The 56,780-nt window shown below is 73.5% G+C and carries 49 protein-coding genes, 1 pseudogene and 2 riboswitches (2 of these 52 running past the window's edge); of the genes and pseudogenes, 33 read left to right on the plus strand and 17 right to left on the minus strand.

Going from position 1 to position 56,780, the window contains the following annotated elements; all coding sequences use genetic code 11:
• Positions 1-116 carry the 3' end of a mannose-1-phosphate guanyltransferase gene (locus QSK21_RS03470; protein ID WP_285693686.1) on the plus strand. It extends 2,383 nt beyond the left edge of the window, so 116 of the gene's 2,499 nt are visible here — the last part of the coding sequence; its start codon lies beyond the left edge, outside the window; the stop codon is at positions 114-116.
• Between the two features lie 2 nt (positions 117-118).
• Here the strand turns inward: QSK21_RS03470 and QSK21_RS03475 are convergent, their stop codons facing one another.
• Positions 119-1,471, minus strand: a complete 1,353-nt coding sequence (locus QSK21_RS03475) for an aminotransferase-like domain-containing protein (protein WP_285693687.1) — start codon at positions 1,469-1,471, stop codon at positions 119-121.
• An 89-nt stretch (positions 1,472-1,560) separates the two neighbouring features.
• Between QSK21_RS03475 and QSK21_RS03480 the strand changes: the two genes are divergently transcribed.
• The 5 genes from QSK21_RS03480 to QSK21_RS03500 all read left to right on the plus strand — a co-directional run bounded on the left by QSK21_RS03480 (position 1,561) and on the right by QSK21_RS03500 (position 5,691).
• On the plus strand, positions 1,561-2,214 hold the full coding sequence (locus tag QSK21_RS03480) for a LysE family translocator (RefSeq protein WP_285693688.1): 654 nt from the start codon (positions 1,561-1,563) through the stop codon (positions 2,212-2,214).
• A 319-nt stretch (positions 2,215-2,533) separates the two neighbouring features.
• Positions 2,534-3,067, plus strand: coding sequence for an FHA domain-containing protein (locus QSK21_RS03485; protein WP_285693689.1), 534 nt, complete (start codon positions 2,534-2,536; stop codon positions 3,065-3,067).
• A 360-nt stretch (positions 3,068-3,427) separates the two neighbouring features.
• Positions 3,428-4,171 carry a transcriptional regulator FtsR gene (gene ftsR, locus QSK21_RS03490; protein WP_285693690.1) on the plus strand — a complete coding sequence of 248 codons (744 nt, stop codon included), beginning with the start codon at positions 3,428-3,430 and terminating at the stop codon, positions 4,169-4,171.
• Between the two features lie 154 nt (positions 4,172-4,325).
• Positions 4,326-4,796, plus strand: a complete 471-nt coding sequence (locus QSK21_RS03495) for a bifunctional nuclease family protein (protein ID WP_285693692.1) — start codon at positions 4,326-4,328, stop codon at positions 4,794-4,796.
• A gap of 289 nt (positions 4,797-5,085) precedes the next feature.
• Positions 5,086-5,691: a MerR family transcriptional regulator gene (locus QSK21_RS03500; protein WP_285693693.1), complete on the plus strand. Its 606-nt coding sequence runs from the start codon at positions 5,086-5,088 to the stop codon at positions 5,689-5,691.
• A 912-nt stretch (positions 5,692-6,603) separates the two neighbouring features.
• On the opposite strand, the gene QSK21_RS03505 is transcribed toward QSK21_RS03500, so the two are convergent.
• On the minus strand, positions 6,604-9,120 hold the full coding sequence (locus QSK21_RS03505) for a flippase-like domain-containing protein (protein WP_352231244.1): 2,517 nt from the start codon (positions 9,118-9,120) through the stop codon (positions 6,604-6,606).
• 345 nt (positions 9,121-9,465) lie between these two features.
• A riboswitch (glycine riboswitch) is annotated at positions 9,466-9,560 on the plus strand.
• Positions 9,561-9,699, plus strand: a riboswitch (glycine riboswitch).
• Positions 9,700-9,797: 98 nt separating this feature from the next.
• Between QSK21_RS03505 and gcvP the strand changes: the two genes are divergently transcribed.
• Together gcvP and QSK21_RS03515 are read left to right on the plus strand one after the other, a co-directional pair.
• Positions 9,798-12,701 (plus strand): aminomethyl-transferring glycine dehydrogenase, encoded by a 2,904-nt coding sequence (gcvP, locus tag QSK21_RS03510; protein WP_285693898.1) that lies wholly within the window; start codon positions 9,798-9,800, stop codon positions 12,699-12,701.
• Between the two features lie 163 nt (positions 12,702-12,864).
• Positions 12,865-13,986 carry a tetratricopeptide repeat protein gene (locus QSK21_RS03515; protein ID WP_285693694.1) on the plus strand — a complete coding sequence of 374 codons (1,122 nt, stop codon included), beginning with the start codon at positions 12,865-12,867 and terminating at the stop codon, positions 13,984-13,986.
• 3 nt (positions 13,987-13,989) lie between these two features.
• Here the strand turns inward: QSK21_RS03515 and QSK21_RS03520 are convergent, their stop codons facing one another.
• On the minus strand, positions 13,990-14,415 hold the full coding sequence (locus tag QSK21_RS03520) for a PPOX class F420-dependent oxidoreductase (protein ID WP_285693695.1): 426 nt from the start codon (positions 14,413-14,415) through the stop codon (positions 13,990-13,992).
• Positions 14,416-14,487: 72 nt separating this feature from the next.
• On the opposite strand from QSK21_RS03520, the gene QSK21_RS03525 reads away from it, so the two are divergent.
• Entirely contained in the window at positions 14,488-15,183 is a 696-nt protein-coding gene (locus tag QSK21_RS03525) for an alpha/beta hydrolase family protein (RefSeq protein WP_285693696.1), read from the plus strand.
• Between the two features lie 67 nt (positions 15,184-15,250).
• Here QSK21_RS03525 and QSK21_RS03530 read toward each other — a convergent pair whose 3' ends face one another.
• A complete protein-coding gene (locus tag QSK21_RS03530) occupies positions 15,251-15,454 on the minus strand; it encodes a DUF5999 family protein (protein WP_285693697.1) in 204 nt (67 codons plus the stop codon).
• A gap of 363 nt (positions 15,455-15,817) precedes the next feature.
• Here QSK21_RS03530 and QSK21_RS03535 point away from each other — a divergent pair, with 363 nt between their 5' ends.
• The 3 genes from QSK21_RS03535 (at position 15,818) to QSK21_RS03545 (ending at position 18,698) form a co-directional block, all read left to right on the plus strand.
• Positions 15,818-16,546 (plus strand): (Fe-S)-binding protein, encoded by a 729-nt coding sequence (locus QSK21_RS03535; RefSeq protein ID WP_285693698.1) that lies wholly within the window; start codon positions 15,818-15,820, stop codon positions 16,544-16,546.
• 98 nt (positions 16,547-16,644) lie between these two features.
• The gene (locus QSK21_RS03540; RefSeq protein ID WP_285693899.1) at positions 16,645-18,060 is read left to right on the plus strand and encodes a lactate utilization protein B; all 1,416 of its coding nucleotides are present in this window, start codon (positions 16,645-16,647) and stop codon (positions 18,058-18,060) included.
• Positions 18,057-18,698, plus strand: a complete 642-nt coding sequence (locus tag QSK21_RS03545; protein ID WP_285693699.1) for a LutC/YkgG family protein — start codon at positions 18,057-18,059, stop codon at positions 18,696-18,698. The genes QSK21_RS03540 and QSK21_RS03545 overlap by 4 nt, the downstream gene beginning before the upstream one ends.
• On the opposite strand, the gene QSK21_RS03550 is transcribed toward QSK21_RS03545, so the two are convergent.
• Positions 18,699-19,295, minus strand: coding sequence for a TetR/AcrR family transcriptional regulator (locus QSK21_RS03550; protein WP_285693700.1), 597 nt, complete (start codon positions 19,293-19,295; stop codon positions 18,699-18,701).
• A gap of 143 nt (positions 19,296-19,438) precedes the next feature.
• Here QSK21_RS03550 and QSK21_RS03555 point away from each other — a divergent pair, with 143 nt between their 5' ends.
• Both QSK21_RS03555 and QSK21_RS03560 read left to right on the plus strand, forming a co-directional pair.
• A complete protein-coding gene (locus QSK21_RS03555; RefSeq protein WP_285693701.1) occupies positions 19,439-19,861 on the plus strand; it encodes a plectin in 423 nt (140 codons plus the stop codon).
• Positions 19,862-20,056: 195 nt separating this feature from the next.
• Positions 20,057-20,737 (plus strand): maleylpyruvate isomerase N-terminal domain-containing protein, encoded by a 681-nt coding sequence (locus QSK21_RS03560; protein ID WP_285693702.1) that lies wholly within the window; start codon positions 20,057-20,059, stop codon positions 20,735-20,737.
• Between the two features lie 37 nt (positions 20,738-20,774).
• On the opposite strand, the gene QSK21_RS03565 is transcribed toward QSK21_RS03560, so the two are convergent.
• From QSK21_RS03565 to QSK21_RS03575, 3 genes are all read right to left on the minus strand, one after another.
• A complete protein-coding gene (locus tag QSK21_RS03565; protein WP_285693703.1) occupies positions 20,775-22,157 on the minus strand; it encodes a nitrate/nitrite transporter in 1,383 nt (460 codons plus the stop codon).
• A gap of 182 nt (positions 22,158-22,339) precedes the next feature.
• A complete protein-coding gene (locus tag QSK21_RS03570) occupies positions 22,340-22,582 on the minus strand; it encodes a metallothionein (RefSeq protein ID WP_285693704.1) in 243 nt (80 codons plus the stop codon).
• A gap of 101 nt (positions 22,583-22,683) precedes the next feature.
• Positions 22,684-23,178: an NUDIX domain-containing protein gene (locus tag QSK21_RS03575; protein WP_285693705.1), complete on the minus strand. Its 495-nt coding sequence runs from the start codon at positions 23,176-23,178 to the stop codon at positions 22,684-22,686.
• 326 nt (positions 23,179-23,504) lie between these two features.
• Between QSK21_RS03575 and QSK21_RS03580 the strand changes: the two genes are divergently transcribed.
• The 8 genes from QSK21_RS03580 to QSK21_RS03615 all read left to right on the plus strand — a co-directional run bounded on the left by QSK21_RS03580 (position 23,505) and on the right by QSK21_RS03615 (position 34,223).
• Positions 23,505-25,616, plus strand: a complete 2,112-nt coding sequence (locus tag QSK21_RS03580) for a molybdopterin oxidoreductase family protein (RefSeq protein WP_285693706.1) — start codon at positions 23,505-23,507, stop codon at positions 25,614-25,616.
• Positions 25,613-27,118, plus strand: a complete 1,506-nt coding sequence (locus tag QSK21_RS03585) for an FAD-dependent oxidoreductase (RefSeq protein ID WP_285693707.1) — start codon at positions 25,613-25,615, stop codon at positions 27,116-27,118. Before QSK21_RS03580 ends, QSK21_RS03585 begins: the two co-directional genes overlap by 4 nt.
• 250 nt (positions 27,119-27,368) lie before the next feature.
• Positions 27,369-29,921 carry a nitrite reductase large subunit NirB gene (gene nirB / locus QSK21_RS03590; RefSeq protein WP_285693708.1) on the plus strand — a complete coding sequence of 851 codons (2,553 nt, stop codon included), beginning with the start codon at positions 27,369-27,371 and terminating at the stop codon, positions 29,919-29,921.
• Entirely contained in the window at positions 29,918-30,334 is a 417-nt protein-coding gene (gene nirD / locus QSK21_RS03595) for a nitrite reductase small subunit NirD (protein WP_285693709.1), read from the plus strand. The genes nirB and nirD overlap by 4 nt, the downstream gene beginning before the upstream one ends.
• A complete protein-coding gene (locus tag QSK21_RS03600; RefSeq protein ID WP_285693710.1) occupies positions 30,318-31,508 on the plus strand; it encodes a uroporphyrinogen-III synthase in 1,191 nt (396 codons plus the stop codon). Before nirD ends, QSK21_RS03600 begins: the two co-directional genes overlap by 17 nt.
• A gap of 4 nt (positions 31,509-31,512) precedes the next feature.
• Positions 31,513-32,226: a sirohydrochlorin chelatase gene (locus QSK21_RS03605; RefSeq protein ID WP_285693711.1), complete on the plus strand. Its 714-nt coding sequence runs from the start codon at positions 31,513-31,515 to the stop codon at positions 32,224-32,226.
• 93 nt (positions 32,227-32,319) lie between these two features.
• On the plus strand, positions 32,320-33,303 hold the full coding sequence (locus QSK21_RS03610; protein ID WP_285693713.1) for an ATP-binding cassette domain-containing protein: 984 nt from the start codon (positions 32,320-32,322) through the stop codon (positions 33,301-33,303).
• Positions 33,300-34,223: an ABC transporter permease gene (locus QSK21_RS03615; RefSeq protein WP_285693714.1), complete on the plus strand. Its 924-nt coding sequence runs from the start codon at positions 33,300-33,302 to the stop codon at positions 34,221-34,223. Before QSK21_RS03610 ends, QSK21_RS03615 begins: the two co-directional genes overlap by 4 nt.
• A gap of 35 nt (positions 34,224-34,258) precedes the next feature.
• On the opposite strand, the gene QSK21_RS03620 is transcribed toward QSK21_RS03615, so the two are convergent.
• The 3 genes from QSK21_RS03620 to QSK21_RS03630 form a co-directional block, all read right to left on the minus strand.
• A complete protein-coding gene (locus QSK21_RS03620; protein WP_285693716.1) occupies positions 34,259-35,620 on the minus strand; it encodes an RNA polymerase sigma factor in 1,362 nt (453 codons plus the stop codon).
• A 208-nt stretch (positions 35,621-35,828) separates the two neighbouring features.
• Positions 35,829-36,845, minus strand: a complete 1,017-nt coding sequence (locus QSK21_RS03625; RefSeq protein ID WP_285693718.1) for a cation diffusion facilitator family transporter — start codon at positions 36,843-36,845, stop codon at positions 35,829-35,831.
• Between the two features lie 83 nt (positions 36,846-36,928).
• Positions 36,929-38,104 carry a class I adenylate-forming enzyme family protein gene (locus QSK21_RS03630; protein ID WP_285693719.1) on the minus strand — a complete coding sequence of 392 codons (1,176 nt, stop codon included), beginning with the start codon at positions 38,102-38,104 and terminating at the stop codon, positions 36,929-36,931.
• A gap of 93 nt (positions 38,105-38,197) precedes the next feature.
• Here QSK21_RS03630 and QSK21_RS03635 point away from each other — a divergent pair, with 93 nt between their 5' ends.
• From QSK21_RS03635 to menD, 3 genes are read left to right on the plus strand one after another with little or no spacing between them, the layout of a single operon-like run.
• Positions 38,198-39,097 (plus strand): 1,4-dihydroxy-2-naphthoyl-CoA synthase, encoded by a 900-nt coding sequence (locus QSK21_RS03635; protein WP_285693721.1) that lies wholly within the window; start codon positions 38,198-38,200, stop codon positions 39,095-39,097.
• A gap of 39 nt (positions 39,098-39,136) precedes the next feature.
• Positions 39,137-40,111: an o-succinylbenzoate synthase gene (locus QSK21_RS03640; protein ID WP_285693722.1), complete on the plus strand. Its 975-nt coding sequence runs from the start codon at positions 39,137-39,139 to the stop codon at positions 40,109-40,111.
• A complete protein-coding gene (menD, locus tag QSK21_RS03645; RefSeq protein WP_285693723.1) occupies positions 40,108-41,778 on the plus strand; it encodes a 2-succinyl-5-enolpyruvyl-6-hydroxy-3-cyclohexene-1-carboxylic-acid synthase in 1,671 nt (556 codons plus the stop codon). The genes QSK21_RS03640 and menD overlap by 4 nt, the downstream gene beginning before the upstream one ends.
• 120 nt (positions 41,779-41,898) lie before the next feature.
• On the opposite strand, the gene QSK21_RS03650 is transcribed toward menD, so the two are convergent.
• On the minus strand, positions 41,899-42,720 hold the full coding sequence (locus QSK21_RS03650; RefSeq protein WP_285693724.1) for a tyrosine-protein phosphatase: 822 nt from the start codon (positions 42,718-42,720) through the stop codon (positions 41,899-41,901).
• Between the two features lie 216 nt (positions 42,721-42,936).
• Between QSK21_RS03650 and QSK21_RS03655 the strand changes: the two genes are divergently transcribed.
• Together QSK21_RS03655 and QSK21_RS03660 are read left to right on the plus strand one after the other, a co-directional pair.
• Positions 42,937-43,908, plus strand: coding sequence for a fatty acid desaturase family protein (locus QSK21_RS03655; RefSeq protein ID WP_352231245.1), 972 nt, complete (start codon positions 42,937-42,939; stop codon positions 43,906-43,908).
• 29 nt (positions 43,909-43,937) lie between these two features.
• Positions 43,938-44,762, plus strand: coding sequence for an Fpg/Nei family DNA glycosylase (locus QSK21_RS03660; RefSeq protein WP_285693726.1), 825 nt, complete (start codon positions 43,938-43,940; stop codon positions 44,760-44,762).
• Between the two features lie 36 nt (positions 44,763-44,798).
• Here QSK21_RS03660 and QSK21_RS03665 read toward each other — a convergent pair whose 3' ends face one another.
• The 4 genes from QSK21_RS03665 to QSK21_RS03680 form a co-directional block, all read right to left on the minus strand.
• Positions 44,799-46,163, minus strand: coding sequence for a cation:proton antiporter (locus QSK21_RS03665; RefSeq protein ID WP_285693727.1), 1,365 nt, complete (start codon positions 46,161-46,163; stop codon positions 44,799-44,801).
• 93 nt (positions 46,164-46,256) lie between these two features.
• On the minus strand, positions 46,257-46,739 hold the full coding sequence (locus QSK21_RS03670) for a cation:proton antiporter regulatory subunit (protein WP_285693728.1): 483 nt from the start codon (positions 46,737-46,739) through the stop codon (positions 46,257-46,259).
• A 128-nt stretch (positions 46,740-46,867) separates the two neighbouring features.
• Positions 46,868-48,103 carry an isochorismate synthase gene (locus tag QSK21_RS03675; protein ID WP_285693729.1) on the minus strand — a complete coding sequence of 412 codons (1,236 nt, stop codon included), beginning with the start codon at positions 48,101-48,103 and terminating at the stop codon, positions 46,868-46,870.
• Between the two features lie 114 nt (positions 48,104-48,217).
• Entirely contained in the window at positions 48,218-48,925 is a 708-nt protein-coding gene (locus QSK21_RS03680) for a spermidine synthase family protein (RefSeq protein WP_285693731.1), read from the minus strand.
• A 138-nt stretch (positions 48,926-49,063) separates the two neighbouring features.
• Here QSK21_RS03680 and QSK21_RS03685 point away from each other — a divergent pair, with 138 nt between their 5' ends.
• The 5 genes and pseudogenes from QSK21_RS03685 to QSK21_RS36340 all read left to right on the plus strand — a co-directional run.
• A complete protein-coding gene (locus QSK21_RS03685; protein WP_285693732.1) occupies positions 49,064-50,029 on the plus strand; it encodes a S1C family serine protease in 966 nt (321 codons plus the stop codon).
• A 224-nt stretch (positions 50,030-50,253) separates the two neighbouring features.
• The gene (locus QSK21_RS03690; RefSeq protein WP_285693733.1) at positions 50,254-50,787 is read left to right on the plus strand and encodes a hypothetical protein; all 534 of its coding nucleotides are present in this window, start codon (positions 50,254-50,256) and stop codon (positions 50,785-50,787) included.
• Between the two features lie 265 nt (positions 50,788-51,052).
• Positions 51,053-51,712: a carbonic anhydrase gene (locus QSK21_RS03695; protein ID WP_285693734.1), complete on the plus strand. Its 660-nt coding sequence runs from the start codon at positions 51,053-51,055 to the stop codon at positions 51,710-51,712.
• A 17-nt stretch (positions 51,713-51,729) separates the two neighbouring features.
• Positions 51,730-53,229 carry a SulP family inorganic anion transporter gene (locus tag QSK21_RS03700; protein WP_285693736.1) on the plus strand — a complete coding sequence of 500 codons (1,500 nt, stop codon included), beginning with the start codon at positions 51,730-51,732 and terminating at the stop codon, positions 53,227-53,229.
• Positions 53,230-53,368: 139 nt separating this feature from the next.
• Positions 53,369-53,580: pseudogene (locus QSK21_RS36340) on the plus strand (IS256 family transposase); the annotation flags it as partial.
• A 188-nt stretch (positions 53,581-53,768) separates the two neighbouring features.
• On the opposite strand, the gene QSK21_RS03710 reads toward QSK21_RS36340, so the two are convergent.
• A complete protein-coding gene (locus QSK21_RS03710; RefSeq protein WP_285693738.1) occupies positions 53,769-55,679 on the minus strand; it encodes an intein-containing Rv2578c family radical SAM protein in 1,911 nt (636 codons plus the stop codon).
• 196 nt (positions 55,680-55,875) lie between these two features.
• On the opposite strand from QSK21_RS03710, the gene QSK21_RS03715 reads away from it, so the two are divergent.
• Positions 55,876-56,780, plus strand: the 5' portion of a protein-coding gene (locus QSK21_RS03715; protein WP_285693739.1) for a glycoside hydrolase family 10-like protein. It continues 685 nt past the right edge of the window; only the first 905 of its 1,590 coding nucleotides appear in the window; the start codon lies at positions 55,876-55,878; the stop codon falls past the right edge of the window.

Here is a 56,780-nt window from a genome sequence, read left to right on the forward strand (position 1 = left end):
TCCTGCCCGACCCGTCGGAGGCCGTCACCCACCTGTGGGCCGAGGGACCGGACGACGACGCCGCGCAGGAGGTCCTGGAGGAGTGGGCCGCGGTCGTCGAGCGCGCCGGCTCCTAGACTCAGCCGTCCCAGGTGTCCTCGGGCGAAGAACGGGCGAGGCGGGCGAGCGTGCCCAGCGCGTCGGCGAGCACGCCGGGCGGGGGCGAGGCCAGGCCGATGCGCACCGCGCCGGGCGTCCGGCCGTCGCCCGCCGGGCCGGGTCCGACCACGAACGCGGCGCCCGGCGTGACCGCGATCCCGTGCCGGGCCGCGGCCGCGACGAACGTCTCGGCGCGCCACGGAGCCGGCAGCTCCCACCAGCAGTAATACGAGCACGGCGCGGCACGGACGGCGTCCTGCGGCAGCCGCGCGGCGGCGATCCGCCGCCTGGCCAGCGCGTCCTCACGCTTGGCCTGCACGATCGCATCGGCGCTGCCGTCGGTGAGCCAGCCGGTGGCCGCCTCCAGGGCGTACCCGGTGGGCGTCCATGCTCCCGAGCGCAGCGCCGTGGCGACCCGGTCGGCCAGGTGCGGGGGCGGGACGGCGAAGCCGATGGTCAGGCCGGGCGACAGGCGCTTGGAGAGGCTGTCGATGAAGATCGTCCGGCCGGGGGCGGTGGCGGCGAGGGGCGGTGGCGCGTCCGCGTGCAGGAACGCCCAGGTCGCATCCTCGATCGCGATGAGGCCGAGGTCGTCCAGGACGGCGGCGAGCGCGGCACGGCGTCCCTGCGGCATCGTCGTCCCGTACGGGTTGTGCAGGGTCGGCTGGACGTACACCGCCTGGAACGGGGCACGACGGTGGGCCTCGGCGAGCGCTTCGGGCCGGAGCCCGTCCCGGTCGGTGGCCACGGGGACGAGCGTGACCCCCAGGCGGGCCGCGATCGCCTTCACGACCGGATAGGTGACCTCCTCCACGGCGAGGCGGCCCCCCGTGGGCACGAGCGCGGACACCGCCCCAGCGATGGCCTGGCGGCCGTTCCCGGAGAACAGGACGCGTTCGGGGTCGACACGTCCCGGCAGGAAACCCGCTGCGGCGGAGCGGGCGGCGGGAGTGCCCGGCGGGCCGACTGGACGCAGCGCCGCCTCCAGAACGTCCGGCCGCAGCAACCGGGCCAACCCTGCGGCGAGTCGCTCCGCCTGCCCGGCCACCACCGGGTAGTTGAGTTCCAGATCCACCCTGGCCGTGGACGGCTCGACCAGAGCGGGACCTGAGGGCGCGGGGGCGGCGGCGCGGACGAACGTCCCCCGCCCCACCTCGCCGACCACCAGACCACGCCTGGCCAGCTCCCCGTAGACCCTGGTCGCGGTCGAGTTGGCGATGCCGTGGCGGCGCGCGAAGACCCGTTGCGGAGGCAGCCGCTGCCCGGGACGCAGCCGTCCCGCCGCGATGTCGGCCGCGACCGCGTCGGCCACCCGCCGAAAGTCGAATTGCACCGAGAACAATCTACCCCATTGCACCGAGAAGTCACACCGCCTAACGTGGACGCCGGAAGGGGCGGGAAACATCGACCACGGGGGGTCCATTGGTCTCCACGACCGCGCTGGCCGGGATCGCCCTCGTCGGGCTGGGGCTCGTCCTCACACCGGGACCCAACATGATCTATCTGGTGTCCCGGTCGGTGACCCAGGGCCGCACGGCGGGCCTGATCTCCCTCGGCGGGGTGGCGGCCGGCTTCCTGGTGTACGTGGCCGCCGCGGCCGCCGGACTGACCGCGATCTTCGCGCTGGTGCCCGCCGTCTACACGGTGATCAAGCTGGCCGGGGCCGGCTACCTGCTCTGGCTGGCCTGGCAGGCGTTGCGCCCCGGCGGGAGCTCGGGGTTCGCGCCCCGCGACCTGCCCGCCGACCCGCCGCGCCGGCTGTTCACGATGGGACTGGTCACCAACCTGCTCAACCCCAAGATCGCCGTGTTGTACGTCTCGCTGCTGCCCCAGTTCACCGACCCCGACCGCGGCAGCGTCGCCGTCCAGAGCCTGCTGCTCGGCCTCACCCAGATCAGCGTGGCGATCACGGTCAACGGCCTCATCGTCCTCGGCGCGGGCTCGATCGCGGCGTTCCTGGCCCGGCGGCCGATGTGGCAGCGTGTCCAGCGATACCTGATGGGATCGGTCCTGGCGGGGATGGCGCTGCATCTGGGGCTCGACCGTTCGCGCGCCGCGGCCACGGCGGGTCCGTGATCCGAGTAGGCTGCTTCCTTTACGGGGTTACGCGCGGCGCCGCCGGGCGGGGATGGGACCCGCGTGCGCGCGGCGTCGTAGACCTGCGATCATTGACGGCGGTAGCTTGGGGGCAGCCGGGCGCGTCGTTTCAGTTGACCCCTCGGGCCCGACCCGCGTAAGTTGCGGCAACCGTCGTGTTGGCAGGCGGCGGGTCGGACCGTGGTCGGGGGACGGTCCCCGGCGTGGGTTGGTTACAGGATGCGCGTGGCGCAGGACGGGCTCCGCGGCAGCGGGGAACGTCCGGTGGCACGCCGATGGTAGGAGGCCGAGCCGATCGATGCCGAGCGTCTACTGCACGCAGTGCGGTCACGCCAACCCGGATGATGCCCGCTTCTGCTCCAACTGCGGCACCCCGCTGACGCGGGGCGCCCCCGCGCCCACCCCCTACCGGGAGTCGCCCGGCGAGTCCACCTCGACCATCTCCATCGGCGGCCTGGAGGCCCTGGACGTCGACCAGGGCGAGGAGGTCGGCGCCGACCAGGTCGCCGTCGAGGCGCTGCCCCCCGGCACCGCCCTCCTGGTGGTCAAGCGCGGCCCCAACGCCGGCAGCCGCTTCCTGCTCGACCGCGACCGGGTCTCGGTCGGCCGGCACCCCGAAAGCCACATCTTCCTCGACGACGTCACCGTCTCCCGCCACCACGCGGAGTTCGCCCGCGAGGGCGGCGGTTTCTCCGTCCGCGACGTGGGCAGCCTCAACGGCACCTACGTCAACCGCCAGCGCATCGACCAGGCCGGCCTGTCCGGCGGCGACGAGGTGCAGATCGGCAAGTTCCGCCTGGTCTTCCTGACCAACCCGCAGCACCATCACTAGCCGCCGCGCAAGGTCACCAAACGCGCCAGGCCAAACGGCGCGCCACGAAAGCGCAGGCCACGGGGACGCAGCGAGGGGAGGCATCATGACCGAGCGCAGCGAGGGCGTGATGTCTCCTGTTGTTGCCGGGGGGTCTGGGGGGTCGCCCCCCCAGATGGGGCGGAGCATCATGACCGGGCGCAGCGAGGGCGTGATGTCTCCTGTTGTTGCCGGGGGGTCTGGGGGGTCGCCCCCCCAGATGGGGCGGAGCATCATGACCGGGCGCAGCGAGAGCGTGGTGTCGCCTGTTCTTGCTGGTGGATCGTCCCCTCAGATGGGGCGGGGGATCGCAGCCCGTTCCCTCGGATGGGCGGGGCGGTCATGAGCGCGCGGGCGGCAGCGGCCCTGATGACCATCGGGGATGTCCTGGCACTGCTCAAGGGCGACTTCCCGGACATCACCATCTCCAAGATCCGGTTCCTGGAGTCCGAGGGCCTGATCGAACCGCAGCGCAGCCCGTCCGGCTACCGCAAGTTCAGCGACGCCGACGTGGACCGGCTCCGTTACATCCTCACCTGCCAGCGCGACCACTACCTGCCACTGCGGGTCATCCGGCAGCGTTTGCAGGCCCTCGACCGGGGCGAGCCCGTCCCGCCGCCCGGCGCGCGGCCCGCGTCCCAGAACGGGAACGGGACCCGGCGCCCGCGCACGCTGGTGGCGGCCGACACGACCGCCGAGGAGCCCGCCCCGGTCCGGCTCACCCGCCGCCAGTTGCTGGACGGCGCGGGCATCGACGCCGAGCTGCTCGCCAGTCTGGAGGAGTACGGCCTGGTGCGCCGCACGGGCGGGAACAACGGCCACTACGAGGGCGAGGCCCTCACCGTGGCGCGTACCGCCGCCGCGCTGGGCGAGTTCGGCTTCGAGGTCCGGCACCTGCGCGCGCTGAAGGCCGCCGCCGACCGGCAGGTCGGGATGATCGACCAGGTCGTGGCGCCGCAGTTGCGCCGCCGTAGCCCCGGCGCGCACGAGGAGGCCGCGCGGACCGCGAGGGAGATCGCCGCGCTGGCCGTGCGGCTCCACGCCGCCCTGGTCTCCGCCGGGCTGCGGGAAAGCCTCGACCCCTGATGTCGGGGTCCGGAAGGTATTTCAAGGACGGTCGCCTCGACGTGTGGTCCGACCCTGGGTGTACGTTGGCTACAGGGTTCGGTCAGGGCCGCAAGGGTTGGATCAAAGGTCCGGGCACGGTGATCGAGACAGCGAGGACCAGCAGGGAGCCGCAGTGAAGCAGATGGAGGTCGTCGGCGTCCGGGTCGAGATGCCCTCCAATCAGCCGATCGTCCTGTTGAAGGAGACGGAGGGTGACCGTTACCTCCCGATCTGGATCGGGGCGGTCGAGGCGACCGCGATCGCCTTCGCCCAGCAGGGGGTGCTGCCGGCCCGCCCGCTCACCCACGACCTGTTCAGGGACGTGCTGGAGGCGCTGAGCGTCCAACTGCGCACCGTCAACATCACGGCGCTGCGCGAGGGCATCTTCTACGCAGACCTGATCTTCTCCAACGGCGTGGAGGTGAGCGCCCGCCCGTCCGACTCGATCGCGCTGGCGCTGCGCACCGGCGCCACCATCTTCGCGAGCGAGGACGTGCTGGAGGAGGCCGGGGTCGCGATTCCGGACGAGCAGGAGGACGAGGTCGAGAAGTTCCGGGAGTTCCTGGACACGATCTCCCCGGAGGACTTCGGCCGCGCCGGCTGAGGCCGTCTCCACCCCCCGGCACTCGAATCGGGCCGACCGAATCGGTCAATCCGGTACTCTAGGTCGAGAACGGCAAGAGTTGCGCCGCGTGATCGGGGGTACGGGTCCAAGTGGCGGGTAGGCGCGCAGTTTGCCCACGTGAAGCCGGTTCATCCGGGCATGCGACGCGCCGACCGTGAACGTTGACCCGACCCTGACCGGCACCTACCGTGCTGGTGGAACACCCGTGGACTCGTTCGTCAAACCCCCTTGACGAGGCACCGCGGGCTGATAGAAGCCGGAGGTCCGCGTGGCGGTGAGCAGCGGCGAGGGCAAGGCGACCCCCGATAGGCACGTGGCGTCTCGGCGCGCCGGAGAGCAGGGCCTGCTCTTCGACACCGAGGTGTCGGCGCCGCCCGAGGACGTGGGCTACCGCGGCCCGACGGCCTGCGCCGCCGCGGGGATCACCTACCGGCAGCTGGACTACTGGGCCCGTACCAAGCTGGTGGAGCCCAGCGTGCGCTCCGCCCAGGGCTCGGGCAGCCAGCGCCTCTACAGCTTCCGCGACATCCTGGTGCTCAAGGTCGTGAAGCGGCTGCTCGACACCGGGGTCTCGCTCCAGCAGATCCGTACCGCGGTGACGCACCTGCGCGACCGAGGCGTCCGCGACCTCGCTCAGATCACCCTCATGAGCGACGGCGTGAGCGTCTACGAGTGCACCTCGCCCGACGAGGTGGTCGACCTCCTCCAAGGCGGCCAGGGCGTCTTCGGCATAGCCCTGGGCCGGGTCTGGCAGGAGGTGGAGGGCAGCCTCGCCGAACTCCCCGCCGAACGCGCGGCGAGCGACCTGGACGCACCCGGCGACCACCCCCACGACGAACTGGCCCACCGCCGCCGAGCCAGAAAAACCGGATAGCCCCCAAACCCCCGATCGAACGTCCCCCACAAAGCCGCCGGGCACGAACCCGCCCCAAGCGGCAGGGGCGAAACCCCGTCCCCACCGAGGCCACGCCGCAGCAAGAAACAAGCGAAGGCGCATCGCGCCCCCGGCGTTACGGACCGCCTTCACAAGTAACCCATCCTTTTACAGGGGTGGTCGGGAACGGAGTCCTTGCCCGAAGCCGAGGCAGAGTGCCTACCCGGAGGCGTGTCCAGGCTGCGGGGCGCGGGGCGGAGCTCCCGCATCGGGGTGTGAGGGCGCCCCCGCGAGGTCAAAATCAAAACCCCGAAAGGCTAATGCCGCCGGAAACGGGGCAAGGGGCAAAGTCCCAAGGGGGCGAAGCCCCCAACGGGGGCAAGGGGCGAAGCCCCAACGGGGGTGCAGGGGGCGGAGCCCCCTGCCGGGGTTGTAGGGGCGGAGCCCCTACCCGGGGTCAGTGGGCACCGTTGCGAGCCGTCAAGGCGAGCGGCGGGGATCGCTGGCCCCGCAGCGGGGGGTGTGGGGGGTCGCCCTCCACATATGTCACAGCCCCAACGGGGGTGCAGGGGGCGGAGCCCCCTGCCGGGGTTGTAGGGGCGGAGCCCCTACCCGGGGTCAGTGGGCATCGCCGCGAGCCGTCAAGGCGAGCGGCGGGGTCCGCTGGCCCCGCAGCGGGGGGTGTGGGGGGTCGCCCTCCACATATGTCACAGCCCCAACGGGGGTGCAGGGGGCGGAGCCCCCTGCCGGGGTCGTAGGGGCGGAGCCCCTACCCGGGGTCAGCGGTCACCGCCGCGAGCCGTCAAGGCGAGCGGCGGGGTCCGCTGGCCCCGCATCGGGGGGTGTGGGGGGTCGCCCCCCACATATGTCACAGCCCCGCATCGGGGGGTGTGGGGGGTCGCCCCCCCACAGTTAAACAGCTTCCTTGCGTTGCAAGTAGGCGAAGGCGGCCCAGCCTGGCAGTACGGGGAGCCAGAAGGTGAGCAGGCGGTAGAGCAGCACCGCCGATGTCGCCGTCTCCGCCGTCAGACCGGAGATCGTCAATGCCACCGTGAGGGCGGTTTCGACGGCGCCGAGGCCGCCTGGGGTGGGGGCGGCCGAGCCGAGGGCGTTGGCGGTGAGGAAGACCACCACGATCGAGGTCCAGGGCAGGGAGCCGCCGAACGCCCGGATCGAGGCGTCGAGGCACAGGACGAAGCCGGCGGTGAGCAGCAGGGTGCCGCCCACTCCCGTAATGATCTTCTTGGGGGACTGGAGGACGTCGACGAGGCGGGGCACCACGCCGGAGAACATGCTTCTGAGGCGTCCGGCGACGACCCGGCGCACCTTGGGGATGGTGAGGGCGATGGAGGCCAGCACGGCGGCTGCCAGCAGGACGATCACGATGGTGCGGGACGGGGCGAGGTCGCGGGTGGCGTTGGCGGCGGACCCGGTGATGAACCCGAAGATCACCAGGAGCAGGACGTGCATGGCGAGGCCCATGAGCTGGGACGCGCCGACGCTGGCGACGGCGGGGCCCGGCCGTACCCCTGAGCGTTGCAGGTAGCGGGTGTTGAGGGCGACACCGCCGACGGCGGCGGGCGCGACCAGCCGGACGAACGAGGCGGCGAGCTGGACGAGGACGGTGCGGCCCAGCGGCAGCCGTTCGGGGACGAAGCCCATCAGCATGAACGCCGCGGCGAGGTAGGTCAGGGCGGCGGCGCCGAGCGCCAGGCCGGCCCACCACCATTCGGCTCCGGCGACGAGCCGGACCGGGTCGACGCTGCTGAGCTGGGGGACGACGATGTAGGCGGCGGCGGTCAGCGCGACGATGCTGACGATCGTGCGGAGCCTGAACCGTTCGAGCCGGACGGGCGGTGCCTCGTCGCTTTCCGGTTTGAGCTGGACGATCTGCTCGCGGATCCGGGTGAGCAGCTCCCGGTCGTGGCGCAGCGCGGTGCGGGTACGGCGGGACAGCGCGACCCTTTGCAGCAGCGGCACCGCCGCCGCCAGGGCCTGCTCGCCGAGCACGCCGACGGCCGTGCGGACCGCGCGTTCGGGCCCGACGCGCAGCGCCAGTGTGGTGAGCAGTTGCGCCAGGTCGAGCCGCAGCGCCAGGTCACCGGCGGCGATCTCGCCGGTGCCCAGGTCGGTCAGGTAGGCGCGGCCCTCGTCGGACACCAGGATGGCGCCGCCTTCGAGCCGGCGGTGCGCGAGCCGGGCCGACTGGAGCCGCCGCAGTTGCTCCCAGATGTCGGTGAGCAGCGCGTCGGTGAGGTCCTCGTCGGGGACCTCGTCGAGCCGGGGGCCGGGCACGTACTCGTAGGCCATCAGCGCGGCCTCGGTGCCGACCTCGCAGGTTCCGACGAGGCGGGGTGTGCGGGCGCCGGCCGCGTCGATGGCGTACGCCATCAGCGACTCCTGCTCGAGCGAGCGGCGCAGCGACCGGACGGGGCGGTGCTGCGCGGGCTCGCGCAGCCGGACGGCCCGCCACAGCCGGTACAGGAGCCCGGCGGTCTGGAGGTCGCGGTCCAGGACGCCGACTTCCAGTTGCCATTCGCCGCGTGGCAGCGCCGTCTCTGAGGTGGCGGTGGGCACGGCCCCGGGCGCGTGCGCGATCCGGACACGGTAGCGGCGGGTCTCGTCGTCCTCTCCGGGGAGGCGGCGGGCTTGGGCCGTGCGCAGCCCCAGCCGTTCCAGCGCGGTCACCACGGCACGGCCGGACGGCCTGGGGTTGGGTGTGCCGAGCGCGTAGAGCGTGCCGTGGCCGATGGCGTGGCCGAGGAAGAACGTGGCGGCCAGCGCGGCGACCGAGGCGTACCCGGCGGTCAGCCCGGTGAGCGCCGCCAGCCCGATCATCGTCCAGGTGACGGCCATCCACCGCTTGCGGCCCGCCATCCCCACCGCGCTGATGAAGGCGATCACCGGCGCGATGTCGGTGTGCACCGGGGCGGTGTCGGTGCCGCCCCAGATCAGCGAGTCCAGCACCCCGCCGGGCGCCGAGGAGATCACCATGTCGTCCAGCAGGACGGTGAGGGTGAACGTGATCACGGCGGCCGGCAGCGCGATCGCGACCCGCGTCCCTTCCTTGCGGAACAGCCGCTCCACCGCGAACGCCACCGGAACCGCCAGCACCCCGAAGCTGGACACCAGGGTGGCGAGGGTGAGCAGGGGCCTGGGGGCGTGGGCGGTGCCCTGGGTGATGTCGGTCTGCAGCCCGTGCGTGGCCTGCGGGGCGAACGAGACCAGCAGCATGACGGCCAGCAGGCCCGCCACCGAGGCGGCGAACCGCATGGCGTCGGAGGGCCGGCGGATCCGGTCCGGGCTGGGCGGCTCGTCCACGGGCACGGCGCCGGGGGCGGCCTGGACCGGTCGCACCGTGTCCTGGCCGTGTTCGTGCTCGTCTTCGTGGGCCCGCGTCAACGCCCCACCGCCGTCCGCACCCGTCACTGTGATCAGCGTCCCAGACCCGGCGGCGCGCCGTCGAGCGCGGAGCCCGCCCGCGCGTTCAAGGTGACGTCCACGGTGATGTGTACCCTTCTGGCCCGCGTGCCCGGGGTGGCGCGGGGACTCCTCGCCCGCCGGTCCCCGTCCGCGGCGGCCCTGTGCTCCCCCGTCCCTGGCGTCCCCTCGGCCCCGTGAGATGTGGGTATCGTACTGGGCCGTACGCGGAGGGGATCAACGCCTGGGATCCGGCGACGGGTCCGATCGGGGACGTCCGCGGGCGAGGTGACCCGCCCCGTGGCGATCGGACCGGCGGCGGGGTTGGATAGAGTGCTGCGAAGGAACAGCCGTCGACCCTGTGCGGGAGAGATCCCACGCCGCCGGTGTGGGGCGCCGAAGGGGCAACCTCCCCGGAACCTCTCAGGCAAAAGGACCGCTCGGGCGAGGCACCTCTGGAAAGCAGGCACCGTTCCCCGATTTCGGGGTACGGGGTCTCACCGAAGGGGAAATCCCGCACCGCCGGGAGGGCGCACCTCGCGGACGGGACGGGCGAATCTCTCAGGTGCCGATGACAGAGGGGGAGACCGGCCGCCGGCCTCGTGGTGCCGTCCGGGGTTCGTCCCCGGAGGCCCCGCGTGACGGCGGTGGCCCTGAGCGACCTCAGCAGCCAGGAGGCTCCCCAGATGACCGCCCAGTACTTCGCCCCCGTGGCGTCGCCGCAGCATCCACGGTCGGCGTTCGTCGACCGGCACATCGGGCCCGCGCCGGACGAGACCGCCCGGATGCTGGCGGCCATCGGCTATTCCGGCGCCGAGGCCCTGATCGACGACGCGGTGCCCGCCGCGATCCGCACCGCGCGCCCGCTGAACCTGCCGCCCGCGCTGAGCGAGAGCGCCGCGCTGGACCGGCTGCGCGAACTGGCGTCCCGCAACACCGTGCTGACCTCGATGATCGGCCTGGGCTACCACGGCACGATCACCCCCGGCGTGATCCTGCGCAACGTGCTGGAGAACCCCGGCTGGTACACCGCGTACACCCCGTACCAGCCGGAGATCTCCCAGGGCAGGCTGGAGGCGCTGCTGAACTTCCAGACCGTGGTGAGCGACCTGACGGGCCTGCCGATCGCCAACGCCTCCATGCTGGACGAGGGCACCGCCGCGGCCGAGGCGATGGCCCTGGCGCACCGGGTGTCCAGGCGGGCGTCCAGGCACGCCGCGGCGGGTGCGTTCCTGGTGGACGCCGACGCGCTGCCGCAGACCATCGAGGTCGTGCGGACCCGCGCCGTCCCGCTGGGCATCGAGGTGGTGACCGCCGACCTGAGCGGGGGACTGCCCGAGGGCGACTTCTTCGGCGTGCTCGTGCAGTACCCGGGCGCGTCCGGCGCCGTGCGCGACCTGGAGCCGGTCACCGCGCGGGCGCACGAGCGCGGAGCCCAGGTCGTCGTCGCCGCGGACCTGCTGGCGCTCACGCTGCTGCGGCCGCCGGGGGAGTGGGGCGCCGACATCGTGGTGGGCTCGGCGCAGCGGTTCGGCGTCCCGTACGGGTTCGGCGGCCCCCACGCCGGTTACATGGCGGTGCGGGAGGGCATCCAGCGCCAGCTACCGGGTCGGCTGGTCGGCGTGTCGGTCGACGCGGACGGCGCCCCGGCGTACCGGCTGGCGCTTCAGACCCGCGAGCAGCACATCCGTAGGGAGAAGGCCACCAGCAACATCTGCACGGCGCAGGTGCTGCCGGCGGTGATGGCGGCCATGTACGCGGTCTACCACGGCCCCGAGGGCCTGGCCGCGATCGCGCAGCGCGTCCACCGGCACGCCCAGGCCCTGGCCGCCGGGCTGCGGCGGGCGCCGGACGTCGAGATCGTCCACGACCGCTTCTTCGACACGGTCCTGGCACGGGTGCCGGGCCGCGCCGCCGGGATCGTCCGGCGCGCCCGCGACCTGGGGATCAACCTGCGCCCCGGGGACGCCGACCATGTCGCGATCGCCTGCGACGAGACGACGACCGAGGACCATCTCACCGCGGTATGGAGCGCGTTCGGCCTGGACGGGCCGGTGCCCGCCGAGGCCGAGGGGGACGGCTTCGGCGCGCTGCGGCGCGAGAGCCCCTACCTCACCCACCCGGTGTTCCACGCCCACCGCTCCGAGACCGCCATGCTGCGCTACCTGCGCAGACTCGGGGACAAGGACATCGCGCTCGACCGGTCGATGATCCCGCTCGGCTCCTGCACGATGAAGCTGAACGCGACCGCCGAGATGGAGCCGATCACCTGGCCGGAGTTCGCGGACATCCACCCGTTCGCGCCGCTCGACCAGGCCCGCGGCTACCTGGAGCTGATCGGCGAGCTGGAGGACCGGCTGGCGGAGATCACCGGGTACGCGAAGGTGTCGGTGCAGCCGAACGCCGGGTCGCAGGGCGAGCTGGCCGGGCTGCTGGCCATCCGCGGCTACCACGCCTCCCGCGGCGAGGAGCACCGGACCGTGTGCCTGATCCCGTCCTCGGCCCACGGCACCAACGCCGCCAGCGCCGTGATGGCCGGGATGAGGGTGGTGGTCGTCGCGTGCGACGACGGCGGCAACATCGACCTGGACGACCTGCACGCCAAGATCGCCGAGCATGGCGCGAGGCTGGCCGCGATCATGGTGACCTATCCGTCCACCCACGGCGTGTTCGAGGAGACGATCACCCAGGTGTGCGAGGCCGTGCACGAGGCGGGCGGCCAGGTCTACGTGGACGGCGCGAACCTCAACGCGCTGGTCGGGCTGGCCCGTCCCGGCGAGTTCGGGTCGGACGTCTCGCACCTCAACCTGCACAAGACCTTCTGCATCCCGCACGGCGGCGGCGGTCCCGGCGTCGGGCCGATCGGCGTCCGCGAGCACCTGGCGCCGTTCCTGCCCACCCACCCGCTCCGTCCCGAGGCGGGCCCGGGGGAGACCGCCGGGAACGGCGTGGGACCCGTCTCCGCGGCGCCGTGGGGCTCGGCGGGCATCCTGCCGATCTCCTGGGCGTACATCGCGATGATGGGCCCGGACGGGCTGCGCGCCGCCACCGAGGGCGCGATCATCGCGGCGAACTACGTGGCGGCCCGGCTCGCCCCGCACTACCCGATCCTCTACACCGGCCGGAACGGCCTGGTCGCGCACGAGTGCATCGCCGACCTCCGCAAGATCACCAAGGAGACCGGGATCACGGCGGAGGACGTGGCCAAGCGTCTGATCGACTACGGCTTCCACGCGCCGACCCTGTCGTTCCCGGTGGCCGGCACCCTGATGATCGAGCCGACCGAGAGCGAGGACCTGGCCGAGCTCGACCGGTTCTGCGACGCGATGATCGAGATCCGCCGTGAGATCCAGCGGGTCGGCGACGGCGGCTACGACCGCGACGACAACCCGCTGAAGAACGCCCCGCACACCGCGGAGTGCCTGGTCACCGAGGAGTGGAAGCACCCCTACAGCCGCGAGGAGGCCGCCTACCCCTTGCCGTCGCTCCGCGACGGCAAGTACTGGCCTCCGGTGCGCCGGATCGACCAGGCCCACGGCGACCGCAACCTCGTCTGCTCCTGCCCGCCGCCGGAGGTCTTCGAGGACTGAGGGGCGGACTGAGGGCTCAGCCATCCCGCCCGGCGCCCTGACCAGCCAACCATCGCGATTACGAGCGAAGCCGGATTCGAGCCTGCGAGAATCTGATCGCGCGACGGGCCGCGGGGAAGGGCGCCCGGCGCCCAGGGCATCGCCAGAGAGCTAGAGGCGGAGTATGAGCGAGACCTCGGACGGCGCCGGCCCCGACCGGCTCTGTGAGGGGGCGCGGCGGCTGGCCGAGGCCGGTGAGCACGAGCGGGCCGCCGGCCTGTTCCAGGAGGTGCTCGCCCTCGGCGACACCCCGTACCGGGCGCAGGCGGCGCTGGGGCTCGCGGTCGTCCGGGACGACTCGGGCGATGTCGAGGGCGCCAGGGAGGCGGACCGGATGGCCATCGCCACCGGTGACCCCGAGTACGGGCCGCGGGCCGCGTATCACCTGGCGCTCACCCACGAGCGCGCGGGCGAGCACGACCAGGCCGCGCCCGCCTGGCGGCGGGTGGTCGAGTTCGGCAACCCGGCCTACCTGCCGCCGGCGCTGCTGGCGCTGGCCCGGCTCGCCGACGACGCGGGCGACTTCGCGGCGGCCCGCGACCACTGGGAGGAGGCGGTCGCCACCGGGGACGCCGAGTACGGGCCGGTCGCGGCGCACGATCTCGCGCAGCGGCTGCTGGAACGCGGCGAACCGGCGCCGGCGCTGCGGGTCCTCACGGCCGGGATCAAGCTGATCGACCGGGAGACGGCCCCGTACGCCTATGCCAGGCTGGCCGTCGCGCTCGGCATCGCCTACCTCGACCAGGCGATCGGCGCGTTCGGGGCGGCCCTGGGCGATCCCGACGCGGCGGCGGACCCGGAAGTGGGTCCGCTGGCCGTCGAGCTGCTGGCGCGGACCCTGCCCTTGCGGGGACGCGGCGGCGAGGCCGGGGAGGTGTGGCGCCGCGGTCTGGCCGACCCCGGGGTCGCGGCGCAGGTCAGGGCGCGGTTGCGGCGGGACTTCGCCGAGGACGGCGATCCGGCGGATCTGTGGTGGGAGCCGGTGGTCGAGCGGGCGGTGTCCGAGGGGACCCTGCCCGCCCTGGCCGGGGAGGCTTTCGGCGCCCTGGACCACATGTACGCGCTGCTGGCCGTCCGGTACGCGCGGCAGGGCGATGCGGACGGGGAGGCCGATCAGGCCATCGAGGAGGCGGTCCGGGTTCCCGGCGGTTATGCCTGGGGGCCGCTGCTGCACGAGAGTTTCGCCGAACGGTTCCGCCTGGCGACCGGCGCGCCGCCACCGGCCCGCCCCGGCGCGGAGACCTGAGGGTCAGGCCGCCAGGTCGCGCTCGGCGATCACCTTGGTGATCCGCATCCTGACCAGCAGCTCGCCTTCGACGGCGTTGCGGCGGCCGAACTCCTCGGCCCTGTCGGCGCCCATGTAGCGGCCGCCGATGGCGGTGGCCCAGCGCAGCATCTCGTCCAGATCCTCGGAGACGGTGGCCTCGCCGCGCAGGTGGACGTAGGAGTAGGGCGGCGTCTGGTCGTCCACGGCGATCGACATCCGCGGGTCGCGCAGCAGCGCGCGGCCCTTCACGGTGTCGCGCCCGGTGGTGAACACCAGGTCGTCGCCGTCCAGGACGAACCAGATCGGCGTCACGTGCGGGTGACCGTCGGCGGTGGTGACGGCGGCCTTCCCGGTGCGGGTTCCCTCGGTGACGAACGCGCGCCACTCGCTCTCGGTCATCTTCGGCATGCCCCACAGTCTGCCGTCGCGACGTGACGGGCGCGCGCCGCCTCGCGGGCCGTACCGGCTACCGTGAGCGGCATGAAGGTCGAGACGGTCCAGGGCGTGGCGGAGGTGACCCTCGACGGGCCCGGCGGGCCCGGCGGGCCCGCGGAACCACGGTTCCTGCTGGTGCTGACGCACGGCTCGAACGGGGGAGTGGACGCGCCCGACCTGCTCGCCGTCAGGGACGTCGCGCTGCGGCTCGGCGGGGTGGTCGCGAGGGTGCTGCAGCCGTTCCGGGCGGCGGGCCGCCGCGCGCCCGGCTCGGCGGCGCGGCAGGACGCGGCGTGGCTGGAGGTCATCGGGGCGCTGCGGGACCGGTTCGGGGCGCTGCCGCTGGTCCAGGGCGGCCGCAGCAACGGGGCCCGGGTCGCCTGCCGGACGGCGGGCGGGGCCGGGGCCGTGGGGGTGGTCGCGCTGGCGTTCCCGCTCGTTCCGCCCGGGAAGCCGGACCGGTCACGGGCCGGTGAGCTGCGGGAGGCGCTGGAGGCGGGCGCGGAGGTGCTGGTGGTGAACGGTGACCGGGATCCGTTCGGCGTGCCCGGCGCGGCGGACGCCACGAGGGTCGTGGTGCTGCCGGGTGAACGGCACGAGCTGGCGAAGGATCCCGGGGCGGCCGGGGCGGCGGCGGAGCCGTTCCTGCGCCGCTGGGCGGCGCAGGACGCGGCGGGAGTGCGCGGGAGGCGCGCTGTCGATCAGGCTGTCGATCAGGCTGTCGATCAGGTCGGCCCCTGAGGGCCGGCGGGCTGTCCCCCGAGAACGGTCATCGCTGCGGGTCGGTCCGGTCCGTCCGGTCCGCGGGTCAGGCCGCGGACGGCTGACGGAGGTCGGTCGGGCGGTGCGGTGCGATGATTCCCCCGTCGGGCAGCAGCTCACCGGTGTCCTCGAAGAGCACGACGCCGTTGCACAGGAGGCTCCACCCCTGCTCGGGGCGGGTGACGAGCGTCCGTGCGGCGTCGCGGTTGGGGTCTTCGGCCGAGGGACAGGGTGGCTGGTGCGGGCACATGGTGTGCCTCCGGTCTTGGTTACTCGGTTGCGGTCGTTCCTTCTGACGCCCTCAAGTGTGGAACGGTTCGCGCCGGGGCGGCCATAGCCCGTTGGGACGGTTGCGAGGTGGTACCGGAGTACCGTCCGGCTGTGACCCTTCTCACCCTGCGGTGTCAGGCCCAGCGTCCCCCGCGGCGGAGGGCGGCGCCGCGCCGACACGCCGACGGATCGGCGAACCTTCCGGGATTCGGTGTGAAGCTCCAGGTCAGGGGCGGTCCGGGTGGCGCCTTCCGCCGGGCCGGCCCCCTCGTTCTGCCCAGGTGGCGACCCGTCCCGCTCTACGATGACCCACGGGGCAGGGCCATGGGGGAAGGTGAGCTGCATGCGGGTCGCGCTCTTCGTCGCGTGCTTCAACGACGCGCTGTTCCCCGGCACGGGCCGCGCCGTGACGGCCCTGCTCGAACGGCTCGGGCACGAGGTGGTGTTCCCCGCTGACCAGACCTGCTGCGGGCAGATGCACTGGACCACCGGCTACCACCGGGAGGCCGCCGGCCTGGCGCGGGGCTTCGCCGAGGCGTTCGGGGGCGGCGACGTCATCGTCACCCCGTCGGCGTCGTGCGCCGCGACCGTCCGGCACGCCTACCCGCGGATCGCCGAGGCCGCCGGGGACCCCGGCCTCGCCGACACCGCCCGTGACCTGGCCGTCTACGAGCTCGCCGAGTTCCTGGTGGACGTGCTGGGCGTCACCGACGTGGGGGCCTCGTTCCCGCACCGCGTCGCCTACCACCCGACGTGCCACTCCCTGCGGTCCCTGGCCTTGGGGGACCGGCCGCTGCGGCTGCTGCGCCAGGTCAAGGGCCTGGAGCTGGTGGAGCTGCCGGCCGCCGGGGAGTGCTGCGGGTTCGGCGGGTCCTTCGCGATGAAGAACGCGGACGTGTCGGTGGCGATGGTGGCCGACAAGGTGCGGCACATCCGGGAGACCTCGGCGGACGTGGTGTGCGCCGTCGACAACTCCTGCCTGGCCCATATCGGCGGCGCCCTGTCGCGGCTGCGCGGCGGCGTCCGGGTCGCGCACCTGGCGGAGATACTCGCGGGAACCGAGGCCACATGACTTTGTCCTTCGAGGGATCCTCCGTGGGGACGACCCCCTCCTCCCAAGGTCCAGGGGCCGAGGCCGGGCCGGCCCGGGACCGCGCGCCGAAGTTCTCGGTGGCGGCCCGTACGGCGCTGGCCGACACCCGGCAGCGGGGGAACCTCGCGGCGGCCACCGCGACGCTGCGGGCGCGGCGGGCCGCCGTCACCGCAGAAGCGGACGACTGGGAGCGGCTCCGCGAGGCCGGGCGGGCGATCAAGGACCTGACGCTGCTCAACCTGGACGCCTACCTGGAGGAGCTGGAAGGGGCGGTGACCGCGGCGGGCGGCACCGTGCACTGGGCCGCCGACGCGGCCGAGGCCGGGCGGATCATCACCCGGCTGGTGCGCGACACCGGCGAGACCGAGGTGCTGAAGGTGCGCTCGGCGGTCGCCCAGGAGATCGGGCTGGACGAGGCGCTGCGCCGGGCCGGCATCGTCCCGCGCGACACAGGGCTGGCCGAGCTGATCGTCGGCCTGGAGCCGGGCGACCGGCCGTCCCACATGCTGTACCCGGCGATGCACCGCAACCGGGCGCAGGTGCGGGAGCTGTTCGCCCGTGAACTGCCCGGCGTGCCCGCCGACCTGCCCGACGACCCCGAGATCCTGGCCGAGACCGCCCGCGCCCGGCTGCGCGAGCGGATGCTGCCGGCCAAGGTCGCGATCTGCGGCGCCAACTTCCTGGTCGCGGAGACGGGCACGGTGGTGCTGGTGGAGTCGGAGGGCAACGGGCGGATGTGCCTGACCCTGCCGGACACGCTGATCACCGTGGCGGGCCTGGAGAAGACCGTGCCGACCTGGGCCGACCTGGAGGTCTTCCTGCAGTTGCTGCCGCGTGCGGCGGCAGGGGAGAGGATGACCGCGGCCACCTCCACCTGGACGGGCGTCACCCCCGGCGACGGGCCCAGTGCCTTCCACCTGGTGCTGGTCGACAACGGACGCACCTCGGCGCTGGCCGACGAGGCGGGACGGGCCGCGCTGCGCTGCATCCGGTGCTCGGCGTGCCTGGACGTGTGCCCGGTGTACGAGCGGACCGGCGGCCATCCGTACGGGCCGGTCCACCCGGGGCCGATCGGTGCCGTCCTGACCCCGCTGACGCAGGGAGTGGAGAGCGCGGCCAACGCGTCGCTGCCCTACGCCTCCACGTTGTGCGGGGCGTGCGCCGACGTGTGCCCCGTCAAGATCGACATCCCGGACCTGCTGGTCCGCCTGCGGGGCCGGGTGGTCGAGTCGCGCCGGCGCCGTCCGGTGCCGACTCCCGAGCTTGCGATGATGCGGACGCTGGCGTGGACGCTCGGCGAACGCCGCCGCTACGAGGTGGCGCTGCGGCGCGGCACCCGGTGGGCGCGGCTGCTGTCGCGCGGCGGCCGGATCCGCCGCCTGCCGGGCCTGCTCGGCAAGTGGACCGACGCCCGGGACGTGCCCGTGCCTCCCGCCCAGAGCTTCCGTGCCTGGTGGGAGTCCCGTCCCGCACGGCCAGGGGGGCGGCGATGAACTCCCGCGAACGGATCCTGGGACGGGTACGCGAGGCGCTGGGGCCCATGCGGGGCACGCAGGTCCCGGTGCCCCGCGACTACCGGCGGCGGATCAGCGAGCGGGAGGCGCCCACCAGGGCGGACGTGGTCGCGCTGTTCACCGAGCGGGTCGCCGAGCGGCGCGTGTCGGTCCGGCATGTCAGCGCCGACGAGCTGGCCACCGGCATCGCCGCCGCGCTGTGGGGCCGGGAGGCCAAGCGGATCATCGCGCCTCCCGATCTGCCGTTCGGCTGGCTGGCCGGGCTGGAGGGCGTCCAGGCGCAGGCCGACTCGCCCCCCGCCGACGCGGGCGTCCTGGACACCCTGGACGGGGTGGTCACCGGGTGCGCGGTCGCCATCGCGCAGACCGGCACGATCGTCCTGGACGGGGGACGCGCCCAGGGCCGCCGCGCCCTCACGCTGATCCCCCCGTACCACCTGTGCGTGGTGCACGCCGACCAGATCGTGGGGACCGTTCCGGAGGCGGTGGCCAGGCTGGACCCGTCCCGCCCGCTCACCTGGCTCAGCGGGCCCCCGGCGACCGCCGACATCGAGCTGGAACGCACGCCCGGCCTGCACGGGCCGCAGATCCTGGACGTGTTCGTCGTCGAGGACTGATCAGGGGTTCACGCCCGCCAGGACGAGGTCGAGCCCGGCGAGGAAGCGGCCCTCCCAGTCGACGGGGCCCTCCGGTTCCGCGGCCGTGATCGTCGTCTCGCCGTCGGGGCTCGTGCCGCGCACCTCCAGGGCGGTGTGGCCGATGACGTACGACAGCAGGGTGTGCGCCGCGACGGTGGCCTGTGCCTCGGGGACGCCGCCCTGCCGGAGGACCTCCCGCAGGGACGCGGCGGTGGACGCCAGGGCGGGCGGGTTGCGGCGGGTGACCAGCAGCGGCATGACCCCGGCGTGGCTCAGCAGGCGGTCGCGGTAGGAGCGGGCCCAGCCGCGCAGGGCCTCCCGCCAGCCGGCGGCGCCGGGGGAGAGGCTCGCGGGGGCGTCGGCCACGTGCGCGACCAGGCCGTCCAGCAGCTGTTCCTTGCCCCGGGGCAGGTGGTGGTAGATCGCCATGGCCTCGACCTCCAGGGCGTCGCCGAGCCTGCGCATGGTGAGGCGGCTCAGCCCCTGCCCGTCGACGATCTGGAGGGCGGTCTCGATGATGCGCTCGGTGGACAGCGGCGCGCGGTGCTGGGCGTTGATCGCTGGTTGCCGGACCATGGATCGACCTTACTGCGTAAAGGGCCGTGGCCGGGTGTCCGGCGACGCGACACGCCGGGACGCGCGTACGCTGTCACCGATCGCCAGGAAGCGCCGGACCCGTTCACCGGACCCGGACCGTCACGGAACACGAGGAGCACCCCATGCCGCTGGGCCGCCGCAGGAGCAAGGACGTCGCGGAACTGATCGAGGCCGATCGGGAGCTGGCCGGGACCTACCGTGACCGCCTGGCCGAGGCGAACGAGGCGGAGGAGGCACTGCGCGCCGCGGAGGCCGCCGGCGGCACCGACGCGGGGCCGCGCGAGGAGGCGATCGCGTTCGACCGGGCGCTGACCGCCGCGCTGCTGGCCGCGGAGGCGGCCGAGCGGGTCGCGGCGGGGCCGAAGGCGTACGCGCCCGAGGGCGCCGACCCCAAGACGCGCCGGGCGGCCGAGATCGCCTACCGCAAGGCCAAGGCGAAGCCCTCGGTGCGCCCGTGGACGGAGGAGGTGGACCGGCTGCGCACCGCCCGGGAGGCGCACCGGCTGAGCTACCGGACGGTCCCCAACACGGCCGCGTCGGTGTAGCCCGGGAGCCGGGACGGGCGGGGGACGGGCGGGGGTGACACCGCGTCCATGGTTGGCACCTGACGCGGATCTTTGAGAATCTACCCACCCGGGGAGCGGGGAAGACCCGGGTGGGGTGGTACGCGCCGGGTGAGGCTCATATGTTCCCTGGCGGAACGGGGAACCGGCACGGTGTTCTGATCGCGGGGGGATTCATTGGAGCGGACGCCGCCTGACCGTGATCGCGTCCTGGAGTCGTACCGGGACGGGGTGCGGGCGATCGGCGTGTTCGCGGACCGGGTGACGGACTGGTCCGCGCCGACCCCCTGCGCGGAGTGGCTGACGATCGACCTGGCCGGCCATCTGCGGTGCGTGGCGGAGAACTACCTGGAGTATCTGCGGGACGCGCCGGACAGCCGGCTGGCCAAGCTGTTCGCCAGGGACTCGGCCGCGGCGGTGCTGATCCGGCAGCAGGCGCGGCAGAACGCGGCGGAGCTGGCGGTGCTGCCGGCGGAGCCGGGAGGCGACCGGATCCTGGCGTTCCAGGTGTCGGCGAGCGCGTACGCCGATCTGCTGCCGGACATGTGGGACCGCACCCATCTGATCTACCGGGGCACCAAGTACACGGTGGGGGATCACGCGGGGGCGGCGTGCGTGGAATGGCATCTGCACGCGTGGGATCTGGCGCGGTCGATGGGTGCCGACTACCGGCCGGAGGATCCGGAACTGCTGGTGTCGGCGTGGCACTGGGGCGTGCCGCATCTGCCGTTGGCGGCGGGGGACGCGTGGGAGTCGGTGCTGCGGTCGTCGGGTCGTTCGCCGCTGTGGCCGGGCGGGCCGGAGGGCGGGGAGCGGCGGCGCCCGGCGCGGCCGACGCGCCGGGCCCCGTCCATCTGAGCCGAGCTCAAGCCGTCCTTGGGCCTTTTCGGGCCTTTCAGACGCCGGCGAGCTTCCTGGGGTGGGTCCTGATGTAGATCAGCCAGGTCAGGGCGAAGCACAGCGCGTAGAAGGCGATGAAGGCGATGTAGGCGGCGTCCCCGGTCTTGTAGGTGAGGAACGACTGGCGGAAGGCGATGTTGACCAGCACGCCGCCGAACGCGCCGATGGCTCCGGCGATGCCGATCAGGGCGCCGGCCAGGCGGCGGGCCTCGTGCTCGGCCGCGTCCGGATCGCCGCCGTTGGCGACGCCGAGCTGGGCCTTGGCGCGGAAGATGGCGGGGATCATCTTGTAGGTGGAGCCGTTGCCGATGCCGCTGAAGACGAACAGCAGGATGAACCCGGTGAGGTAGAGGGGCAGCGAGTGCCGCTGCGATGCGGCGAGGACCACGGCGGCAGCGGCGGCCATGGCCACGAAGTTCCAGAAGGTGACGCGGGCGCCCCCGGCCTTGTCGGCCAGCCAGCCTCCGACGGGACGGATCAGGGAGCCCAGCAGGGGGCCGAGGAAGGTGAGGTAGGCGGCCTCGATCGGGGTGGCGAACTCGGCCGTGAACTCGACCTGCAAAACCTGGCCGAAGGCGAACCCGAAGCCGATGAACGAACCGAACGTCCCGATGTAGAGGACGGACATGATCCAGGTGTGCGGGTCTTTGGAGACGTCCCGCATGGCCCGCTTGTCGTTGCGGGCCTGGGACAGGTTGTCCATGTAGAGGGCGGAGCCCAGGGTGGCCAGGACGATGAACGGGATGTAGATGCCCGCGACCAGTCCGGGGCTGCCGCTGCCCGCGGTGGCCAGCACCAGCAGGCCGACGAGTTGCACGACGGCGACGCCGAGGTTGCCGCCTCCGGCGTTGACGCCCAGGGCCCAGCCTTTGAGGCGCTGGGGGTAGAAGGCGTTGATGTTGGCCATGGAGGAGGCGAAGTTGCCGCCGCCGACCCCGGCGACGGCCGCGAGGACGAGCAGGGTGCTGTAGGAGACGCCCGGCTCGATGAGGAAGGCCGCCAGGATCGAGGGGACCAGCAGCAGCGCCGCGCTGAAGATCGTCCAGTTGCGGCCGCCGAACCTGGCGACGGCGAAGGTGTAGGGGATGCGCAGCGCGGATCCCAGCAGCGCGGGGACGGCGGTGAGCACGAACTTGCCCGCCGGGTCGATGCCGTAGGCGGGGCCCAGGAACAGCACCAGCACGGACCACAGGGTCCACACCGAGAACCCGATGTGCTCGGAGAAGATCGAGAAGATCAGGTTCCGGCGGGCCACGGTGGCGCCGCCGTTCTCCCAGAATGCGGGCTCCTCGGGCCGCCAGTCGTCGATCCAGTGGCCTTTGAGGCGGGTCAGCGGGCGACCGCGGCCTCTCGGTTTGAGGTCGGTGGTGACGGTCATCGGGACTCCTCGTGGTCGGTTCGTCACCACGCACGCTAGGAATCCCGGATTTCACGGGCGTGTGTCGCGTAATGCGCGAGTGATAATTCCACTGCACCGCGTACCGTGCCCCGTTGTGAGGGCGGCGGTCACTCGGAGCCTTTGCGCGGGGCGACCCCCACGTCCCCGAGGCAAGCGGTCACTCAGACATGATCGGCGACCATGTCGGCGACGCGGGGGACGGACTCGCGGGCGCAGTGGGCGCTGCAGTAGAAGCGGCCGTCGACCTGCATGCCGTGGCCGATGATCCGGCATTGGCAGTGCTCGCAGATCGGCGCCATCTTGGTGATCGCGCATTCGAAGGAGTCGAAGGTGTGCACGGCGCCTTGGGCGTGCACCTCGAAGCTCATGTCGTAGTCGTTGCCGCAGACCTCGCACGTCGCCATGGAGGATCCTCCCTGTGGACGGTGTCGCTCATGATCCTTCAGGGTCCGCTCCTACCCGTTCGGGACGCGGCCTACCGCCCGGGGCGTCCGCGGGCGGGCGCTCAGCCGGGGGTGAGGGAGCCGAAGGCGGGCTCGTGGCCGTCCTCCAGGTAGATGGCGCGGCGTTCGGCCAGGCCGCGCAGGCTGGGCGGCATGCGGCGGGCGATGTGCGGCGGTGCCAGCTCGTCGACCTTGTCGGGGGCGACCATGACGTGGCCGGACAGTTCCTCGGGCGGCAGGCGGAGCGCGGCGAGCTGCGCGGCGGTGATGGTGCCGGCGAACACGAAGACGTTGACCGCGTCCACGCCGTCGCGTGGCGGGCCCCAGTCGACGCACACCAGGCCGTCCAGCCGGGGGACGAGGCCGAGTTCCTCCTCGCATTCGCGCACGCAGGCGGCCAGCGGGGACTCGCCGTCCTCGATGACTCCGCCCGGCAGGAACCAGCCCTGCTTGTAGGTGGGCTTGACCAGGAGCACCTGTCCCAGGTCGTCCAGGAGCAGGGCGGCGGCGGCGCCGCGGGTGCGGGGAAGCGAGGCGTAGTAAGCGAGGTCGGGCATGCTCCGAGGTTAGGCGTGCCGGGGGCGTCGCGGGGTGCGGGCGGGCCGGTTCGCGCGCGGCCCGGGCGGGCGGCCAGCGATCCGTTCGATCATCGTGCGGGAAGTGACGAATGGTCATTGACAAGGGTCGACAACGCTTGACCCGTGATCGTCAATGGTCTCCGTCGTGGCCGGGGCGCTCTGGGGAGGGCCGTGGGACGCCCAAGCCGGAGCCGCCGGGGCGCACCCCGTTTGACCTTGGCGAACTCGTCCGTGTGAAGGGCTTTTAACATCGGGGTCACGTGCGGGACGCAGGGGCGAAACGGCGCCCGCACACGCTCGGTCCCATGACCGAGACCCCGACGCACTGCCCGTACTGCGCGTTGCAGTGCGGGATGTCGCTGGGATACGGCGCCGCGGAGGGCGGGCGGGTGCCGTTACGGGTGGTGCCCCGTGAGGACGTGCCGGCCAACCGCGGCGGGTTGTGCCAGAAGGGCTGGACGTCCACCGAGATGCTCGCCGTCCCCGACAGGCTGACCACGCCGCTGATGCGGGCCTCGCGGGACGCGCCGCTGGAGCCGTGCTCGTGGGACGAGGCGCTGGAGCGGATCGTGTCGGAGGTCACGCGGCTTCAGGGCGCGCACGGCCCGGACGCGGTGGCGGTGTTCGGCGGTGGCGGTCTGACCAACGAGAAGGCTTACCAGCTCGGCAAGTTCGCCCGGGTCGCGTTGCGCACGTCGCAGATCGACTACAACGGCCGGTTCTGCATGTCCTCGGCGGCGGCGGCGTCGGGACGGGCGTTCGGGATGGACCGGGGGCTGCCGGGGCCGATCACCGATCTGGGCCGGGCGGACGCGGTGCTGCTGGCCGGCGCGAACGTGGCGGAGACGATGCCGCCGTTCATGCGGCACCTGACCGACCTGCGGCAGGCGGGCGGCGCGCTGATCGTGGTCGATCCGCGCCGTACCGCCACGGCGCGGCGGGCCGACCTGCATCTGCAGCCGACGCCGGGCACGGATCTGGCGCTGGCCAACGGGCTGCTGCACCTGGCGATCGTCGAGGGGCTGGTGGACGAGGCGTACCTCGCGGAGCGGACCTCGGGGTTCGAGGCGGTGCGGATGGTGGCCAACGCCTACATGCCCGAGCGGGTCGAGCGCATCACCGGGGTGCCCGTGCCGCACATGCGGGAGGCGGTGCGGCTGCTGGCGGGCGGGCGGCGGCGGTCGTACATCCTGACGGGGCGGGGCGCCGAGCAGCACGCGCGTGGCACGGACATGGTGACCGCGTTCATCAACCTGGCGCTGGCGCTGGGCCTGCCGGGGCGGGAGGGCGCGGGGTACGGGTGCCTGACCGGGCAGGGCAACGGGCAGGGCGGGCGGGAGCACGGGCAGAAGGCCGACCAGCTCCCCGGCTACCGCAAGATCGACGACCCGGCGGCGCGGGCGCATGTCGCGGCGGTGTGGGGCGTGCGTCCCGAGGACCTGCCGGGGCCCGGACGGTCGGCCTACGAGCTGCTGTCGGCCCTCGGTACGCCGGGCGGGCCCAGGGCGCTGCTGCTGTTCGGGTCGAACCCGGTGGTGTCGGCGCCGCGCTCGTCGTCGGTCGAGGAGCGGCTGGACGCGCTGGACTTCCTGGCCGTGGCCGATCTCGTCCCGTCGGAGACCGCGCGCCGCGCCGACGTCGTGCTGCCCGCCGCGCAGTGGGCGGAGGAGTCGGGGACGGTGACCAACCTGGAGGGACGGGTGCTGCGGCGCAGGCGGGCGGTGCCGCCGCCGCGCGGTGTCCGGACCGACCTGGAGATCCTGGCGGTGCTGGCCGACCGGCTGCACGCGCCCGGCACGTGGAGCACCGAGCCGGCCGAGGTGTTCGAGGAGCTGCGGGAGGCCAGCGCCGGCGGCCCGGCCGACTACTCGGGCATCACCTACGAGCGGATCGAGAAGGAGGGCGGGGTGTTCTGGCCCTGCCCCTCGGAGGCGCATCCGGGGACGCCGCGTCCGTTCCTGGACCGGTTCGCCACCCCGGACGGGCGGGCCCGCATGGTGCCGGTGGAGCACGGCGGCGCCGCCGAGGACGTCGACGCCGACTATCCGGTGTATCTGACGACGGGCCGTGTGCTGGCGCAGTACCAGAGCGGCGCGCAGACCCGGCGGGTCCGCCCGCTGGTGGAGGCGGCGCCCGAGGCGTTCGTGGAGTTGCACCCGGATCTGGCGGGGCGGCTGGGCATCGAGGACGGCGGCGGCGTGCGGGTGGCCAGCCGCCGGGGCGAGGCGACGGTGCGGGCGAGGGTGACCGGGACGATCCGCGGCGACACGGTGTTCATCCCGTTCCACTGGGCGGGCGAGGGCCGGGCCAACCTGCTCACCAACCCGGCGCTGGACCCGACGTCGCGGATGCCGGAGTTCAAGGTGTGCGCCGTACGGCTGGAACCCCTGGCGGAGGGAGAGGGAGGTAGCCGGTGAGCGGGATCGTCGTCGTCGGGAACGGCATGGCGGGGTCGCGGCTGGTGTCGGAGATCAGGGAGCGGGACCCGCGGGTGCCGCTGACGGTGTTCGGCGCCGAGCCGCGGCAGCCCTACAACCGGGTGCTGCTGTCGAGCGTGCTGGCCGGCGCGACGGGCCCGGACCAGATCGGCCTGGTGGACCCTGCCTGGTACGGGGCGAACGGGGTGGACGCGCGGCTGGGGGTGGAGGTGGTGCGGATCGACCGTGCCGCCAAGGTCGTGCACGGCTCGGACGGCGGCGCCGTCCCGTACGGGACGCTGGTGCTGGCCACGGGCAGCCGGTCGGTGGTGCCGCCGATCCCCGGCACCAGGCTGCCGGGGCGGGACGGGCTGCCCGCGGGCGCGGTGACGTTCCGGACCCTGGACGACTGCGCGGCGATCATCGAGGCGGCGTCGGGGGCGCGGCGGGCCGTGGTGGTCGGCGGCGGGCTGCTGGGCATCGAGGCGGCGCGCGGCCTGGCCGGGCGCGGGCTGGAGGTGACGGTGGTGCATCTGGCCGGTCACCTGATGGAACGGCAACTGGACCCGGGCGCGGGGAAGGTGCTGGCCCGTACCCTGGGCCGCCTGGGCGTCCAGGCCCGGGTGGACGCCAACGTCACCGCCCTGCGCGTCCAGGACGGTCGTGTGACCGGCGTGGAGCTGGCGGCCCGCGACACGGCGCCGGGTCAGGGGGCGCCGGGTCATGGGGCGCCGGGTGCCGAGACGCTGGACGCCGACCTGGTGGTGATCGCCTGCGGTGTGCGGCCGGAGGTCGGGCTGGCCCGCTCGGCCGGCCTGGAGGTCGACCGCGGGATCGTGGTGGACGAGACGCTGCGGTCGGTGACCGACCCCTCGATCCGGGCGATCGGGGAGTGCTCCCAGTACGGCGGGGAGGTGTACGGGCTGGTGGCGCCCGCGTGGGAGCAGGCGGCGGTGCTGGCCGACCTGCTGACCGGGGCGGACACGGCGGCCAGGTTCACCGGGTCGCGGCAGATCACCCGGCTCAAGGCGACCGGCGTCGATCTGGTGGCGATGGGGGAGACCCATCACGGCGACGACGATCCCGAGGTGGAGATCATGAGCTTCGCCGACGCGGGGACCGGCACCTACAAGAAGGTCGCGATCCGGCGGGACCGGCTGATCGGGGCGATCCTGCTCGGCGAGACCAGCACGGCGGGCACGCTGACGCAGCTCTACGACCGCGCGGCGCCGGTGCCGGCCGACCGGCTCAGCCTGTTCTTCCCGGGCATGGGCGGCGCGCAGCCCGCCGAATCGCCGGTGCGGATGCCCGACGCGGCGACCGTGTGCCACTGCAACAACGTCACGAAAGGCCGAATTCGCGCGTGCTGGGAGAATGGCGCCCGTACCGTCGAGGAGGTGTGCGCGCGGACCCGCGCGGGCACCGGATGCGGCGGCTGCCGGGACGCCGTGGAGGGCATCGTGGGCTGGCTGGGCGAACAGGAGTCGGTGCCCGCGGGCTGACCCGTGCCGCCCCTCCTCCAGGGCCGCCTGGGAACCCCTGGGAACCGCCTGGGAACCGCCTGGGAACCGCCCAGGAACCGCCGTGATCCGTGGCGATCGCGGCGGTTTTTCCATTCGGGAAACAACCGCCGAAGGCATCGCCGCGTTGATTGCGGGATGACCACGATTCGATGACGAAGTGAGGCCCTTTTAACACGCCGGTGACAAAGGAGACGCAACCGCGAAACGGCCCCTGCTGAGGATCGGCCCCATGAGCGACGGAGGGGACGCATCCAGGGAGCTGGTCGTCGTCGGCCACGGGCCCGCCGGTCACCGGCTGGTCGAGGCGCTGCGTGAGCGCGACACGGCCGGCTCCTGGCACATCACGGTGATCGGAGAGGACCCCAGACCCGCCTACGACCGCGTGGCGCTGACGTCGTACCTGACCGAGGGCGCCGACCTGGCCTGCGCGCCGCACGACGACGTTGTCGACGTGCTGACCGGTGACCCCGTGGTGGCGATCGACCGGGCCGCGCGGGTCGCGCGCACCGCCTCCGGCCGCGAGGCCGCCTTCGACGCGCTGGTGCTGGCGACCGGGTCCGCGCCGTTCGTCCCGCCGGTGCCCGGCCGCGACCTGCCCGGGGTGTTCGTCTACCGCACCATCGAGGACCTGGACGCGCTGCGTTCCCACTGCGCGAACCTTACAACGTCAAGGCCGGAGGCCGGTGGCGTCGTCGTCGGCGGCGGACTGCTCGGCCTCGAAGCGGCGCGAGCCCTCCAAGGGCTGGGCGTCGACACCCACGTGGTGGAGGTCGCTCCCTGGCTGATGCCGCGCCAGCTCGACGAGGGCGGCGGGGCGATGCTGCGCCGCCACATCGAGGGCCTGGGCATGAGCGTGCACGCCGGGACGCCGATGGCGCGGCTGGTGGCCGGCGGGGACGGCGCCGTGGCGGCGGTGGAGCTGTCGGACGGCGCGGTGATCGACGCCGGTGTGGTGGTGTTCTCGGCGGGGATCCGCCCGCGTGACGGGCTGGCCCGAGAGTGCGGCCTGCCGGTGGGGGAGCGGGGCGGCGTGGTGGTGGACGCGTCGTGCCGCACCGAGGATCCGGCGATCTTCGCGATCGGTGAGTGCGCGCTGGTGGACGGCCAGGTGTACGGGCTGGTGGCGCCGTGTTTCAGCATGGCGGAGGTGGTGGCGGACCAGTTGCTGGCGCTGGCGGCGGGTACGCGGAGCCCGGCGCGGTTCGAGGGGGCGGACTCCTCGACGAAGCTGAAGCTGATGGGCGTGGACGTGGCCAGCTTCGGTGATCCGTTCGCGGGGGCCGGTGAGGGCGCGCTGGATGTGACCTATACCGATCCGGTGGCGGGGATCTACAAGAAGCTGGTGGTCAGCGACGACGCGCGGACGTTGCTGGGCGGGGTGCTGGTGGGGGACGCCGAGGCGTACCCGACGTTGCGGGCCTGTGTGGGGGCGGAGCTGCCGGGGTCGCCGGAGCAGGCGTTGTTCGGGGGGACCGAGGCGGCGGGCGGTGACCTGCCTGGGGCGACGGTGATCTGTAGTTGCAACAACGTGACGGCGGAGACGATCCGGTGCGCGATCCGTGATGAGGGCCTGACGGATGTGGCGGGGGTCAAGGCATGCACGCGGGCGGGCGCCACGTGCGGCAGTTGCGTGCCGCTGGCCAAGAAGCTGCTGGACGCGGAGCTGGCGGCGGCGGGCGTCGAGGTGAGCAAGGCGCTGTGCGAGCACTTCGACCACAGCCGGGCGGAGTTGTTCGACATCGTCCGGGTGACGGGGATCGGCACGTTCACGGGGCTGATCGAGGCGTACGGGCGGGGCCGGGGGTGTGACATCTGCAAGCCGGCGGTGGCGTCGATCCTGGCGAGCCTGGGCAACGGGCACATCCTGGAGGGCGAGCAGGCGGCGTTGCAGGACACCAACGATCATTTTCTGGCGAACCTGCAGAAGAACGGCACGTATTCGGTGGTGCCGCGGGTGCCGGGCGGGGAGATCACTCCGGACCGGCTGATCGTGATCGGTGAGGTGGCCAAGGAGTTCGGGCTCTATTTGAAGATCACGGGGGCGCAGCGGCTCGACCTGTTCGGGGCCCGGGTCGAGCAGCTTCCGCGGATCTGGAAGCGGCTGGTGGACGCGGGGTTCGAGTCGGGGCACGCGTACGGCAAGGCGTTGCGGACGGTGAAGTCGTGCGTGGGGTCGACGTGGTGCCGGTACGGGGTGCAGGACTCGGTCGGCATGGCGATCAAGCTGGAGCTGCGGTATCGGGGGTTGCGGGCTCCGCACAAGCTGAAGGCGGCGGTGTCGGGGTGTGCGCGTGAGTGCGCGGAGGCGCGGGGCAAGGACTTCGGGGTCATCGCGACCGAGAAGGGCTGGAGCCTGTATGTGGGCGGCAACGGGGGGATGCGGCCCAGGCACGCGGACCTGTTCGCGACCGATCTGGATGAGGAGAGCCTGGTCCGTTGTATCGACCGGTTCCTGATGTTCTATATCCGCACGGCCGACCGGCTGCAGCGCACCGCGAGCTGGCTGGAGGGCCTGGACGGGGGGCTGGGGTACCTGCGCGAGGTGATCGTGGAGGACCGGCTGGGGATCTGCGCCGAGCTGGACGCGGCGATGGAGCGGCATGTGGGCTCCTATTCCGATGAGTGGCGCGACACCCTGAACGACCCCGAGAAGCTGAGCCGTTTCGTCTCGTTCGTGAATGCTCCCGACACGCCCGATCCCAGCATCGTGTTCGCGCCCGAGCGTGAGCAGATCAAGCCGGTGCTGGTGGCGGGTCCGAGGCTGGAGGTGGCCGCTCGATGACCACGACGCACGATCTCGTCCGGTTTCCCGCCGCCGGTTCCGGTGTGCGGTGGCACGACATCTGCGCCTATGACGATCTGATCCCCGAGCGGGGGGTGTGCGCGATGGTGGAGGGGGTTCAGGTGGCGGTGTTCCGTGTCTTCGACGGCGGGTTGTTCGCGTTGTCGAACCTGGATCCGTTCAGCGGGGCGCAGGTGATGTCGCGGGGGATCCTGGGCACGCGGGGTGGGGCGCCGACGGTGGCGTCTCCCATGTTCAAGCAGGTTTTCGATCTGCGTACGGGGGTGTGCCTGGACGATCCGCGGGTGGCGTTGCCGACGTTCGCGGTGCGGCGTGTGCCGTCCACGGGGCGGGTGGAGGTGGCCCTGCGGGAGGCCCGGGAGGTGGCCCGGCCCGATGACGACCGACAGTGAGCCCCTTGCCGGATTCGCCGTCGGGGTGACGGCGGCCAGGCGGCATGAGGAGCTGGCCACGTTGCTGGAGCGGCGTGGGGCGCGGGTGGTGCATGCTCCGGCGATCCGGCTGGTGCCGTTGTCGGATGACGCTGAGTTGTTGCAGGCCACGCATGAGTGCATCGGGCGGCCGCTGGACCATGTGGTGGTGACGACGGGGATCGGGTTCCGGGCGTGGCTGGAGACCGCCGATGGGTGGGGGCTGCGGGACGGTCTGATCGAGCGGTTGTCGCGGGTGGGGATCCTGGCGCGGGGGCCGAAGGCGCGTGGGGCGATCCGGCAGGCGGGGCTGCAGGAGGTGTGGTCGCCGGAGTCGGAGAGTTGCGCCGAGGTGCTGAAGTACCTGCTGGAGAAGGATCTGTCGGGGGCGCGGGTGGCGGTGCAGTTGTACGGTGAGCATCTTCCGGAGTTCACCGGGGCGCTGCGGGCGGCGGGTGCCGAGGTGATCGAGATCCCGGTGTACCGGTGGTCGCGGACCGATGATTCGACGCCGTTGCGGCGGCTGGTGGGTCAGGCGGTGGCGGGGACGGTGGACGCGATCGCGTTCACCTCGTCTCCGGCGGTGGCGGCGACGCTGGCGGTGGCGGCCGAGGACGGGCTGGAGGAGCCGCTGGTGGAGGCGTTGCGCACGCATGTGGTGGCGGCGTGCGTGGGTCCGGTGACGGCGCAGCCGCTGGTGGAGCGGGGGGTGCCGACCGTTCAGCCGGAGCGGGCGCGGATCGGCGCGCTGGTGCGGGCGCTGGTGACGGATCTGCCGCGGCGGCGGTCGCGGCGTTTGCAGGTGCGGGGGGTGTCGCTGGAGTTGCGGGGGCACGCGGTGGTGCTGGACGGGCAGTTGCGGCCGATCGCTCCGGCGCCGATGGCGATCTTGCGGGCGTTGGCGCGGCGGCCGGGGCATGTGGTGTCGCGTGCGGAGTTGTGCGGGGTGCTGCCGAGCCGGTTGATCGTGGGCGGGTCGCCGTGGTCGCGGGACGGGCGTCCGCAGGCCGATGAGCACGCGGTGGAGATGGCGGTGGCGCGGCTGCGCCGTGGCCTGGGCCGGTCGGGGATCGTGGAGACGGTGGTCAAGCGCGGGTACCGGCTGGCGTGTGATCCGCGGCTGGCCGACACGCTGCGGGCCGACAGCGGTGCGTGAGGGCGTGCCGACGCTGCTGGCGGTGGCGCACGGCACCCGTGACGGGCGGGGTCCTGGGGTGGTCGGGGCGTTGCTGGCGCGGGTGCGGGAGCTGCGGCCGTGGCTGCCGGTCGCCGAGTCCTACGCCGAGCTGGCCGAGCCGTCGTTGGAGGAGGCGGTGTCGGGGGTCGGGGGGCCGGTGGTGGTGGTGCCGTTGCTGCTGGGGCGGGGGTATCACGCGCTGGTGGACATTCCGGGGCGGGTGGAGCGGCTGCGTCCGGACGCGGTGGTGGCGGGGCCGCTGGGTCCGTCGGCGATGCTGGCGGGTGCGGTCGCGGATCGGCTGTTGGCGGGTCTGCCGGGCGGGCCGCGGCTGTTGCGGTCGGACGCGGTGGTGCTGGGCGCGGCGGGGTCGTCGGATCCGGCGGGTGTGGCGGATGTGCGGGCGGCGGCGCGGTTGTTGTCGCGGCGGTTGCGGCGTCCGGTGCCGTTCGGGTTCGTGGCGGCCGGGGGGCCGCCGTTGGCGGGTGTGGTGGCCGAGCAGCGGGCGAGCGGGGCGGGGCGGGTGCTGGTGGCCTCGTATCTGCTGGCGCCGGGGTTCTTCCATGGCCGGATGGGCGGGGCGGGCGCGGATCATGTCAGCGGCCCGGTCGGTGCGCATGGCGCCTTGGCCCGCCTGGTGTTGCGGCGTTTCGATGAGGCGCGGCTGGCCTGCGCGGACGTCGTTCCCGTGGCCTGATCGGGGCGTGCCCAGGGGTCTGACCGGGGGTCTGATCGGGGCGGGTGTGTCGCGGGGGCGCCTACCGTGGAGGCAGGAGTCTCGGGAGGCGCCATGAGCGGTGGGGAGCCGGCGGTCGCGGTCGACGGGCTGGTGAAGCGGTTCGGTGAGGTCGAGGCCGTGCGGGGGATCGAGTTCGCCGTGGAGCCGGGGGAGATCTTCGGTTTCCTGGGGCCCAACGGGGCGGGGAAGTCCACGACGATCAACATGTTGTGCACGCTGCTGCGGCCGACGGCGGGCCGGGCGCGGGTGGCGGGTCATGACGTGGTGAGCGGGCGTGACGATGTGCGCCGCAACATCGGGCTGGTGTTCCAGGATCCGACGGTGGACGGCTATCTGACCGGGGAGCAGAATCTGCGGTTCCACGCCGAGCTGTACGGGGTGCCGCGCGCGGTGATCGGTGACCGGATCCGGCAGGTGCTGGAGATGGTGGGGTTGTGGGAGCGGCGGCGTGACCGGGTGCGGCAGTACTCGGGCGGGATGCGGCGCCGCCTGGAGATCGCCCGCGGGCTGCTGCACTCGCCGCGGGTGCTGTTCCTGGACGAGCCGACGGTGGGGCTGGACCCGCAGACACGGGCCTCGATCTGGGACTACATCCGGGAGCTGAAACGGGCCGAGCGGATCACGATCTTCATGACCACCCATTACATGGAGGAGGCCGAGTACTGCGACCGTATCGCGATCATGGATTCGGGGACGATCGTGGCGCTGGACACCCCGGAGGCGCTCAAGGCGGGGATCGGTGAGGACCGGGTGCAGTTGCGCACCGCCGACGACGCCGCGGCGATCGCCGCGCTGGCCGAGCGGTTCGGGGTGCGGGCGCGGATGGCCGAGGGCGTGGTGACCTTCGCGGTCGCCTCGGGTGAGGCGTTCGTTCCGCGGTTGTTCGAGGGGCTGGGGGTGCCGATCCGGTCGGTGAGCGTGTCGCGGCCGTCCCTGGACGATGTGTTCATGGGTTTCACCGGCAGCACCATCAGGGACGCCGAGAGCGGGTCGTCCAAGGACTGGATGCGCCTGGCCGTGCGGGGGCGGCGATGAGCGGCCCGAGCGCGGAGAGCGCGGAGAAGGCGGCCATGGTGGAGGGCGGGGCCGGTGCGGTGCCGGTGGTGACGCGGGTGGTGGTGCCGCCACGCAGCCTCCGGCACGACCTGCGCGCGGTGCGGATCGTGCTGCACCGGGAGCTGATCCGTTTCTCCCAGGACCGGATCCGGATGGTGTCCAACCTGGTGCAGCCGGTGCTGTGGCTGCTGGTGCTGGGCACGGGCCTGTCGAATCTGATGAACGGTGGCGCGGGCTCCGCGGGCGCGGTGAACCTGCGCACGTTCATCTTCCCGGGCGTGTGCGCGATGTCGGTGATGTTCACCGCGATGTTCTCGGCCGGGTCGATCGTGTGGGACCGGGAGTTCGGGTTCCTGCGCGAGATGCTGGTCGCCCCGGTCAGCCGCAGCGCGATCGTGGTGGGCAAGTGCCTGGGCGGCGCGCTGGTGGCCACCGCCCAGGGCTCGGTGATCCTGGCGCTGGCGGGGCTGGCGGGCGTCCCCTACGACCCGTTGCTGCTGCTCCAACTGCTGGGGCTGATGTTCGTGGGGGCGCTGGCGCTCACCGGCTTCGGGGTGATGCTGGCCGCGCGGGTGCCCAGCATGCAGGCGTTCTTCGGCATCATCCAGATGGCGCTGATGCCGATGATGTTCCTGTCCGGGGCGCTGTACCCGCTGGGCGGGCTGCCGGCGTGGCTGAGCGTGCTGACCCGGCTCAACCCGCTGACCTACGCGGTCGATCCGCTGCGCCAGGCGGTGTTCGCCCATCTGCGGGTCTCCCCGGACCTGGAACGCACCTTCAACCCGGGGGTCACCTGGAACGGCTGGCAGGTGCCCGTCGGCCTGGAGATCCTGCTGGTGCTGGTGTTGGGGGTGGCGCTGATGGGCGTGGCCGTCCTGGAGTTCCGACGCGCCGACTAGGCGGCAGCCGGGAACGGTTCACACGGCGGAACGGTTCACACGGCGAAGTCGAGCAGGGGGCGGGCGTTGCTGGGGTGGCGCAGCTTGGACAGCGACTCCTTCTCCAGTTGCCGGATCCGCTCCCTGGTCAGCCCGAGCGCCTTGCCGATCTCGTCGAGCGTGCGGGGCGTGCCGTCGTACAGCCCGAACCGCATGGACATGATCTTGGCCTCGCGCGGGGGCAGGATGTCCAGGGTGCGGCGTAGCTGGTCGGCCATGAGCTGCCGGTCCACCAGCTCGGACGCCTCCGGGCTGTCGGTGTCCTCGATCAGGTCGCCGATGCGGGTCTCGCCGTCCTCGCCGATGGTGGAGTCCAGGCTGATCGGCTGCCGGCTGGTGCGCAGCAGCTCGCGGACCTGCTCGGGGCTCTTGTCCAGCTCGAGGGCGATCTCCTCGGGGGTGGGCTCGCGGCCCAGCCGCTGGTGCATGTCCCGTTCCACGCGCGACAGCTTGCTCAGCATCTCCAGCACGTGGACGGGCAGGCGGATGGTGCGGGCCGAGTCGGCGAACCCCCGCTGGATCGCCTGCCGGATCCACCACATCGCGTAGGTGGAGAACTTGTAGCCCTTGGAGTAGTCGAACTTCTCCACGGCCCGGATCAGGCCCAGATTGCCCTCCTGGACGACGTCCAGCAGCGACAGGCCCCGGTCGGAGTACTTCTTGGCGACCGACACCACCAGGCGCAGGTTGGCCTCCAGCATGTGCGCCTTGGCGCGGCGCCCGTCGGCGGCGATCCATTCCAGGTCGGCCCGGTCCTGCGCGGACAGCCCGGCCTGGTTCTCCAGCTTGTACTCGGCGTACAGGCCGGCCTCGATGCGCTTGGCCAGGTCGACCTCCTGCTCGGCGGTCAGCAGTTGGCGGCGCCCGATGGCCTTGAGGTAGGTGTGGACCGAGTCGCCCATGGCGGTGGACTGGTCGTCCAGGTCGGCGGGCTCCACCTCGTCCTCGGCCTCGGGAGCGGCCTGGGCGGCCTGGGCCGCGATCACGGCCTCCGCCTCGGAGTCCGCCTCGGATACGGCCTCAGGGTCGGCCTCAGTGTCCGCCTCGGGGTCGGCTTCGGCAGCGTTTCCGGTGGGGAGGGGGACCTCGGTGACCTCGAAGGAGCCGTCATCGGCCGCGGCCGTCCCGGCGGGGGAGGGGGCCTCGCCGGCCAGCCCGATACCGGCCTCGGAGAGCTCACGCAGGATGGAACGGCCCTGCGACGGGCTGATCCCGGCGGCCTGGAACGCCTGGCGCACCTCGGCGAGCGAGAGGCGCCCTTGGGCGCGGCCACGCTCCAGCAGGGCGGCGAGCGCAGGGCTCGCACCGCCCTCCGCGAGCGGGGTCTCAGCGCTCTTCGGCATGGCGGTTCGCGGCATGGGGACACCCCCCTCCCTTCGGTGGTGTGGTGCGGCGCAAAGATTGTGTGCGATGGTTTCGCGCGCACTTATTCCGAACGCCGCCATGGCGCGTGGTTGTTCCCAGACGCCGGTAACAAGGGTCCCATATCGTGTGCTGACCTCGTATGTGACCTCGTGCTTCGGGAGGTGCGCCGGCCCTGTGCGGTGACGCATACCACAGGCGGGGTCACGGCCCGCCCGGGCCGGGCCGGTCCGTCCCACCGGGCGGGCTTTGGAAGCGGTCCCCGTACCGGCCGATCACGCGGGCGCGCAGCTCGGGGTCGTCGCGGGGCACCGCCTCCAGGAACACCTCGTCGATCTCCTCGTGCGCCGCGCGCAGCTCCCGCGCCATGCGGACGGTGGCGTGCTCGACCGCCGCGGAGGTCAGGCCGTCGCGGAAGTCCAGGCGGGCGCACACCAGCACCCGGTCGGCGCCCACGGTGAGGGTGAGGATGTCGGCGACCCACTCCACGTCGGGGGCGGCGGCCAGGCGGCGCCGCACGTCCGCGACCAGGCGCGGGTCGGCCTGCCGCCCCACCAGCAGGTGCAGGTTGATGCGTCCCAGCATCAGCGCGACCGCGGTGAGCAGGACGCCGATGAGCAGCGAGCCGATCCCGTCCCACACCGCCGACCCGGTGAGATGGCGCAGGCTCAGCCCGGCGAAGGCCACGGCCAGCCCGGTGAGGGCGGCGGTGTCCTCCAGCAGCACGCTGATGGAGGTGGGCTCGTCGGTGCGGCGGATGAAGGCGGCCAGCGGCAGCCCCTCGGCGCGGGCGTCGGCGCGGACCTGCCGGAACGCCCGCCGCCACGAGGTGCCCTCCAGCACCGCCGACACCCCGAGCACCAGGTAGCCGACGAGCGGGTCGACCTCGCCGCCGCGGCGGCCCAGCAGGGTCTCCACGCCCTGGTAGAAGGCGAACAGCGCGCCCATCCCGAAGATCGCCACGGCGACCAGCAGCGTCCAGATGTAGCGTTCCAGGCCGTAGCCGAGGGGGTGGCGGCGGTCGGCGGGCCGGCCGCTGCGCCGCAGCCCGACGAACAGCAGCACCTCGTTGAAGGTGTCGGCGATCGAGTGCGCGGCCTCGGCGGCCAGCGACGCCGACCCGGTGATCAGCGCCGCGATGACCTTGGCGGCGGCGATGCCGAGGTTGGCGCCGAACGCCAGCAGGACGGTCAGCCTGCTCTCGTGCTCCTGGTCGGCCATGCGCGCTCCCGGTGACGGCCCGCACTGTCACATCTCCCACCCGGCCGCCCGGGGAAACCCGGGGCGGGCGCCGGCCGCGCGGGTCACGGGCGGCGCAGGCGCTCGCGGTCGGGCTTGCCCGAGGGCAGCAGGGGGATCGCCTCGACCACGTCCAGTTCGCGGGGGGCGGCGTAGGCGGGCAGCGTCTCGCGCACCCACGCGCGCAGCGCGGGCAGGTCGGGCGCGTGCGAGGGGTCGTCGGGGACCACGACGGCGGTGACCCGCTCGCCCCACTCGGGATCGGGCCGTCCCACCACGACCGCGTCCCGCACCCCCGGGTGGCGGGCCAGCGCTGCGGCGACCTCGCCCGCCACGACCTTCTCCCCGCCGGTGTTGATGACGTCGTCGGCGCGGCCCCGCACCCGCAGCCGGCCCCGCTCGTCGAACGCCCCCAGGTCCTGGGTGAGGAACCAGCCGTCCCGCAGGGCGGCGGCGGTCAGGTCGGGGCGTCCCCGGTAGCCGGTGAACAGCACCGGCCCGGCCAGGCGGATCCGGCCGTCGTCGCCGACCTCGGCGCGCACCCCCTCCAGCGGGACGCCGTCGTAGACGCAGCCGCCGCAGGTCTCGCTCATGCCGTAGGTGGTGAACACCCGTGCCCCGCGCCGCCGCGCCTCCCGCAGCAGACCGGGGGTGGCGGGCGCGCCGCCGAGCAGGATGGAGCGGAAGGCCGACAGGTCGGCGCCCGCGTCCAGCAGGCGGCGCAGCTGGGTGGGGACGACCGACAGGTGCGCGGCGCCGGAGGCGGCCACGGCCCCGGGGTCCAGGCGCGGCATGATCACCGGTTCGGTGCCGGCCAGCAGGGACCGTACCAGGATCTGGGCGCCGGAGATGTGGCTGGGCGGCAGGCAGCACAGCCACCGCTCGCCCGGGCCGGCGCCGACCCTGGCCAGGGTCGCGCGCGCCGAGTGCCGCAGCGCGTCCCCCGCCAGTTCGACGATCTTGGGTGTGCCGGTGGAGCCGGAGGTGGCGATCAGCAGGGCGGTGCCGCCGGCGACCGGGGCGCCGGGCGCGCCGGCGCGGGGGTGGACGCCGTCGGGGGTCTCGATCGCGTCGGGCGCCAGGGCGTCCAGGAGGGCCCGCAGGGCGGGGCGGGGCAGGTCGGGGGCGATCGGGCAGATCGCGGGTCCGGTGCCCTCCAGCGCGGCGGCCAGCAGCTCCGACAGGCGCGGCCCGGGCGGGAGCAGCGCGGCGAGCAGGCGGGCTTGGCGCGGACTGTCCATGGTCCGGCCAGCCTAGGGCACCCCACTGAACGTGTTCGATTCGGGGCGCGGTTGAATGGGGACCCCGCCCCAACGGAGAGGAACCCCAGCCCCATGGTTTCGGAGCTGTTCGACCCCGGCGCGTGGAAGGAAGTCGAGGGCTTCGACTTCACCGACATCACCTACCACCGGGCCGTGGACCAGGGAACGGTGCGGATCGCCTTCGACCGTCCCGAGGTGCGCAACGCCTTCCGCCCGCACACGGTGGACGAGCTGTACCGGGCGCTGGACCACGCGCGGATGTCCAGCGACGTCGGGTGCGTGCTGCTGACCGGCAACGGGCCCTCGCCGCGCGACGGCGGATGGGCCTTCTGCTCGGGCGGCGACCAGCGCATCCGCGGCAAGGACGGCTACAAGTACGCCGAAGGGGAGACCTCGGAGACCATCGACCCGGCCCGCGCGGGACGGCTGCACATCCTGGAGGTGCAGCGGCTCATCCGCTTCATGGGCAAGGTCGTGATCTGCCTGGTGCCGGGCTGGGCCGCCGGCGGCGGGCACAGCCTGCACGTGGTGTGCGACCTGACCCTGGCCAGCCGCGAGCACGCGCGGTTCAAGCAGACCGACGCCGACGTGGCCAGCTTCGACGGCGGGTTCGGCTCGGCGTACCTGGCGCGTCAGGTCGGGCAGAAGTTCGCCCGGGAGATCTTCTTCCTGGGCGAGACCTACAGCGCCGAGGACGCGCACCGGATGGGCATGGTCAACGCGGTCGTCCCGCACGCCGAGCTGGAACGCGCCGGTCTGGAGTGGGCGCGGAAGGTCAACGGCAAGAGCCCGACCGCGCAGCGGATGCTCAAGTACGCCTTCAACCTCATCGACGACGGCCTGGTGGGGCAGCAGGTGTTCGCCGGGGAGGCGACCCGGCTGGCCTACGGCACCGAGGAGGCCACCGAGGGCCGCGACTCCTTCCTGGACAAGCGCGACCCCGATTGGTCGCGTTTCCCCTGGTATTACTAAGCGGGTACGGTTCCCAGGCGCGAGGCAGGGGGTCAGCGGGTGCGGGTCTACTCCATCCCGATGCGGACACGGTTCCGTGGCGTCACGCGGCGCGAGGGCGTGCTCCTCCACGGACCGGCCGGCTGGGGGGAGTTCTCCCCGTTCGCCGAGTACGGCCCCGCCGAATGCGCCCGCTGGCTGGCCGCCGCCCGGGAGGCCGCCGAGGACGGCTGGCCCGCGCCGGTGCGCACCCGGATCCCGGTGAACGCGACCATCCCCGCCGTGGGCCCGGAGAAGGCGCACGCGATGGCGGCGGCGTCGGGCTGCCGCACCGCCAAGGTCAAGGTGGCCGAGCCGGGCCAGGACGAGGCCGCCGACATCGCCCGCGTCGAGGCCGTCCGCGACGCCCTCGGCCCGTCCGGGCGGGTGCGGGTGGACGCCAACGGCGCCTGGGACCCCGGCACCGCCGCCCGCCTGATCCGCACCCTGGACCGGTTCGACCTGGAGTACGTCGAGCAGCCCTGCGCGACGTTGGAGGAGCTGGCGCGGGTGCGCGGGCTGGTGGACGTGCCCATCGCCGCCGACGAGTCGATCCGCCGCGCCGAGGACCCGCTGCGGGTGCGCGCCGCCGAGGCCGCCGACATCGCGGTGATCAAGGTGCAGCCGCTGGGCGGGGTGCGGGCCGCGCTGCGGGTCGCCGAGGCGTGCGGGCTGCCGGTGGTGGTCTCCAGCGCCGTGGAGACCTCCGTCGGGCTGGCCGCCGGGGCGGCGCTGGCCGCCGCGCTGCCCGAGCTGCCGTTCGCGTGCGGGCTGGGCACCCTGCCGCTGCTGGAGGACGACGTGGTGGCCGATCCGCTGCGCCCGGTGGACGGCGCGATCCCCGTCCGCCGCCCCGAGCCCGACCAGGACGCGCTGCGCCGCGTCCACCCCGGGCAGGAGACGGCGCGGCGGTGGCGGGCGCGGATGGACCAGGCCGCCGCCGTCCTGGACGCCGCCGGCGGCACGGCGTGGCCGATCGGAGCCGTGGGCCGATGAACCCGGCCACCGCGCTGGCCACCGTGCTGGTGGACGAGCTGCTGCGCTGCGGCATGACCGAGGCCGTGCTGGCCCCGGGGTCCCGGTCGGCGCCGCTGGCGCTGGCCCTGCACGCCGCCGAGGAGGCCGGGCGGGTCCGCATGCACGTGCGGATCGACGAGCGGTCGGCCTCGTTCCTGGCCCTGGGCATGGCCAAGCGGTCCGGGCGCCCGGTCGCGCTGGTGTGCACCTCGGGCACGGCCGCCGCCAACTTCCACCCGGCCGTCATCGAGGCGCACGAGTCGGGCGTCCCGCTGATCGTGCTCACCGCCGACCGGCCGCCCGAGCTGCGCGACACCGGCGCCAACCAGACCGTCGACCAGGTCAAGCTGTACGGGACGGCGGCGCGCTGGAGCTGTGAGATCGGCGTGCCGGAGAACCGCCCGGGCATGGTGGCCTACTGGCGGTCGCTGGTCAGCCGCGCCTGGGGGCTGGCGCAGGCGCCCGAGCCCGGCCCGGTGCATCTGAACGCCGCCTTCCGCGAGCCGCTGGTGCCCGACGGCGACCACGACTGGTGCGAGCCGCTGGACGGTGACGCCACCGGGTCCTGGACCAAGGTCCGCGCGGCCACGCCCGGGTCGGTGCTGCACGTCCCGCCGACCCGGCGCGGCGTGCTGGTCGTCGGCGACGGCGCCGGCAACGTCAAGCGGTACGTGGCGGCGGCGTCCATGGCGGGCTGGCCCGTGCTGGCCGAGCCCAGCGGCAACGCCCGCTACGGCGACCACGCCCTGTCCTCGCACCATTTCCTGCTGGGCATCCCTGAGTTCGTCGAGCGGCACCGCCCGGAGGTGGTGGTGACCCTGGGCAAGCCCGGGCTGTCGCGGCCGCTGCTGTCGCTTCTCAGGCGCGCCGAGGAGCACATCGTGCTGTCGCCCGGCCTGGCCCGCTGGCCCGACCCGGTGCGGTCGGCGACCCAGGTCGCCCAGGACGTGGAGATCCCCGTGGTGTCCGGCGACGACTCCTGGCTCAACTCCTGGCGGGCGGCCGACCGGGCCGCCACCGCCGCCGTGGACGCCGTCCTGGACGCCGCGCCGGAGGTGACCGAGCCGAGGCTGGCCCGTGACCTGGTGGCCGGGATGCCCGGCGGGTCGCTGCTGCTGGCCGCCGCCAGCATGCCCATCCGCGACCTGGACCAGGTGATGCGTCCCCGCCGCGGCGTCCGGATCATCGCCAACCGCGGCGCCAGCGGGATCGACGGGCTGGTGTCCACCGCGATCGGCGCGGCCCTGGTGCACAGCGGGCGCGCGTACGCGCTGCTGGGCGACCTGGCGTTCCTGCACGACCAGAACGGCCTGATCATCGGGCCCGGCGACCGCCGTCCCGACCTGGCGCTGATCGTGGTCAACAACCGGGGCGGCGGGATCTTCTCGCTGCTGCCGCAGGCGGCGTTGCGCGCCCCGTTCGAGCGGGTCTTCGGCACCCCCCACCAGGTGGACCTGGCCTCGGTCGCCGCCGCGCACGGCCTGCCGTACCGGCTGCTGGAGTCGGCCGCCGACCTGCCCAAGGCGATGGCGGGGGAGGGGCTGCGGATCGTGGAGGCCCGCACCGACCGGGAGGCCAACGCCGCCCTGCACGCCGACCTGCGCAAGGCCGCCTACCACGCCGTCCGCGCCACCCTGAACGCCTGAGCCGGCCCTCACTTCCGTGACGGCCCAAGTTAATTCAACATTCAACTTACAACGTAAAGGCGCCGGGTGGTGCGCCCACCCACCTCATTGGACCGCTCCAACACAAGCCCAGGCAAAAGCTCAATCGAGGAGGCGGGCCCGCAGGGCCTGGGTGTCCTCGGGGGACCAGCCGTGCTGGGCCAGCCAGCCGGCCGCGCCGCCGTGTTCCTCGTCGATCCTGGCCAGGAACTTCTCCATGATGGCGGCGTGCGGCACGTGGCTGTCGGCGGGACGGGAGTCCAGGTCGGCGGCGTAGGTGTCGCTGGCGCGCAGGCGGGCGAGGATGGCCTCGATGCGCTCGCCGGTCTGGGCGTAGTCGGCGACGATCGCCTCGCGGGTGACGCCGGCGGTCTCCAGGGCGATGGCGCAGACGACGCCGGTGCGGTCCTTGCCCGCGGCGCAGTGGACGATGGAGGCGCCGCCGGTGCGGGTCATGACGCGCAGGGCGGCGACGATGGAGTCGGCGCGGTCGCGCAGGTAGCCGAGGTAGTGGCCGATGGAGCGGTCTTCGGCGGTGGCGGTGTCGGCGCGGTTCTGCCAGGGCAGGACCTTGTCGCCGTCGATCTTTTGGGGGCCGCCGGTGCCGGGGGTGTCGGCGGCGACGTCGGTGTTGCGGCCGCCTTCGGGGAACAGGGAGAGGCGGTGGATGGTGATGGCGGGGATGCGGGTGAGGGGGCCGGGTCCTTCGAGGTGGATCTCGGCGTCGCTGCGCAGGTCGATGACGTTCTTGAGGTGGTAGTCGTCCAGCAGGGTGCGGATGTCGGCGAGGGTGAGCTGCTGGAGGTTGTCGGAGCGCAGTACCCGGCCGCGGCGGGTGGCGCGGCCGTCTGTGGTGGGGAGTCCGCCGAGGTCGCGGACGTTGGACGCTCCGTTGAGCTCGATCCATCGTGAGCGCGCGTTCATGGCTTCTGACCTTATATGCCGGGTGTGTGAGACCTGGGAGCCAGGGTGGAGATGGCTCCCTGGCGGGGCGCTGTGGCGGCGTGGTGGCCTCTAGCGTTCGAGTGCGCGCCTGGTCGGCGCGTTTGCGCTGATAGGAGGCCGTGGATGGGTGTGACGACGCTGGCGGGACCGAGGTCGCGTGCGGGGGGCCGTCCGGGTGGGAGTGATTTCGGGCCGTTGGCGCGGCGGGTGCGTGAGGCGGGGTTGCTGGAGCGGCGCCGGGGTTATTACGTGCGGGCGGTTGGTTTGAATGTGGCGGGGACGGTGGCGGTGTGGGCTGCTGTGGCGTGGGCGGGGGCGTCGTGGTGGGTGGTCCTGTTGGGGGTTCCGTTGGCGGTGTTGTCGGCGCGGACGGGGTTTTTGGGGCATGACGCGGGTCACCGGCAGATCGCCAGGTCGCATCGGGTGAATCGGTGGTTGGGGTATGTGCTGGGGAACGTGATGTTGGGGATGGGGTACGGGTGGTGGAACGACAAGCACAACCGGCATCACGCCAATCCGAACCATGTCGGTAAGGATCCTGATGTGGGGGAGGGTGTGTTGGTGTGGACGCGGCGGCAGGCGGCGGCGCGGCGTGGTGGTGTGGGGGTGTGGATGGCGCGGCGGCAGGCGTGGTTGTTCTTCCCGTTGTTGTTGTTGGAGGGGGTGAATCTGAAGGTGAGCAGTGCGTTGGATTTGCGGCGGTTGCCGTGGCGTGCGCGGCTGCTGGAGGGGTCGTTGATGGCGGTGCATGCGGTGGGGTATGGGGTGCTGGCGTTCGGTTTGCTGTCGCCGGGGAAGGCCGTGGTGTTGGTGGCGGTGCATCAGGGGTTGTTCGGGGTGCATTTGGGGTGTGCGTTCGCGCCGAATCACAAGGGGATGGCGATGCCGGGGGAGGGTGAGCGGTGGGATCATTTGCGGCGGCAGGTGCTGACGTCGCGGAATGTGCGTGGTGGTGTGGTGACCGATTATCTGCTGGGCGGGTTGAATTATCAGGTGGAGCATCATCTGTTCCCGAGTGTGGCGCGGCCGAATTTGCGGAGGTTGCAGCCGCTGGTGCGGGAGCATTGTGAGCGGGTGGGGTTGGCGTATGTGGAGACGGGGTTGGTGGCTTCGTACCGGGAGGCGTTGCGGCATTTGAGTGATGTGGGGTCGGTTGCCCGGTCGTGAGGGGGTGGTCGGCTCTATGCTGATCGGCTATGCCTGAGGGACACACGATTCATCGTCTGGCCGCCGAGCATCGGCGGTTGTTCGGCGGCCGGCGGGTGGGGGCGTCCAGTCCGCAGGGGCGGTTCGCGGCGGGGGCGCGGTTGCTGGATGGGCGGGTGGTGGTGGACGCCGACGCGCATGGCAAGCATTTGCTGGTGGGGTTCGAGGGGGATCGGGTGTTGCACGTCCATTTGGGGATTTACGGGACGTATGGGATGGGTGCGGGGGCGGCTCCGGCGCCGACGGGTGCGGTGCGGTTGCGGCTGGTGGGTGAGGCGGGGTGGGCGGATCTGCGCGGGCCGAACGTGTGCGAGGTGCTGGATCGGGGTGAGGTGAAGGTGTTGCGGGATCGGCTGGGGGCCGATCCGTTGCGGGCGGATGCCGATCCGGAGGTGGCGTGGCGGCGGATCGCGCGGACGCGGACGTGTGTCGGGTTGCTGTTGCTGGATCAGTCGGTGGTGGCGGGGCCGGGGAACATCTACCGGGCGGAGGTGCTGTTCCGGCAGGGGGTGCATCCGGGGGTGCAGGGGCGGGCGTTGGGGCGGCGCCGGTGGGAGGCGATCTGGGGTGATCTGGTGGGGTTGATGGCGGAGGGGGTGCGGACGGGGCGGATCGACACGGTGCGTCCTGAGCACATGCCGGAGGCGATGGGGCGCCCGCCGCGGGTGGACGATCATGGTGGTGAGGTGTACGTGTACCGGCGGGCGGGGTTGCCGTGCCTGGTGTGCGGGCATGGTGTGCGGACGGCGGTGCTGGCGGGGCGGAATCTGTTCTGGTGCCCGGTGTGCCAGCCGTCCGAGGAGCCCGAGGGGTAAGAGGAGTAGCCGGAGGGGTGGGAGGGGCCGCGCGGGTCAGCGGCGGGGGCGGCCGGGGGGCTGGTCGTCGTCGTGGCCGTGGATGTGCTCGTGGCCGTGGATGTGCTCGTGGCCGTGGATGTGCTCGTGGCCGTGGATGTGCTCGTGGGCGATGGGTGCGGCGATGGTGCGGGCGTGGTGGGGTGGCGCGGTGCGTCCGGCGTTGGGTTCGTCGGGGTCTTCGTCGTGGGTGCGGGGGCGGGCGGCGCGTTTGCCGTGCAGGGCGCGGGCGAGGGGTTCGGCGGTGCGGGCGAGCAGGGGGCCGGTGGTGGCGAGGATGAGGACGTAGGCGGCGGCGAGGGGGCCGAGGCGGGCGGTGGTGCCGGCGGAGACGGCCAGGCCGGCGATGACGATGGTGAATTCGCCGCGGGGGAGCAGGGCGGCGCCGGCGCGGAGCCGCCCGGTGGGGCCGACGTGGGCGCGGCGGGCGGCGTACCAGCCGGTGGCGAGTTTGGTGGCGATGCCGGCCAGGGCGAGCAGTGCGGCGACGCCGATGACGGGCGGGAGCTGGGCGGGGTCGGTGTGCAGGCCGAAGAAGACGAAGAAGACGGCGGCGAACAGGTCGCGCAGGGGGCTGAGGATCTTCTGGGCGGTGTGGGCGATGGGGCCGGACAGGGCGATGCCGACGAGGAAGGCGCCGACGGCGGCGGAGACCTGGAGTTGCTGGGCGATGCCGGCGACCAGGAGGGTGAGGCCGAGGACCTTCAGCAGCAGGACCTCTTCGCTGGGGCTGGCGACGAATCGTTCGACCAGGGCGCCGTGGCGCAGGGCGATGTAGAGGATGACGGCGATGGTGAGGGCGGCGATGCCGAGGGTGGTGGCGCCGCGGGCGAGGGAGGCGCCGCCGAGGACGGCGGTGAGGATGGGCAGGTAGGCGGCCATGGTGAGGTCTTCGAAGACCAGGACCGACAGGACGGCGGGGGTTTCGCGGTTGCCGACCCAGTCCAGGTCGCCCAGGACCTTGGCGGTGATGCCGGAGGAGGTGACGTAGGTGACGCCGGCCAGGACGAGGGCGGCGACGGGTCCCCAGCCGAGCAGGAGGGCGGCGACGGCGCCGGGGGCGGCGTTGAGGACCAGGTCGATCAGGCCGGTGGGGGCGGCGGTGCGCAGGGTGGTGACCAGTTCGTCGGCGGTGTACTCCAGGCCGAGGGTGAACAGCAGGAGGATGACGCCGACCTCGGCGCCGATGGCGACGAAGTCCTCGCTGGCGCCCAGGTGGAGGATGCCGCCGGAGCCGAAGGCGAGGCCGGCGAGCAGGTAGAGGGGGATGGGGGAGATGGAGAAGCGGGTGGAGACGGCGCCGAGGAGCCCGAGCGCGAGGATGATCGCGCCCAGTTCGATCAGTTGTACGGCGGTGTCCATGGTGCCCCGTCGCTCATCGGCGTGCCGTGCGGGGGTTGTGGGCGTGCGGGCCGGTCGCCTGGGGGCGGGTGGGCGGTCGCATGGGCGGGCGGGTCATCCGTTGGCGAGGATCGCGGCGACGCCGGCGGTGCCTTCGCCGGTGCCGACGACCACGACGATGTCGCCGGCGGCGAAGGTGAAGTCGGGCCGGGGGCTGGCGATGACCTGCCCGCCGCGGACGACGGCGACGATGGAGGCGCCGGTGCGGGTGCGGGCCTGGGTGTCGGCGAGGGTGCGGCCGTCGTAGGGGGAGCCGGGCGCGATCGGGTACTGCTCGGTGACCAGGCCCTCGACCTGGCGGTGCAGGTCGTTGAGGCGTTCGACGACGCGGCCGGTGCCGAGCAGTTCGGCGATGGCGTTGGCCTCCTCGGTGGACAGTTTGACGGTGGCCACGCAGCTGTCGGGGTCGTCCCGGTCGTAGATGACCAGGTCCTTGCGGCCGGTGCGGTGGGAGATCACCGCGATCTGGCGGCCGCGTGCGGTGGTGAGGACGTGCTGCAGGCCGATGCCGGGCAGCGCGGTGCGTTCGACGTCCACGGGTCTTCCTTCATCGGCGGCATGGGCGGGTGAGTCGGGTCACCGTCCGTCATGATCCCAGATCGGCGGCGGGCCTGGCGGCGGGGGTTGGGCTTGCGGGGCGTGTCAGCCCTCGTCCGATCCCCTGGTCAGCCTTCGAGGGCGTATTGCATGGCGCGGAACTTGGTCTGGGCCTCGGCGAGCTCGGCGGCGGGGTCGGAGTCGGCGACGATGCCGCACCCGGCGAACAGGCGGGCGCGGGTGCCTTCGAGCTGGGCGCAGCGCAGCGCGATGCCCCATTCGCCGTCGCCGCGGGCGTCGACCCATCCCACGGGGCCGGCGTAGCGGCCGCGGTCCATGCCCTCCAGTTCGCGGATGAGGTGCAGTGCGGTGCCGGTGGGGGTGCCGCACACGGCGGGGGTGGGGTGCAGGGCGGCCAGGACGTCAAGGACGGAGCGTTCGCCGTCCAGGCGTCCGCGGACGGGGGAGGCCAGGTGCATCACGTTGGGCAGGGTGAGCAGTTGCGGCCGGTCGGGGACGGTCAGGTGTGAGCACAGCGGTGCCAGGGCGTCGCGGACCATCTCGGCGGCGTAGGCGTGCTCTTCCAGGTCCTTGGGTGAGGACGCCAGGCGCGCGGCGCGGCGTGCGTCGTCGTCCGGTGAGGTGCCGCGGGCGGTCGTGCCGGCCAGCACCAGGGAGGCGACCTCGCCGCCGGTGCGGCGGATCAGCAGCTCGGGGGTGGCGCCGACCAGCCCGGCGCAGGAGTAGGTGTAGCAGCCGGGGAACCGGGTGGCCAGGCGGGCCAGCAGCACGCGGGCGTCGATGGGCTCGGGGGCGTGCGCGTACAGGTCGCGGGCCAGCACCACCTTGCCCAGGTGGCCGCCGCGGATGCGGTCGACGGCGGCGGCCACGGCGGCCTGCCAGGCCGGTGCGTTCAGGGCGCCGTCGCTCCAGGTCAGCCGTCCCGGCGGGCGCGGCGGGCGCGGCAGCGCCGCAGGGCCGGGGTCCTCGCCGATGGTGGTGAGCCAGGCCCGGCCGCCGCGGCGGCCCAGGATCCGCCGTGGCACGATCAGCACCGAGTCGGGGGACTTGGGGTCGAATCCGAACCCGCCGAACGCGACGGGCCCCGACCCGGGCACCCCCACCTCGTCGTCGATGGAGGCGGCGCCGAACCGGTCGCGCAGCCACCGCGCGGCCATGGCGAACCGGTCGGGGCCGCCGGGCAGGTCCACGCGGGCGGCCTCGCCCCAGCCGACGATGCCCTCCCCGTGCCGGACCCAGGCCAGCGCGGCCGGGTGCGGCAGGCGGGCGATCAGGTCGCCGGGGTCGTCGATGGGGACGGTGCGGGCGACCAGGCGGTCGGACGCGCTCACGGCCAGGTTCACGCAAGCCACCCTACGGCAGAGTTGAACCCGTTCAAACCCACCTGCGGCGATCGCCGTGAGGCGTCCGCCACATCATCCCCCGCGCCGCGGCGCGTTCCCGGGATCCGCCCCCCGTCAGGGGAGGGGCGCGCGGGCGCGGGCCAGGTACACCATGTCGGGCTCGCCGCGCGGCACCGGCACCGGCAGCGCCTCCACGTGCGCGAACCGTTCCCGCAGCAGGTCCTCGAAGGCGGGCGCGGCGCCCGCGCTCCACACCGCCAGCACGCCCCGCGCGGTCAGCAGCCCGGCCAGCGCCCGCAGCCCGTCGCGCCCGTACAGGCGCGCGTTGCCCGGCGTGACCGTCCACTCCGGCCCGTTGTCGATGTCCAGGCACACCACGTCGAACCCGCCGTCCCCGCCCGCCGAGGCCAGCCAGCCGACCAGATCGGCGCGCACCGCCCGGACACGGGGATCGGACAGGGCGTCGCGCGAGAACGGCGCCAGCGGACCGCCCGGGCCGTGCCAGGCGATCACGGCGGGCTCGCGCTCCACCACCGTCACCTCGGCCACCTGCGGCAGCCGCAGCGCCTCGGCCAGCGAGAACCCCACGCCCAGCCCGCCGATCAGCACCCGCGCCGGCGCCGCCAGCCCCGCCGCGGCCGCGCGCACCAGCAGCCGCTCGGACTCCCCGTTACGGGTGTCCATGAGGAACACCCCGTTGCTGATGATCTCGTAGTGCCCGCCGTGCGCGCGGCGCAGCACCAGCTCGCCTCCCGCGCCCGCGCCCCGCTCGACCACGACGGGCTCGACCACGACGGGCTCCCGCCGCCCCGGAATCGCCATGTCCCCGACCCTAAGGCCCGCGAGCCCCCGCCCGTGCACGCCCGCTTCCGTCCCTCGATGTCCGCTTACGGCGGACAGCGGGAACCGTCCTTCACCCTCCGGTGTTGTCGTGTAACGATGTAATCAACGGAGGTACGGATGGACTCTCGACCCGACCCTCGTCCCGGCCCCGCCGAGGAGCCGCTGGACGCCTACTCCCGCGTGGTGTCGGCCGTCGCCGCCGAGCTCACCCCCCGCGTCGCCGGGCTGCGCGTGCGCCACGGCGGGCGCGAGGGCGCCGGATCGGCGGTGGTGTTCACCGCCGACGGGTTCCTGCTCACCAACGCCCACGTCGTCGGCCGCGCCCGCGACGGGCAGGCGTCCTTCGCCGACGGCACCACCACCTCCTTCACCGTGGTCGGCACCGACCCCCTGTCGGACCTGGCCGTGGTCCGCGCCGACGGCGCCACCCCCGGCCCCGTCACCCTCGGCGACAGCGACCGGCTCATCACCGGCCAGCTCGTCGTCGCCGTCGGCAACCCCCTCGGCCTGGCCGGATCGGTCACCGCCGGCGTGGTCAGCGCCCTGGGCCGCTCGCTGCCCACCCGCAGCGGCAACACCGCCCGCGTCATCGAGGACGTCATCCAGACCGACGCCGCCCTCAACCCCGGCAACTCCGGCGGCGCCCTGGCCGACTCCCGCGGCCACGTCGTCGGCGTCAACACCGCCGTCGCCGGCATCGGCGTCGGCCTGGCCGTCCCCATCAACGCCACCACCCGCCGCATCATCGGCACGCTGATGCGCGACGGGCGGGTCCGCCGCGCCTTCCTCGGCGTGGTCGCCGCCCCCGTCCCGCTCCCGGCGTCCCTGCGCACCCGCCTGGGACAGGACGAGGCCCTGCGCGTCGCCGAGGTCGTCGCCGGCAGCCCCGCCGACCGGGCCGGGCTGCGCCGCGGCGACCTGGTCCTCACCGCCGGCGGCGCCCCCGTCAGCCACGCCCAGAGCCTGCAGCGCCTGATGTTCGCCGACGCGATCGGACGCCCCCTGCCCATCACCGTCCTGCGCAACGGCGCCATGGTCGACGTCATCGCCCAGCCCGTCGAACTGGACGCCGAGCACGCCTGACCCCGCACCTGACCCGGCGGTGAGTTCACCCGCGCTTGCACGCCAAGTAACGCCGCCGTAACGTTCCGCCCACTATCGTTGTCAAACGAAAATCATTGTCCCCGGCGGGGACACGCGCGCCCGCGCGCGATCACCCCGGGTGACCGGACCACCACACCGAACACCACACCGAACGCCAGAGAGAACGCCGCACAGGCGGCACGCGACGACACGGGGGTGCGCACGTGGGCTCCACCACGCGCAGGCGGCGGGACGCCGCGCGGCGCCCCGCCGCCCCCACCCCGATCCTGCTGCCCCTGCTGAGCGGCCTCCTGCTGCTCATCCTCGGCTCCGCCGTCCCCGGCGGCGCCGACACCGGCCCCGCCTTCCCCTCCCTCGGCCCCCATCCCGCCACCGCCACCTTCACCGGCACCGGCAGCGGTACCGGCAGGGCCTTCGACGCCCGTCCCGCCCTCGCCGCCACCCTCGCCGCGTTCACCGCCGCCGCGGGCCTCGCACCCGACCTCCACGCCGCCCCCTGCGGCGAGGACGAACGCCCCCGCGAACGCGAAGGCGGCGGGCACACCCAGGTCCGGCTGCGCTGCGCCACCTCCGACACCCGCCTGCTGAAGACCGCCGACCACCCCGCCCAGCGCTGCCCCGGCGCCCGGACCGCCACCGCCGCCGCGCGCCCGCCCGGCCACGACGGCCGGCCACCCGAGCCACGCGCACGCGACACGGCCACCACCACCGCCCTGCTCCAGGTCTTCCGCTGCTGACCCGGCGCCGCCCCCGCACGGGCGGCGCACCCACCGCTAGACCCGCGGCACGGCCGGCACACCCGCGCGACCCGTCATCCGCACGGCACCAGCGGCCACCGCACGTCCCCTGACGACGGCGGCGCCCGCCGACGCCGCGCTGGCCGGCCGCACGACCGGCCCCGCACGATCGGCCCCGCACGATCGGCCGCGGAGCCGCCCCAGGCCCCCACGCCCGTACCCCGTGCCCGCCCCGGCAGGGCGGCCGCACCCTGGAGGATCCCGCATGCGCTCGTTCGTCGAACACGCCCGCTCCTTCCGCGCCCGCATGGCCGCCGACGGCCGCCACCTGGCCTCCCTGGCCCGCGGGCAGGCGCCGCTGGCACTGTTCATCAGCTGCTCCGACTCCCGCGTGATGCCGTCCCTGATCACCGGGGCCCGCCCCGGCGAGCTGTTCGAGCTGCGCACCGCCGGCGGCATCGTCCCCCGCTACGACCTGGACCGGCCCGCCGGGGAGACCGCCACCATCGAATTCGCCGTCAACGCCCTGGGCGTGGCCGACATCGTGGTGTGCGGCCACTCCCACTGCGCCGCCGTCACCGCCCTCACCCGCCGCGACCCCCTGCCCACCGTCCCCGCCCTGCGCCGCTGGCTCACCCACCCCGCCGCCGGCGACCCCGCCCGGGACACCCACGACGACCACGAAGATGACGCAGACCACGAAGAGCACGAGGAGCACGACCAGGGACGCAGGCAGCGCAAGGAACAGCGGCAGGAATCGGTGCGCCGCCACGTGCTCGCCCAGCTGGACCGGCTGCGCGGCTACCCCTGCGTCGCCGAACGCCTCGCCCGCGGCCGCATCGCCCTGCACGGCTGGCTGTACGAGGTCGACACCGGCGCGGTCCTGGCCCACCGTCCCGCCACCGGCGCCTTCGGGCCCCTGTGACCCCCCGGAGGACGATCATGACGGACACCTCCGCCGCCCCGCCCGGCACGGGCGGACCCGCCTGGCGAGGCGACCTGACCGCCTCCCTCGTGGTGTTCCTCGTCGCGCTGCCGCTGTGCGCCGGTGTCGCCGTCGCCTCCGGCGTGCCCGCCGAGCTCGGCCTGATCACCGGCATCGTCGGCGGGCTGGTCGCCGGCGCCCTGCCCGGCAGCAGCATCCAGGTCAGCGGCCCCGCCGCCGGCATGACCGTGCTGGTCTACGAGGCCGTCCACCGCCACGGCCTGCCCGCCCTCGGCACGCTGGTGCTCGCCGCCGGGCTGCTGCAACTGCTGCTGGGCGCGCTGCGGCTGGGACGCTGGTTCCGCGCCATCTCCATCGCCGTCGTCGAGGGCATGCTCGCCGGGATCGGCCTGACCCTCATCGCCGGGCAGCTGTACGCCATGGCCGGGGTCACCGCACCCGAAACCGGACCCGGCAAGATCGCCGGGCTGCCCGGGCTCCTCACCGGCACCCACGCGCCACCCGGGGCACTGCCCGCCCTGGCCGCCTCCGCCGTGCTCGGCGCCGCCACCCTCGCCATGCTGGCCGCCTGGCCACGCCTGCCCCGCCCCATCCGCGGCATCCCCGCGCCGCTGGCCGCCGTCGCCCTGGCCACCGCCGCCGTCCCCCTGCTCGGCCTGCCCGTCCAGCGCCTCCAGGTACAAGGACTGCTCGGCGCCATCCACCCGCCCGGCACCGACGGGCTCACCGCCCTCGCCGACACCGCCGCCCTGGGCACCATCGCCGCGATCGCGCTCATCGCCTCCGCCGAAACCCTGTTCAGCGCCGCCGCCGTCGACCGCATGCACCACGGCCCCCGCACCGACTACGACAAGGAACTGCTCGCCCAAGGCGCCGGCAACACCGTCTGCGGCGCACTGGGCGCCCTGCCCATGACCGCCGTCATCGTCCGCAGCGCCGCCAACGTCCAGGCCGGCGCCCGCACCAAGGCCGCCCGCATCATGCACGGCGCCTGGCTCCTGCTGTTCGCCGCGGCCGTCCCCGCCGCCCTCGGTCACATCCCCCTGCCCGCCCTGGCCGCCGTCCTCCTCCACGCCGGATGGAAACTGCTGCCCACCGGGCACCTCCCCGCCCTCTGGCGGCGGCACCGCGGCGAAGCGGTCATCCTGGTCTCCACCGCCACCGCCGTGCTCACCCTCAACCTCTTCGAAGGCGTCCTGCTCGGCCTCCTGCTGGCCGTGGTGAAAACCGCCTGGGAGACCTCCCACGTCGACCTGGAGGTCACCGACGACGGCGCCGGGCCCGTCCGCGTCGCCCTCACCGGCAACGCCACCTTCCTGCGCCTGCCCAGAATGCTCGACACCCTGGAAGAACTGCCCCGCGACCGCCCCATCCGCCTCGACCTGGCCGGCCTGCGCCACCTCGACCACGCCTGCCGCACCGCCCTCACCGCCTGGGCCGAACGCCGCACCGCCGAAGGCACCACCGCCCTCATCCCCCCACCCGCCGGCCCCTGACCCACCACCCCCAGGAAAGCGCGGGCGCACAGGCTGGGAGGGGGTATTCCCTCAGGTGCGGAAAGTGATCTTGCTGGGAAGCAAGTGATCAGTGGGTGGAGCACCCACGTTCTTCGAGGGGAGGACCACACGTCAGGCGGCCTGGGAACGGTTCACCCCGTTCCTGGCCTTCACCCCCGCCGTCCGCAAGCTGCTCTACACCAACGCGCCCGCGAACGCGCCGCCCCCGCCCAACGCGACGGCGGCGGACGCTCCGGCCACCCCGCCCGCCTCATCGAGGGCCAGAAGACCTACGGGTGGGCCGAAGCCCTCAACGAACTCGCCGACGCCTACCCAGGCCGCATCCAGTAAAGACAACCAGGCCCGCCACAAGATCATCTTCACACCCTTCGAGTTACAAGCTCGGCTGGGACATCGCTTGGGCCGTGGGCAAGGCATGGCAGGGGGCGGCGTGGCAGGGGGCGGCGTGGCAGGGGAGGCGAGCCGGGTGGGCGGGTGCCTCACCCGCCGGGTCAGGTGGGCAGGGTCAGGTGGCAGGGTCAGGTGGGCAGGGTCAGTTGCTCGGGGACGGGGCGGGGCGGGGTCCGCGCGGCGGCGGGGGCTTGCGAGCCGGTGCGCCTTCGGGTGCCGCGGTGGCGGGAGGAGCGGCCCACGCCGTACTTGGCGGCCAGTTCGCGTACCTGCGCGGCGATGCGGTCCTGGTAGGCACGCGGCGCGTATGCGCCACGGGCGTACAGGCGCGCGTACGGGACGATCAGTTCCGGGTAGTGCTCGCGCAGCCACGACAGGTACCACTCGCGCGCCCCGGGACGCAGGTGCAGCGTGATCGGGGTGACCGATGTGGCGCCCGCCTCGGCGATCCGCTTCACCGCCGCCTCGAGCTGCGCGGGCGTGTCGGTCAGATACGGCAGCACCGGGCCCATCAGCACCGCGCACCCGATCCCCGCCTCGTTCAGCGCGGCGCACACCTCCAGCCGCCTGCCCGGCGCCGGCGTGCCCGGCTCCACCAGCCGCCACAGGTCACGATCTACGAACGCCGCCGACACCGCCGTGCTCACCTCGGTGCGCTCGGCCGCCTCCAGCAGCAGCGGCAGATCCCGCAGGATCAGCGCGCCCTTGGTCAGGATCGAGAACGGGTTGGCCGCGTCCCGCAGCGCCTCCAGGATCCCCGGCATCAGCCGGTAGCGGCCCTCGGCGCGCTGGTAGCAGTCCACGTTGGTGCCCATCGCGATGTGCTCGCCCCGCCACCGCGGCGCCGCCAGCTCCCGCCGCACCCGCTCGGCCGCGTTCACCTTCACCACGATCTTGGAGTCGAAGTCGGCGCCCGAGTCCAGATCCAGGTACTCGTGGGTCTTGCGGGCGAAACAGTTGTGCGACACCACGCCGCCGGCGATGAAGTCCCCGGTCCCGGTGGTGATGTCGTACAGGTCCGCCTCCAGACCCACGGCCTGGACCGACACCACCCGCGTCCCCTCCGCGGCGCGCACCCGCGTCCCCTCCAGGGCACCGGCGGCCCCGTGCGTGCACGCGGGGTCCAGGACGTGCAGGAGCCGCAGCCGGGCCGCGCCGGTCAGGCCCAGCCAGCGCAGGGCCTCACCGGCACGCGCGGCCAGCGGCGAGCCGGGACGGGGGCCGCCCTCCAGCTCCAGGCCCGCGTCCCAGCAGCCCGCCAGGAACCCCTTCAGCCACCCCTCCGGTGCCGGGGCGGGCCAGGCGCCGCCGGGCAGGCCCGCATCCTGGGCGGGCGGCTCGCCGAGGAAACGGCGTGCGCGGCGGCGCGCCGCGCACTCCAGCGCACGGAATTCCGGGGGCGCGGCCTGCGCGAGGGCGTGCAGGTAGCCGCGGCGGTAGTCGTCATCGTGCTTGGGCGGCTCGGCGAAGCCGCCGCCCATCCCGATCAGCACGTCGCCGGGGCGCAGCACGGGCCGGTCACCGGCGGCGGGGGACGGGGCGGCCTCGCCGGTGTGGGCGGCGACGTGGCACCAGCCGCGGCCGGTCAGGAACCGGTGGTCGGCGCTGGCGGTCAGGGCGGTGCCGTCACCGAGCCGCACCCGGTAGGCGGGCTTGCGCGTGCGCCAGTGGTCCAGCACCCGGGTCACCACGAGGCGGCGCCGTCCCGGGCCGGTGCCGTAGATCGCGTCGCCGGGACGCAGGTCGCGCAGCGGTACGGTACGGCCGTCGGCGGCCAGGACCGGCGTGTCGCCGTCCAGGCAGTACGAGCAGGCGTGCGAGCACCCCCGGTAGGGGTTGATCGTCCACCGGAACGGCACCCGGGACGCCTCGGGCACCCTGTTGATGATCGTCCTGGCGTGGATCTCATAGAAGGTCATCCCGCGGAACCCGGGCGTGTCGAACGTCCGTGCCACCGCGCCCCGCTCGATCAGCGGCGGCGCGGGCCCTGCGGCCCCGTCGCCGTCCCCCTCGACCAGCCGCAGATGGTCCCAGCGCACCCCGACCCCCCTCGTCGAACACCGGAACGATAGAACGCGTGTTCGATGATCGCAAATGGGCGGGAACGATGGCGCAGGTGGGGGCGTTGGAGCCTGGAGGCCGCCTCCGGCGGCGGAATTTTTTACCACACGCGACCGAAGGGACAGCCACCGTTACGCGCGAACCATGCCGGCCCGTGCGTGACAATGGCGCATCATGACTTCGCCAACGAAGATCATCACCAGGGTGGGGGCGGCGGCTCTCGCCGCGGCGACGCTGACGGCGTGCATCCCCGCCATCGGCGAGAACGGCGCCCAGGAGGCGGTGCCGCCCGGTGCCACGGGCGAATGCCCCGCGGTGAAGGCGCCCGGCGACTCCGCGCATCGCCAGCTGCGCGCCATGTGGATCGCCACCGTCGGGGGCGCCGACTGGCCCAAGCCCGGCGACCGCGGCAGCAAGGAGCGCCAGCAGGCGTCCTTCCGCAGGCTGCTGGACACCGCGAAGGCGATGAACCTCAACGCCGTCGTCGTGCAGATCCGCCCCAACTCCGACGCCTTCTACGACTCCCCCTACGAGCCGTGGTCGCAGTGGATCACCGGCAAGGCCGGCAAGGACCCCGGCTACGACGTGCTGGGATTCATGCTCGCCGAGGCGCACAAGCGCAACCTGGAGTTCCACGCCTGGTTCAACCCGTACCGCATCAGCCGCCAGGCCGACCTGAACAAGCTCCCCGCCGACAGCCCCGCCCGCCGGCACCCCGAATGGGTCCGCAAGTACGGCACGGGCCTGTGGTACGACCCGGGGGTGCCGCAGGTGCGCGAACTGGCCACCAACGCGGTCATGGACGTGGTGCGCAAGTACGACATCGACGCGGTGCACTTCGACGACTACTTCTACCCCTACCCCGAGGGCGGCAGGTACCCCGACCAGGCCACCTACAAGGCGTACGGCAACGGCAAGAGCCTGGCCGAGTGGCGCCGCGGCAACGTCGACTCCCTCGTGCGGACCCTGTCGCAGAAGATCCACCAGGCCAAGCCGTGGGTGCGGTTCGGCATCAGCCCGTTCGGGGTGTGGCGCAACAGGACCTCTGACCCCGCCGGGTCCGACACCAGGGCGCTGCA

This window comes from Actinomadura sp. NBRC 104412 (assembly GCF_030269515.1).
In the GTDB taxonomy this organism is placed as follows: domain Bacteria; phylum Actinomycetota; class Actinomycetes; order Streptosporangiales; family Streptosporangiaceae; genus Spirillospora.

Bases quoted from the DNA above. Each gene is read 5' to 3' on its own strand.
- QSK21_RS03485 (WP_285693689.1), top strand. From the start codon at position 2,534: ATGCCGAGCGTCTACTGCACGCAGTGCGGTCACGCCAACCCGGATGAT.
- ftsR (WP_285693690.1), top strand. From the start codon at position 3,428: ATGAGCGCGCGGGCGGCAGCGGCCCTGATGACCATCGGGGATGTCCTG.
- gcvP (WP_285693898.1), top strand. From the start codon at position 9,798: ATGACCGCCCAGTACTTCGCCCCCGTGGCGTCGCCGCAGCATCCACGG.
- QSK21_RS03515 (WP_285693694.1), top strand. From the start codon at position 12,865: ATGAGCGAGACCTCGGACGGCGCCGGCCCCGACCGGCTCTGTGAGGGG.
- QSK21_RS03520 (WP_285693695.1), bottom strand. From the start codon at position 14,415: ATGCCGAAGATGACCGAGAGCGAGTGGCGCGCGTTCGTCACCGAGGGA.
- QSK21_RS03525 (WP_285693696.1), top strand. From the start codon at position 14,488: ATGAAGGTCGAGACGGTCCAGGGCGTGGCGGAGGTGACCCTCGACGGG.
- QSK21_RS03530 (WP_285693697.1), bottom strand. From the start codon at position 15,454: ATGTGCCCGCACCAGCCACCCTGTCCCTCGGCCGAAGACCCCAACCGC.
- QSK21_RS03535 (WP_285693698.1), top strand. From the start codon at position 15,818: ATGCGGGTCGCGCTCTTCGTCGCGTGCTTCAACGACGCGCTGTTCCCC.
- QSK21_RS03545 (WP_285693699.1), top strand. From the start codon at position 18,057: ATGAACTCCCGCGAACGGATCCTGGGACGGGTACGCGAGGCGCTGGGG.
- QSK21_RS03550 (WP_285693700.1), bottom strand. From the start codon at position 19,295: ATGGTCCGGCAACCAGCGATCAACGCCCAGCACCGCGCGCCGCTGTCC.
- QSK21_RS03555 (WP_285693701.1), top strand. From the start codon at position 19,439: ATGCCGCTGGGCCGCCGCAGGAGCAAGGACGTCGCGGAACTGATCGAG.
- QSK21_RS03565 (WP_285693703.1), bottom strand. From the start codon at position 22,157: ATGACCGTCACCACCGACCTCAAACCGAGAGGCCGCGGTCGCCCGCTG.
- QSK21_RS03570 (WP_285693704.1), bottom strand. From the start codon at position 22,582: ATGGCGACGTGCGAGGTCTGCGGCAACGACTACGACATGAGCTTCGAG.
- QSK21_RS03575 (WP_285693705.1), bottom strand. From the start codon at position 23,178: ATGCCCGACCTCGCTTACTACGCCTCGCTTCCCCGCACCCGCGGCGCC.
- QSK21_RS03580 (WP_285693706.1), top strand. From the start codon at position 23,505: ATGACCGAGACCCCGACGCACTGCCCGTACTGCGCGTTGCAGTGCGGG.
- nirB (WP_285693708.1), top strand. From the start codon at position 27,369: ATGAGCGACGGAGGGGACGCATCCAGGGAGCTGGTCGTCGTCGGCCAC.
- nirD (WP_285693709.1), top strand. From the start codon at position 29,918: ATGACCACGACGCACGATCTCGTCCGGTTTCCCGCCGCCGGTTCCGGT.
- QSK21_RS03600 (WP_285693710.1), top strand. From the start codon at position 30,318: ATGACGACCGACAGTGAGCCCCTTGCCGGATTCGCCGTCGGGGTGACG.
- QSK21_RS03610 (WP_285693713.1), top strand. From the start codon at position 32,320: ATGAGCGGTGGGGAGCCGGCGGTCGCGGTCGACGGGCTGGTGAAGCGG.
- QSK21_RS03615 (WP_285693714.1), top strand. From the start codon at position 33,300: ATGAGCGGCCCGAGCGCGGAGAGCGCGGAGAAGGCGGCCATGGTGGAG.
- QSK21_RS03620 (WP_285693716.1), bottom strand. From the start codon at position 35,620: ATGCCGCGAACCGCCATGCCGAAGAGCGCTGAGACCCCGCTCGCGGAG.
- QSK21_RS03625 (WP_285693718.1), bottom strand. From the start codon at position 36,845: ATGGCCGACCAGGAGCACGAGAGCAGGCTGACCGTCCTGCTGGCGTTC.
- QSK21_RS03630 (WP_285693719.1), bottom strand. From the start codon at position 38,104: ATGGACAGTCCGCGCCAAGCCCGCCTGCTCGCCGCGCTGCTCCCGCCC.
- QSK21_RS03635 (WP_285693721.1), top strand. From the start codon at position 38,198: ATGGTTTCGGAGCTGTTCGACCCCGGCGCGTGGAAGGAAGTCGAGGGC.
- menD (WP_285693723.1), top strand. From the start codon at position 40,108: ATGAACCCGGCCACCGCGCTGGCCACCGTGCTGGTGGACGAGCTGCTG.
- QSK21_RS03650 (WP_285693724.1), bottom strand. From the start codon at position 42,720: ATGAACGCGCGCTCACGATGGATCGAGCTCAACGGAGCGTCCAACGTC.
- QSK21_RS03660 (WP_285693726.1), top strand. From the start codon at position 43,938: ATGCCTGAGGGACACACGATTCATCGTCTGGCCGCCGAGCATCGGCGG.
- QSK21_RS03665 (WP_285693727.1), bottom strand. From the start codon at position 46,163: ATGGACACCGCCGTACAACTGATCGAACTGGGCGCGATCATCCTCGCG.
- QSK21_RS03680 (WP_285693731.1), bottom strand. From the start codon at position 48,925: ATGGCGATTCCGGGGCGGCGGGAGCCCGTCGTGGTCGAGCCCGTCGTG.
- QSK21_RS03685 (WP_285693732.1), top strand. From the start codon at position 49,064: ATGGACTCTCGACCCGACCCTCGTCCCGGCCCCGCCGAGGAGCCGCTG.
- QSK21_RS03695 (WP_285693734.1), top strand. From the start codon at position 51,053: ATGCGCTCGTTCGTCGAACACGCCCGCTCCTTCCGCGCCCGCATGGCC.
- QSK21_RS03700 (WP_285693736.1), top strand. From the start codon at position 51,730: ATGACGGACACCTCCGCCGCCCCGCCCGGCACGGGCGGACCCGCCTGG.